At 71.8% G+C, this 56,347-nt stretch carries 56 protein-coding genes, 2 tRNA genes and 1 pseudogene (1 of these 59 cut by a window edge); 22 read left to right on the top strand and 37 right to left on the bottom strand.

What is annotated here, in order from left to right:
• The 4 genes from pknB to ABEA81_RS18425 form a co-directional block, all read left to right on the top strand.
• Nucleotides 1-416, top strand: the 3' end of a protein-coding gene (gene pknB / locus ABEA81_RS18440; RefSeq protein WP_345606387.1) for a Stk1 family PASTA domain-containing Ser/Thr kinase. Its footprint begins 1,501 nt before the window's first position; 416 of the gene's 1,917 nt are visible here — the last part of the coding sequence; its start codon lies off the left edge, out of view; the stop codon is at nt 414-416.
• A gap of 40 nt (nt 417-456) precedes the next feature.
• Nucleotides 457-1,092, top strand: coding sequence for an aminodeoxychorismate/anthranilate synthase component II (locus tag ABEA81_RS18435; RefSeq protein WP_345606386.1), 636 nt, complete (start codon nt 457-459; stop codon nt 1,090-1,092).
• 70 nt (nt 1,093-1,162) lie between these two features.
• Nucleotides 1,163-1,429, top strand: a complete 267-nt coding sequence (crgA, locus tag ABEA81_RS18430; protein WP_345606385.1) for a cell division protein CrgA — start codon at nt 1,163-1,165, stop codon at nt 1,427-1,429.
• Nucleotides 1,430-1,508: 79 nt separating this feature from the next.
• Nucleotides 1,509-1,955, top strand: coding sequence for a PH domain-containing protein (locus tag ABEA81_RS18425; RefSeq protein ID WP_345606384.1), 447 nt, complete (start codon nt 1,509-1,511; stop codon nt 1,953-1,955).
• Nucleotides 1,956-2,212: 257 nt separating this feature from the next.
• On the opposite strand, the gene ABEA81_RS18420 is transcribed toward ABEA81_RS18425, so the two are convergent.
• From ABEA81_RS18420 to ABEA81_RS18410, 3 genes are all read right to left on the bottom strand, one after another.
• Entirely contained in the window at nt 2,213-2,839 is a 627-nt protein-coding gene (locus tag ABEA81_RS18420; protein WP_345606383.1) for a rhomboid family intramembrane serine protease, read from the bottom strand.
• Between the two features lie 264 nt (nt 2,840-3,103).
• A complete protein-coding gene (locus tag ABEA81_RS18415; RefSeq protein ID WP_345606382.1) occupies nt 3,104-3,634 on the bottom strand; it encodes a peptidylprolyl isomerase in 531 nt (176 codons plus the stop codon).
• Between the two features lie 21 nt (nt 3,635-3,655).
• Nucleotides 3,656-4,810: an alpha/beta hydrolase family protein gene (locus ABEA81_RS18410; RefSeq protein WP_345606381.1), complete on the bottom strand. Its 1,155-nt coding sequence runs from the start codon at nt 4,808-4,810 to the stop codon at nt 3,656-3,658.
• A gap of 175 nt (nt 4,811-4,985) precedes the next feature.
• Between ABEA81_RS18410 and ABEA81_RS18405 the strand changes: the two genes are divergently transcribed.
• The gene (locus ABEA81_RS18405) at nt 4,986-5,474 is read left to right on the top strand and encodes a hypothetical protein (protein ID WP_345606380.1); all 489 of its coding nucleotides are present in this window, start codon (nt 4,986-4,988) and stop codon (nt 5,472-5,474) included.
• A gap of 106 nt (nt 5,475-5,580) precedes the next feature.
• A complete protein-coding gene (locus ABEA81_RS18400) occupies nt 5,581-5,997 on the top strand; it encodes a hypothetical protein (protein ID WP_345606379.1) in 417 nt (138 codons plus the stop codon).
• Between the two features lie 3 nt (nt 5,998-6,000).
• Here ABEA81_RS18400 and ABEA81_RS18395 read toward each other — a convergent pair whose 3' ends face one another.
• The 3 genes from ABEA81_RS18395 to ABEA81_RS18385 are packed head-to-tail and all read right to left on the bottom strand — an operon-like array spanning nt 6,001 to nt 9,375.
• Nucleotides 6,001-6,327: a putative quinol monooxygenase gene (locus tag ABEA81_RS18395; protein WP_345606378.1), complete on the bottom strand. Its 327-nt coding sequence runs from the start codon at nt 6,325-6,327 to the stop codon at nt 6,001-6,003.
• A 10-nt stretch (nt 6,328-6,337) separates the two neighbouring features.
• Nucleotides 6,338-8,455: a glycogen debranching protein GlgX gene (gene glgX / locus ABEA81_RS18390; RefSeq protein WP_345606420.1), complete on the bottom strand. Its 2,118-nt coding sequence runs from the start codon at nt 8,453-8,455 to the stop codon at nt 6,338-6,340.
• A gap of 20 nt (nt 8,456-8,475) precedes the next feature.
• Nucleotides 8,476-9,375: a TIGR03619 family F420-dependent LLM class oxidoreductase gene (locus tag ABEA81_RS18385; RefSeq protein ID WP_345606377.1), complete on the bottom strand. Its 900-nt coding sequence runs from the start codon at nt 9,373-9,375 to the stop codon at nt 8,476-8,478.
• Nucleotides 9,376-9,429: 54 nt separating this feature from the next.
• Here ABEA81_RS18385 and ABEA81_RS18380 point away from each other — a divergent pair, with 54 nt between their 5' ends.
• A complete protein-coding gene (locus tag ABEA81_RS18380; RefSeq protein WP_345606376.1) occupies nt 9,430-10,119 on the top strand; it encodes a GntR family transcriptional regulator in 690 nt (229 codons plus the stop codon).
• Here the strand turns inward: ABEA81_RS18380 and ABEA81_RS18375 are convergent.
• Nucleotides 10,116-10,820 (bottom strand): ribonuclease activity regulator RraA, encoded by a 705-nt coding sequence (locus ABEA81_RS18375; RefSeq protein ID WP_345606375.1) that lies wholly within the window; start codon nt 10,818-10,820, stop codon nt 10,116-10,118. The two genes, ABEA81_RS18380 and ABEA81_RS18375, sit on opposite strands and share 4 nt — an antisense overlap.
• 78 nt (nt 10,821-10,898) lie before the next feature.
• Here ABEA81_RS18375 and ABEA81_RS18370 point away from each other — a divergent pair, with 78 nt between their 5' ends.
• The 3 genes and pseudogenes from ABEA81_RS18370 (at nt 10,899) to ABEA81_RS18355 (ending at nt 14,666) form a co-directional block, all read left to right on the top strand.
• A complete protein-coding gene (locus ABEA81_RS18370) occupies nt 10,899-12,191 on the top strand; it encodes an Nramp family divalent metal transporter (protein ID WP_345606374.1) in 1,293 nt (430 codons plus the stop codon).
• Nucleotides 12,169-13,827 (top strand): thiamine pyrophosphate-dependent enzyme, encoded by a 1,659-nt coding sequence (locus ABEA81_RS18365; RefSeq protein ID WP_345606419.1) that lies wholly within the window; start codon nt 12,169-12,171, stop codon nt 13,825-13,827. The genes ABEA81_RS18370 and ABEA81_RS18365 overlap by 23 nt, the downstream gene beginning before the upstream one ends.
• Nucleotides 13,828-13,837: 10 nt before the next feature.
• Nucleotides 13,838-14,666, top strand: a pseudogene (locus tag ABEA81_RS18355) (phosphotransferase).
• A gap of 705 nt (nt 14,667-15,371) precedes the next feature.
• Here the strand turns inward: ABEA81_RS18355 and ABEA81_RS18350 are convergent.
• The 3 genes from ABEA81_RS18350 to ABEA81_RS18340 all read right to left on the bottom strand — a co-directional run bounded on the left by ABEA81_RS18350 (nt 15,372) and on the right by ABEA81_RS18340 (nt 16,650).
• The gene (locus tag ABEA81_RS18350; protein ID WP_345606370.1) at nt 15,372-16,055 is read right to left on the bottom strand and encodes a hypothetical protein; all 684 of its coding nucleotides are present in this window, start codon (nt 16,053-16,055) and stop codon (nt 15,372-15,374) included.
• Nucleotides 16,056-16,096: 41 nt separating this feature from the next.
• On the bottom strand, nt 16,097-16,417 hold the full coding sequence (locus ABEA81_RS18345) for a PadR family transcriptional regulator (protein ID WP_345606369.1): 321 nt from the start codon (nt 16,415-16,417) through the stop codon (nt 16,097-16,099).
• Between the two features lie 62 nt (nt 16,418-16,479).
• On the bottom strand, nt 16,480-16,650 hold the full coding sequence (locus tag ABEA81_RS18340; RefSeq protein WP_345606367.1) for a hypothetical protein: 171 nt from the start codon (nt 16,648-16,650) through the stop codon (nt 16,480-16,482).
• Between the two features lie 246 nt (nt 16,651-16,896).
• Between ABEA81_RS18340 and ABEA81_RS18335 the strand changes: the two genes are divergently transcribed.
• On the top strand, nt 16,897-17,058 hold the full coding sequence (locus ABEA81_RS18335; protein WP_345606366.1) for a hypothetical protein: 162 nt from the start codon (nt 16,897-16,899) through the stop codon (nt 17,056-17,058).
• Nucleotides 17,059-17,175: 117 nt separating this feature from the next.
• The gene (locus tag ABEA81_RS18330) at nt 17,176-17,451 is read left to right on the top strand and encodes a hypothetical protein (RefSeq protein WP_345606365.1); all 276 of its coding nucleotides are present in this window, start codon (nt 17,176-17,178) and stop codon (nt 17,449-17,451) included.
• A gap of 280 nt (nt 17,452-17,731) precedes the next feature.
• Here ABEA81_RS18330 and ABEA81_RS18325 read toward each other — a convergent pair whose 3' ends face one another.
• The 15 genes from ABEA81_RS18325 to dnaA form a co-directional block, all read right to left on the bottom strand.
• On the bottom strand, nt 17,732-18,103 hold the full coding sequence (locus ABEA81_RS18325; RefSeq protein ID WP_345606364.1) for a hypothetical protein: 372 nt from the start codon (nt 18,101-18,103) through the stop codon (nt 17,732-17,734).
• Between the two features lie 291 nt (nt 18,104-18,394).
• Nucleotides 18,395-19,339: a phosphotransferase family protein gene (locus tag ABEA81_RS18320; RefSeq protein WP_345606362.1), complete on the bottom strand. Its 945-nt coding sequence runs from the start codon at nt 19,337-19,339 to the stop codon at nt 18,395-18,397.
• A gap of 271 nt (nt 19,340-19,610) precedes the next feature.
• Nucleotides 19,611-20,354, bottom strand: coding sequence for an ImmA/IrrE family metallo-endopeptidase (locus ABEA81_RS18315; RefSeq protein WP_345606361.1), 744 nt, complete (start codon nt 20,352-20,354; stop codon nt 19,611-19,613).
• A gap of 191 nt (nt 20,355-20,545) precedes the next feature.
• Nucleotides 20,546-21,421 (bottom strand): hypothetical protein, encoded by an 876-nt coding sequence (locus tag ABEA81_RS18310; RefSeq protein ID WP_345606360.1) that lies wholly within the window; start codon nt 21,419-21,421, stop codon nt 20,546-20,548.
• Between the two features lie 261 nt (nt 21,422-21,682).
• Nucleotides 21,683-21,758, bottom strand: a tRNA-Ala gene (locus ABEA81_RS18305).
• Between the two features lie 50 nt (nt 21,759-21,808).
• The gene (locus ABEA81_RS18300; protein ID WP_345606359.1) at nt 21,809-21,928 is read right to left on the bottom strand and encodes a DLW-39 family protein; all 120 of its coding nucleotides are present in this window, start codon (nt 21,926-21,928) and stop codon (nt 21,809-21,811) included.
• A 44-nt stretch (nt 21,929-21,972) separates the two neighbouring features.
• Nucleotides 21,973-22,046 (bottom strand) — tRNA-Ile (locus tag ABEA81_RS18295).
• Between the two features lie 63 nt (nt 22,047-22,109).
• A complete protein-coding gene (locus ABEA81_RS42685) occupies nt 22,110-23,069 on the bottom strand; it encodes a DUF3566 domain-containing protein (RefSeq protein ID WP_425570598.1) in 960 nt (319 codons plus the stop codon).
• Between the two features lie 47 nt (nt 23,070-23,116).
• A complete protein-coding gene (gyrA, locus tag ABEA81_RS18285; protein ID WP_345606358.1) occupies nt 23,117-25,618 on the bottom strand; it encodes a DNA gyrase subunit A in 2,502 nt (833 codons plus the stop codon).
• A 39-nt stretch (nt 25,619-25,657) separates the two neighbouring features.
• Entirely contained in the window at nt 25,658-27,637 is a 1,980-nt protein-coding gene (gene gyrB, locus ABEA81_RS18280; RefSeq protein ID WP_345606357.1) for a DNA topoisomerase (ATP-hydrolyzing) subunit B, read from the bottom strand.
• Between the two features lie 267 nt (nt 27,638-27,904).
• On the bottom strand, nt 27,905-28,327 hold the full coding sequence (locus ABEA81_RS18275) for a DciA family protein (RefSeq protein WP_345606356.1): 423 nt from the start codon (nt 28,325-28,327) through the stop codon (nt 27,905-27,907).
• A 252-nt stretch (nt 28,328-28,579) separates the two neighbouring features.
• The gene (recF, locus tag ABEA81_RS18270; protein ID WP_345606355.1) at nt 28,580-29,710 is read right to left on the bottom strand and encodes a DNA replication/repair protein RecF; all 1,131 of its coding nucleotides are present in this window, start codon (nt 29,708-29,710) and stop codon (nt 28,580-28,582) included.
• A gap of 8 nt (nt 29,711-29,718) precedes the next feature.
• Nucleotides 29,719-30,663 carry a phosphogluconate dehydrogenase (NAD(+)-dependent, decarboxylating) gene (gene gnd / locus ABEA81_RS18265; protein WP_345606354.1) on the bottom strand — a complete coding sequence of 315 codons (945 nt, stop codon included), beginning with the start codon at nt 30,661-30,663 and terminating at the stop codon, nt 29,719-29,721.
• 33 nt (nt 30,664-30,696) lie between these two features.
• Complete coding sequence (dnaN, locus tag ABEA81_RS18260) at nt 30,697-31,857, bottom strand: DNA polymerase III subunit beta (protein WP_345606353.1); 1,161 nt, start codon at nt 31,855-31,857, stop codon at nt 30,697-30,699.
• Nucleotides 31,858-32,581: 724 nt separating this feature from the next.
• Nucleotides 32,582-34,165 carry a chromosomal replication initiator protein DnaA gene (gene dnaA, locus ABEA81_RS18255; RefSeq protein ID WP_425570597.1) on the bottom strand — a complete coding sequence of 528 codons (1,584 nt, stop codon included), beginning with the start codon at nt 34,163-34,165 and terminating at the stop codon, nt 32,582-32,584.
• A 493-nt stretch (nt 34,166-34,658) separates the two neighbouring features.
• Here dnaA and rpmH point away from each other — a divergent pair, with 493 nt between their 5' ends.
• The 8 genes from rpmH (at nt 34,659) to ABEA81_RS18215 (ending at nt 39,802) form a co-directional block, all read left to right on the top strand.
• Complete coding sequence (gene rpmH / locus ABEA81_RS18250) at nt 34,659-34,802, top strand: 50S ribosomal protein L34 (protein ID WP_345606351.1); 144 nt, start codon at nt 34,659-34,661, stop codon at nt 34,800-34,802.
• A 13-nt stretch (nt 34,803-34,815) separates the two neighbouring features.
• Nucleotides 34,816-35,175: a ribonuclease P protein component gene (gene rnpA, locus ABEA81_RS18245; protein ID WP_345606350.1), complete on the top strand. Its 360-nt coding sequence runs from the start codon at nt 34,816-34,818 to the stop codon at nt 35,173-35,175.
• Nucleotides 35,168-35,452, top strand: coding sequence for a membrane protein insertion efficiency factor YidD (gene yidD, locus ABEA81_RS18240; RefSeq protein ID WP_345606349.1), 285 nt, complete (start codon nt 35,168-35,170; stop codon nt 35,450-35,452). The genes rnpA and yidD overlap by 8 nt, the downstream gene beginning before the upstream one ends.
• Nucleotides 35,446-36,540: a membrane protein insertase YidC gene (yidC, locus tag ABEA81_RS18235; protein WP_345606348.1), complete on the top strand. Its 1,095-nt coding sequence runs from the start codon at nt 35,446-35,448 to the stop codon at nt 36,538-36,540. The genes yidD and yidC overlap by 7 nt, the downstream gene beginning before the upstream one ends.
• A 93-nt stretch (nt 36,541-36,633) precedes the next feature.
• On the top strand, nt 36,634-37,134 hold the full coding sequence (locus tag ABEA81_RS18230) for a Jag family protein (protein WP_345606347.1): 501 nt from the start codon (nt 36,634-36,636) through the stop codon (nt 37,132-37,134).
• Nucleotides 37,127-37,786: a 16S rRNA (guanine(527)-N(7))-methyltransferase RsmG gene (gene rsmG / locus ABEA81_RS18225; RefSeq protein WP_345606346.1), complete on the top strand. Its 660-nt coding sequence runs from the start codon at nt 37,127-37,129 to the stop codon at nt 37,784-37,786. Before ABEA81_RS18230 ends, rsmG begins: the two co-directional genes overlap by 8 nt.
• A 23-nt stretch (nt 37,787-37,809) precedes the next feature.
• Nucleotides 37,810-38,745: a ParA family protein gene (locus ABEA81_RS18220; protein WP_345606417.1), complete on the top strand. Its 936-nt coding sequence runs from the start codon at nt 37,810-37,812 to the stop codon at nt 38,743-38,745.
• On the top strand, nt 38,738-39,802 hold the full coding sequence (locus ABEA81_RS18215) for a ParB/RepB/Spo0J family partition protein (RefSeq protein ID WP_345606345.1): 1,065 nt from the start codon (nt 38,738-38,740) through the stop codon (nt 39,800-39,802). Before ABEA81_RS18220 ends, ABEA81_RS18215 begins: the two co-directional genes overlap by 8 nt.
• A gap of 160 nt (nt 39,803-39,962) precedes the next feature.
• Here the strand turns inward: ABEA81_RS18215 and ABEA81_RS18210 are convergent, their stop codons facing one another.
• The 3 genes from ABEA81_RS18210 to ABEA81_RS18200 all read right to left on the bottom strand — a co-directional run bounded on the left by ABEA81_RS18210 (nt 39,963) and on the right by ABEA81_RS18200 (nt 43,080).
• Nucleotides 39,963-40,625 (bottom strand): nitroreductase, encoded by a 663-nt coding sequence (locus tag ABEA81_RS18210; RefSeq protein ID WP_425570596.1) that lies wholly within the window; start codon nt 40,623-40,625, stop codon nt 39,963-39,965.
• Between the two features lie 155 nt (nt 40,626-40,780).
• A complete protein-coding gene (locus ABEA81_RS18205; RefSeq protein WP_345606342.1) occupies nt 40,781-41,737 on the bottom strand; it encodes a D-alanine--D-alanine ligase family protein in 957 nt (318 codons plus the stop codon).
• 26 nt (nt 41,738-41,763) lie between these two features.
• Nucleotides 41,764-43,080 (bottom strand): aminotransferase-like domain-containing protein, encoded by a 1,317-nt coding sequence (locus tag ABEA81_RS18200; RefSeq protein ID WP_345606415.1) that lies wholly within the window; start codon nt 43,078-43,080, stop codon nt 41,764-41,766.
• A gap of 311 nt (nt 43,081-43,391) precedes the next feature.
• Here ABEA81_RS18200 and ABEA81_RS18195 point away from each other — a divergent pair, with 311 nt between their 5' ends.
• Nucleotides 43,392-44,093 carry a GNAT family N-acetyltransferase gene (locus ABEA81_RS18195; protein ID WP_345606341.1) on the top strand — a complete coding sequence of 234 codons (702 nt, stop codon included), beginning with the start codon at nt 43,392-43,394 and terminating at the stop codon, nt 44,091-44,093.
• A gap of 55 nt (nt 44,094-44,148) precedes the next feature.
• On the opposite strand, the gene ABEA81_RS18190 is transcribed toward ABEA81_RS18195, so the two are convergent.
• The 9 genes from ABEA81_RS18190 to ABEA81_RS18150 form a co-directional block, all read right to left on the bottom strand.
• Nucleotides 44,149-45,324, bottom strand: coding sequence for an N-acetylmuramoyl-L-alanine amidase (locus ABEA81_RS18190; protein WP_345606340.1), 1,176 nt, complete (start codon nt 45,322-45,324; stop codon nt 44,149-44,151).
• A 199-nt stretch (nt 45,325-45,523) separates the two neighbouring features.
• Nucleotides 45,524-45,850, bottom strand: a complete 327-nt coding sequence (gene trxA, locus ABEA81_RS18185) for a thioredoxin (RefSeq protein ID WP_075952539.1) — start codon at nt 45,848-45,850, stop codon at nt 45,524-45,526.
• 47 nt (nt 45,851-45,897) lie between these two features.
• Nucleotides 45,898-46,911 carry a thioredoxin-disulfide reductase gene (trxB, locus tag ABEA81_RS18180; protein ID WP_345606339.1) on the bottom strand — a complete coding sequence of 338 codons (1,014 nt, stop codon included), beginning with the start codon at nt 46,909-46,911 and terminating at the stop codon, nt 45,898-45,900.
• A gap of 96 nt (nt 46,912-47,007) precedes the next feature.
• Nucleotides 47,008-47,670 carry a hypothetical protein gene (locus ABEA81_RS18175; protein WP_345606338.1) on the bottom strand — a complete coding sequence of 221 codons (663 nt, stop codon included), beginning with the start codon at nt 47,668-47,670 and terminating at the stop codon, nt 47,008-47,010.
• Nucleotides 47,667-48,212, bottom strand: coding sequence for an RNA polymerase sigma factor SigM (gene sigM / locus ABEA81_RS18170; protein ID WP_345606337.1), 546 nt, complete (start codon nt 48,210-48,212; stop codon nt 47,667-47,669). The genes ABEA81_RS18175 and sigM overlap by 4 nt, the downstream gene beginning before the upstream one ends.
• Before the next feature lie 74 nt (nt 48,213-48,286).
• The gene (locus ABEA81_RS18165) at nt 48,287-49,972 is read right to left on the bottom strand and encodes a protein kinase family protein (RefSeq protein WP_345606336.1); all 1,686 of its coding nucleotides are present in this window, start codon (nt 49,970-49,972) and stop codon (nt 48,287-48,289) included.
• Between the two features lie 127 nt (nt 49,973-50,099).
• Complete coding sequence (murJ, locus tag ABEA81_RS18160) at nt 50,100-51,767, bottom strand: murein biosynthesis integral membrane protein MurJ (protein ID WP_345606335.1); 1,668 nt, start codon at nt 51,765-51,767, stop codon at nt 50,100-50,102.
• Nucleotides 51,764-54,211, bottom strand: a complete 2,448-nt coding sequence (locus tag ABEA81_RS18155) for a DUF6049 family protein (protein ID WP_345606333.1) — start codon at nt 54,209-54,211, stop codon at nt 51,764-51,766. Before ABEA81_RS18155 ends, murJ begins: the two co-directional genes overlap by 4 nt.
• Nucleotides 54,208-54,702, bottom strand: a complete 495-nt coding sequence (locus ABEA81_RS18150; RefSeq protein ID WP_345606332.1) for an NUDIX hydrolase — start codon at nt 54,700-54,702, stop codon at nt 54,208-54,210. Before ABEA81_RS18150 ends, ABEA81_RS18155 begins: the two co-directional genes overlap by 4 nt.
• Between ABEA81_RS18150 and ABEA81_RS18145 the strand changes: the two genes are divergently transcribed.
• Nucleotides 54,693-56,267, top strand: a complete 1,575-nt coding sequence (locus ABEA81_RS18145) for a CCA tRNA nucleotidyltransferase (protein WP_425570595.1) — start codon at nt 54,693-54,695, stop codon at nt 56,265-56,267. The genes ABEA81_RS18150 and ABEA81_RS18145 overlap by 10 nt on opposite strands.
• Nucleotides 56,268-56,347: the final 80 nt, after the last annotated feature.

The following is a 56,347-nucleotide window of genomic DNA, read 5'->3' as shown; positions in this document are numbered from 1 at the left end:
GTGTGCAGGTCCCCGACGTGTCGGGCAAGGACATGGACGAGGCGGTGGACCTCCTGAAGGAGGCCGGGCTGAGGCCGCAGCCGCCCGACGGAGCGGACGACAACGACAAGGTCTCGGGCACGAACCCGCCCGCCCGCCAGGTCGTGCCGCAGGGCACGGAGGTAGACCTGCTCACCGGCAGCGATGACGGCGACACCACGATGCCGAACGTCGTGAACCTCACCGAGGAGCAGGCGAAGGACCGGCTCGCCGGTCTCGGCTTCCGGAAGATCCAGGTCAGGCGGGAGACGGTCTCCAACGACTCGGACGACGGCCGCGTGCTCGACCAGTCGCCCCAAGCGGGCGAGCAGGTCTCCAGCGACCAGCAGATCACCCTGACTGTCGGCGACGCCCCCGGCGGCGGGCTGGTCAATTAATCCGGAGATGCCGCCCACCGGGATCGGGGAGACTGGCGCAATGCGCGTCCTGGTCGTCGACAACTACGACAGCTTCGTCTACAACCTCGTGCAGTACCTCGCCCAGCTCGGGGCGCAGGTCACGGTGCGCCGCAACGACGAGGTCGATCTCGACGAGTTGGACACCGTCGACGGTGTGCTCGTCAGTCCCGGCCCCGGCACGCCCGAGCGGGCCGGATCCAGCATCGAGGTGGTCCGGCGCAGCGCCGAGCGCACGCTGCCGGTGCTGGGCGTCTGCCTCGGCCACCAGGCGATCAGTGTGGCGTGGGGCGGCGTGGTCGAGCGCGCGCCGGAGCTGCTGCACGGCAAGACCTCGCTCGTCCACCACGACGGCACCGGCGTGCTCGCGGGGTTGTCGAACCCGTTCGTCGCCACGCGTTACCACTCGCTGTCGATCCGCCCCGACACGCTGCCCGCCGCCCTCGAGGTCACCGGGCGCACCGACGGCGGCGTGATCATGGCGGTGCGGCATCGCGAGCTGCCCGTCGTCGGCGTGCAGTTCCACCCCGAGTCCGTGCTCACGGAGGGCGGGCACCGGCTCCTCGCCAACTGGATGGCGAGCGCGGGCCACCCGGTGGCCGAACCCACGGTGGCGGCCCTCACGGCGGAAGCCGCCGCCGTCACCGCCAGCGCCTGAGTGCGCGTTCCGGCGCGCACGCTACCGTGGGGGGCAGCCACGCACTCCGACGCTCCCGAGGTCAACACCCATGCCGAAGTCCAAGGTCCGGAAGAAGGCGGCCTACACGCCGCCTGCCAACCGCCCCGGCACCACCCCGGTGAAGGTCGCGGGGCCGACGCACCCGATCTACATCGGCGTGATGCTCGGCGTGATGCTCCTCGGGCTCGCCTGGCTGGTCGTGAACTACCTGGCCGGCGAGTCCATCTCGGTCATGGCCACTCTCGGGCCGTGGAACTTCGCGATCGGGTTCTCACTGATCGTGATCGGGCTCCTGATGACCATGCGGTGGCGCTGACCAGGCTAAATACACCAATGTGAGTAGTCCCCAGTGTGGACAGGTGCTGTGGACAAGTCACTTTCCGTGATCAACTCGTATGAGTGATCAAGCACCGGTCCGGGCCCGGGAGTGGAGTCCCGCCGCTGGCCTCGTCGCGCTGGCCTGGCTGCTCGCCGTCGCCGCCGCGGTCCTGTGCGCGGCGCTCTGGTGGACCGGATCGGACCCGGCAGGGGGCCTGCTGGCCGCGGTGATGGCACTGGGCGCCGGGTTCGCCGCGCTGTTCGGCACCCGAGCGCGGCCCCGCCTGCGCGCCGACCCAGACGGGCTGACGGTCGGTGGGCTGTTCCGCTCACGCCACCACCCGTGGCCGTTCGTCGTCGACGTGCGCGTGCTGCGGACGCGGCGGCTCGGGCGGGAGAGCTCGCTCCTCGAGGTCGACACCGTCGGGGCCGACGGCACCGAGCGGCTCATCGTGTTCGGCCGGCTCGATCTCGCGGCCGACCCGGAGGACGTCGCTCCCCAGCTGCGTGCGCTGCGGCCGTGAGCGTCCCCCACATGCCGCGTCCGGATACTCCACGTGCCGTTGCCGCCGCCCGAACGTGCGGTCGTGCGGCTCCCGGCCCGGTCCTACGATCGACTGAGGCGACGAGAGGAGTCTGGATGGCGACGACCACACGGATGCGGGGCACGGACGGCTGCACCTCCGGCTGCGGCTGCAACCCACCCGCCTGACCCATCCCGACGAGCCACGGCGGGGCACCCTGACGAGGGTGCCCCGCCGTCGTCGTCCCGGCGCCGCGGTCAGCGCAGCGTGGTGGCCCAGATCAGGAGTAACAGCACCACGGTGAGCCCGGCGATCGCGGCGGCCTGCACCGCGGTGCGGTTGCGCGGGGGCGCGTAGACCAGCGCTGCGGTGGCGGCGGCCCCGACCACCAGCCCGCCGAGGTGCCCGATCAGCGAGATCCCCGGGATGACGAGGCTGATCACCACGTTGAGTCCGATGATCCCGAAAACCTGCCCGGCGGGTGCCCGGAGCCTGCGCAGCACGACGACCAGCGCACCCATCAGCCCGAACACCGCTCCCGACGCTCCCGCGACCTGTTCGTCCGGGGCGTAGAACAGCATCACCGCGGCCGAGCCGCCGAGCAGGGAGACGAGGTACAGGGCGAGGAAGCGGCCGCGCCCGAGCACGATCTCCAGATCCCGGCCCAGCATCCACAGGGCCAGCATGTTGACCACCAGGTGGATCGGACCGATGTGCAGGAACCCGGAGGTGATCACCCGCCACCACTCGCCCGCGTGCACGTACGCCGGCACGAGCGACAGCTCGCGGAACAGCACCGACAGGGAGTTGTACATCGGGTTGCCCGCCTGCACGGCGGTGAGGACGTAGACCGCGGTGTTGACCGCGATCAGCGTCGGCACCACCACCGGACGGCCACGGGACGGCGCACCGGCCACGGTGGTGGCCCGGGGCGCGCTGCGCTGCCCCTCGGAGACGCAGTCGACGCACTGGTGGCCGACGGACGCCTCGCGAAGGCACTCGGTGCACGCCGGGCGGCCACACCTCGTGCAGCTGAGCCCGGTGGCACGGTCCGGATGCCGCACGCACACGGCGGAAGGGCCGTAGGGCGATCCACCAGGTTGGTGCGGCGGCGGTCCGGCGGGGTGGGTCATCTCATGACTCGGGTGTCAGGAGACGTCGACGTGTTCGATGACCACGTCGGAGAGCGGCCGGTCCGAGCGGTCGGTGGCCGTGGCCGCGATCGCGTCGACCACGGCGCGCGACTCCGCGTCCGCCACCTCGCCGAAGATCGTGTGCTTGCGGTTGAGCCAGTCCGGCGAGGACACGGTGATGAAGAACTGCGAACCGTTGGTGCCCGGGCCCGCGTTGGCCATGGCCAGCAGGTAGGGGCGGTCGAAGCGCAGATCGGGGTGGAACTCGTCGCCGAACTGGTAGCCGGGCCCGCCGCGGCCGGTGCCCGTGGGGTCACCGCCCTGGATCATGAACCCGCTGATGACCCGGTGGAAGACCGAGCCGTCGTAGAACGGGCCGGACGTGCCGCCCTTCGCGTTCGGCTGGCTGTAGGGCTGCTCCCCCGTGGCCAGCCCGACGAAGTTCGCGACGGTCTTCGGGGCTTGGTCCGGGAAGAGAGTGATCCGGATGTCGCCCTGGTTCGTCCGGAGCGTCGCGGTGTGCTTGCCGTTTCCTGCTTCCGTCACCCCCCTATCGTGCCAGCACCCTCATCCGGACGTACGGAGCACCTCGCCCAGGAACGACGTGACCGCGCGCTCGTAGGCCGCCGGGTCGGCGTTCCACGACGCGGTGTGCTCGACCAGGGGCACCTCGAGGTAGCGCAGGGGCCACCCCAGCGCGGGGGCCGCGGCCGCGAGTGCCCTGCTCGCCGTGACCGGGACGGCCGTGTCTCCCGCGCTGTGCACGACGAGCGTCGGCGGCCGGACGGCGGGTGGGTGCCGCACCAGGTCGAAGCGGTCGAAGTCGATGCCGATCCGGCGGCTCGTCACGGCGCTCGCCAGCGGCGACAGCGCGGCCGGCAGCCGCCGGTTGCGCGCCTGCTGGCGCAGCGTCGCCCTCCAGTCGACCAGCGGCGCGTCCCAGACGACGGCCGCCACGCGGGCGGCCTCGGCCGACCGGTCGAGGAACGCGCCGGTGACCGCACCCCCCATCGACCAGCCGAACAGCACGATGCGCCGCGCACCGCGGTCCACGGCGTACCGGACGGCGGCCTCGACGTCCTCCCACTCCGTGTCGCCGAGGTGGTAGTGCCCGTCCGGGCTGGGCGGGGCGCCCACGTCGTTCCGGTAGCTGATCACGAGCTGCGGGTGTCCGAGCGCGTGCAACGCCGGGAGCACCCGCAACGCCTCGCGGCGCGCTCCGCCCCGGCCGTGCACCAGCACCACCCAGGTGTCCCCGTCCGCGGGAACGAACCAGGCGGGGTAGCGACCCAGCGGGCCCGGCACGTCGACGTCCTCGAACGGCAGCCCGCGCGCCCCGGGGTCGGGATCGAACGGTCCGGCGTCGAGCACCGCAGCGGACCCGGGCTCCGGCGGGTCGCCCCCCAGGACGGGCCGGACGACCTCGCGGCGGTCCTCCCGGGTCACCGGCCCCAGCACCGCGAGCCCGCCCCGACCGTCGCTCGCCCAACGCAGCCCCCACGTGCCGGGCTGCGCCGTGAGCCGGCTGGCGGCGAGCGTGACCAGGCCGTCCGCGACGGCGAGCACCCGCTCCGGGTAGACCGGGCGGACCGACGTGTCGAGCAGGAGCGACGAGTAGAACCACCCGATCCCGGCCGCGGCGCCGGCCCCGGCGGCGGCCCCGACGCCGAGCCCGGCCCCCACCCGCCGCAGCAGCATCACGCCGATGATGATGCCGGGCACCGCGAGCACGGCACATCCGGCCGCCTCACTCCACCCGGTGACCGCATCCCCACCTGCGGTTCCCCTCGCCACCGTTTCGGGTGAAGCGGCAACCACGAGCGGTGGACCCGCGACAACCGGCGCCCTCTCCACATCGTTGTCCCCCCAGATGACTGCCAGCACGAAGGGATACTCGATGAGCAGCCTCGCTCGGCGCAGCTTGCGCGCCACCGCTGCCGTGGCCGGGATCGCCGCCGCAGGCGTCGGGCTCGCGGGTCCCGCGTTCGCCGCCCCCGCGGACCCCGAGCGGCCCTCCACCGACGAGGCCGCGCCCGCCCCGGACACCCGCTCCACGCCGAACCTCGCAGGCGACCTGCCCAAGACCACCGAGCTGTCCGACCTGCCCCAGCTCTTCACGATCCAGGGCACCGGCGTCTACACGGCCGACCACGGGCTCCCCGAGCTGCCCACGGCGGGTTCCTTCCCCACCGAGGCGCTGCCCAGCCCGAACGATGCGCTCAACTTCGACCGGGGCCAGGAGACGCGCAGCACCGACGTCAACTTCCGGACCGCGGCGCCGGAGGCGCGCGACGGCGCGATGCAGCAGCTCGACGCGGCCTCGGTGTTCGGTGCGCTCCCGGCCCAGGTCCTGGGCGCCACCGAGGGCAACGACATCCACTACTGACGGTCCGGGGTGGCGCGGACCGACCTCCTTACCGCGACGTCATCGACCGCACGACCCGTTCCGCGCGAGGCTCGATCCCGACAGCACCGACGCCAGGAGGATCGACATGACCGCGGTCTCGCTCGCCCGCATCACCTCTGTCCGGGACGGAGGGCGGCTGCTGCGCTTGGCGCTCCGGATCGACGCCGCAGGCTCCGGGACGTTGGGGCTGGCCGGGGTCGTCGCGGCCACACCGCTCGGCGACCCCCTCGGCATGGGCACGGGCGCGCTGCGCGGGACCGGAGCGTTCCTCGTCGGCTACGCGCTGGTGCTCGTGCTCCTCGCGGCGCGACCGGTGGTCCCGAGGGCCGCTGCGTGGACGGTCGTCGCCGGGAACACCGCCTGGGCACTCGGCAGCATCGCCGCCGCCGTGGCGGGCCGGGACTCGTTCACCGCCGTCGGCGTGGCCGTGGTGCTCGCCCAGGCCGCCGCCGTCGCGGTGTTCGCCGACCTGCAGTGGCTCGGCCTGCGGCGGGCCCGGTGAGCGTCAGGCCCGGGGGCTGATCTCCCCCATCTTCGACCAGCCCTCGCCGGGCACGCCCTGCACGCTGATGATGTCCGGCGTGGTGGCCACGACGTCGGGTGCCCACTCGACGAACGTCTTGAAGTGCTCGGCCCCGACGTGGGCCGCCGCCGCGTCGTCCTGGAACGCCTCCACCACCACGAACTGGTTGGGGTCGGTGACGCTGCGGTTCCACTCGAAGAAGATGTTGCCGGGCTCGGCGCGGGTGGCCTCGGTGAAGTCCGCGACCCGGTCGAGCCACTCGTCGGCGTACTCGGGCTTGATCGTGAACTTGACGACGATGAAGATCATGGCTCTCCGATCAGAAGTGTTTGCGCAGGACCATCAGTGAGCGGGCCGTGATGCGGAGCCTGCCACCCGGCTTCGCGTCCCGCTCGCGCCTGCGGGCCCTGGCCCGCAGCGGGTCGGCCGTGTCGAGCACGATCGTCCACATCCGCCCGTACGCCTGGCCGGGCAGCGTGAACGGAACGGCCTGGTGGTGGGCGTTGAACAGCAGGAGGAACGAGTCGTCCACGACGCGGCGGCCGATCTCGTCGCGCTCCGGAATACCCTCACCGTTGAGGTAGATGGCGAGCGAGCGCGCGAACCCGGTGTTCCAGTCCTCCTCGCTCATGGGCTGCCCGTCCGGACGCAGCCAGGCGATGTCCTCGATGTTCGAGCCGCGGATGGGGCGGCCCTGGAAGAACCGGCGCCTGCGGAAGACCGGGTGCTCGCGCCGGAGCGCGGCCACCTCGGCGACGAAGTCGGTGAGCACCGAGTTCTCCCGGGCGGCCGCCCAGTCGATCCACGCGAGCTCGTTGTCCTGGCAGTAGGCGTTGTTGTTGCCCCACTGGGTGCGGCCGAGCTCGTCGCCGTGGGCGAGCATCGGCACGCCCTGGGACAGCAGCAGGGTCGCGATGAGGTTGCGCTTCTGACGCTCCCGCAACGCGTGCACGTTGCCGTCGTCGGTGGGCCCCTCGACGCCGTGGTTCCACGACCGGTTGTGGCTCTCCCCGTCGCGGTTGTCCTCGCCGTTGGCCTCGTTGTGCTTCTCGTTGTAGGAGACGAGGTCCTCCAGCGTGAACCCGTCGTGCGCCGTCACGAAGTTGATTGACGCGATCGGGAGCCGGTTGTCCTTCTCGTAGAGGTCGGAGGAGCCGGTGAAGCGGGACGCGAACTCACCGAGGCTCGCCGGCTCACCGCGCCAGAAGTCGCGCACGGTGTCGCGGAACTTGCCGTTCCACTCGGTCCACAGGGACGGGAAGCCGCCCACCTGGTAGCCGCCCTCGCCGACGTCCCACGGCTCGGCGATCAGCTTGACCTGGCTGACCACGGGGTCCTGGTTGACCAGGTCGAAGAAGGCGGCGAGCCGGTCGACCGCGTGGAACTCCCTGGCGAGCGCGGCGGCGAGGTCGAAGCGGAAGCCGTCGACGTGCATCTCCAGCACCCAGTAGCGGAGCGAGTCCATGATCAGGCGCAGCGACTCGTGGGCGCGGACGTTGAGGCTGTTCCCGGTGCCGGTGGTGTCGTAGTAGAACTCCGGCTGGTCGGGCACCACGCGGTAGTAGTTGAGGTTGTCGATGCCGCGGAACGACAGCGTCGGGCCGAGGTGGCTGCCCTCCGCGGTGTGGTTGTAGACGACGTCGAGGATCACCTCGATCCCCGCCCGGTGGAACTGCTTGACCATCGTCTTGAACTCCTGCACCTGCTCACCGCGGGTGCCGAAGGACGCGTAGTCGTTGTGCGGGGCGAAGAAGCCGATCGTGTTGTAGCCCCAGTAGTTCGACAGGCCGCGCTCCTGCAGCCCGTGGTCGTGCACGAACTGGTGCACCGGCATCAGCTCGACCGCCGTGACGCCGAGGTCCCGGAGATGCTTGATCATCACCGGGTGGACGAGCCCCGAGTACGTCCCCCTGATCTCGGGGGGCACGTCCGGGTGCGTCATCGTCATGCCCTTGACGTGCGCCTCGTAGATCACCGTCTCGTGGTACGGGATGCGCAGCGTCCGCTCGCCGGTCCAGTCGAAGAACGGGTTCACCACCACCGACCGGGGCATGTACGGGGCCGAGTCGGTGTCGTTGCGCGAGCGCGGCTCCCCGAACCGGTAGGAGAAGACCGCCTCGTCCCAGCGCACGTTCCCGTCGACCGCCTTGGAGTACGGGTCGAGCAGCAGCTTCGCCGGGTTGTAGCGCAGGCCGGCCTGCGGGTCGTACGGGCCGTGCACGCGGTAGCCGTAGCGCTGCCCCGGGCGCACCCGCGGCAGGTAGCCGTGCCAGATCAACGTCTCGCGCTCGGGCAGGTCGACCCGCGTCTCCCGACCGTTCTCGTCGAACAGACACAGTTCGACGCGCTCCGCGGCCTCGGAGAAGAGCGCGAAGTTCGTGCCGCCCCCGTCGTAGTTGGCGCCCAGGGGGTAGGGCGAACCGGGCCAGATCTCCACTGCTGCGGGGGACACTCGCGTCAGGCCGCGGCTCCGGCCAGCTCGGCGAGCCGCGAGAGCTGCTCGTCGACGGGGCCCTCGTCGAGGTTCCACAGCAGCTCGGTGACGCCGACCCGCTCCAGCCGCGGGATCGCCTCGGCGATCTGGTCCGGGGAACCCGTGGGCGACGCGCCGTCGGCGGTGGGCGCGGCCGCGGGGAACTGGTTGACCCGCACGACCACCGGGAGCGTGGCGGGGTCGTGGCCCGCCTCCGCGGCCGCGGCGCGGTATGCCTGCACCGTGCCCTCCAGCGCTTCCCAGCCGAACCACACGGGGTTCAGCCCGAGCCCCAGCTGCGCCGCGCGCCGGATCCCGGCGGGCGACGCGGCGCCCGCGATGATCGGGATGCCCTCCGGCCGGACCGGCTTCGGGCCGACGTACGACTCGTCGATCCGGTAGAAGCTGCCGTCGTAGGAGACCGGGTCCGGCCCCCATACCGCGCGCATCGCCTCGATGAACTCGGTGAACCGGGCCCCACGCCGGTTCATCGGCACACCCGCGGCCTCGAACTCCTGGCTCATCCACCCCTGCCCCAGCCCGGCGACGACCCGGCCGCCGCTCAACCGGTCGAGCGTGGCGAACCGGCGGGCGAGGTCGGCCGGGTTGTGCAGCAGGGCGACCATGATGCTGGTGCCGAGCGTGATCCGGCTGGTGCGCGCCGCGGCGAACGCCAGCACCTCGAGCGGCGCGAACACCGAGTTGTACGCCTCCGGCAGCGGCACCGTCTGCCCGTTCATCCGCGCACCCGCGACCGGGGACAGCAGGCGCTCGAACGACCACACCGTGTCGAGACCGATGCGCTCGGCGGTCTCCGCCACCAAGGTGATCGTGTCGCCGGTGGCGGTCGAGCCGGTCGTGGGGAGGGTGATGCCGAGTTTCACGATTCGCGACAGTAGTCCGCAATCGGCCACCGGCAAGCGTGGTATACCAAAACGATGGTGCACGACGAGGCGGCGGTCCTGCCGCCCCTGGGCCGCTCGACCACGCGATCGGACCTCGTGGCCGCGTCCATCAAGGCGGCGATCCTCGACGGGCGCCTCCGGCCGGACGAGCTGCTCGTCGAGCGCAGGCTCGCCGATCTCCTCGGCGTCTCCAAGACCCCCGTGCGCGAGGCGTTGATCGCGCTGACCTCCTCCGGCCTGCTCATGCCCACCCGCAACCGCGGCGTCGCCGTGCGGAGGCTGCGCGCGGAGGACGTGCAGCACGTCTACGAGATGCGGCTGCTGGTGGAGCCGTGGGCGGCGGGCCAGGTGGCGACGTCGGGAACGTTCGACGCGGCCGAGGCGCGCAGGGCGCTCGAGGACGCGGCGCGCTTCGTCGAGGCCGACGACCACGCCGGGTTGAGCCTCGCCAACCGGCGGTTCCACCGCACCATCTACTCGACCTGCGCCAACGAGCTCGTGGTCCGCTCGCTGGACGACCTGCAGGACCTCACCGCGCTCGGCACGGTGAGCCTGCTGTGGGAGCAGTGGCCGACCTGGCGGGCCGAGCTGGAGGAGCACCGCGAGCTCCTCGCCGCGGTGCAGGAACGCCGGGCGGCCGATGCCGAGGCGCTGATGCGGAGCCACATCCAGCGTTCGATCACCCGGCTCCGGGACGAGCGGTCGCGAGCGGTCGCCGGCTAGCGCCGGTTGCGGTACTCGGCGAGCGTCGTCTCGTCCGGCGGGTACGTCCCGCGCAGCGGCACGCCGGACTCGATCTTCTCGAGGACGAACTCCTCGAGGCGCTCCTGCTCGACGGCCGCCGCGGCCACCTCGGCCGCCAGGTGCCGCGGGACGCAGACCACGCCGTCGCGGTCGCCGACCATGATGTCGCCCGGGTAGACCGGGACCTCGGCGCAGCCGATCGGCACGTTCAGGTCGACGGCGTGGTGCTGGGCGAGGTTCGTGGTGGCGGCCGCCCCGGCCGCGAACGTCGGCAGCGCCAGCTCGGCGAACCCCTCGCTGTCGCGCACCGACCCGTCGGTGACGAAGCCGGCCACGCCACGGCGCAGCAGCCGCGTGGCGAGGATGTGGCCGAGCGACGCGGCCCGCGTCTGGCGCCGGGCGTCGACGACGAGCACCGCTCCGGGCGGCACCGACTCGACGGCCCTGCGCTGCGGGTGGTCGTAGTCCTGGAAGACCGACAGCGTGTCCACGTCCTCGCGCGACGGGATGCAGCGCAGGGTGAAGGCCTCTCCGACCATGCGGGTCTGCGCTGGGTTCAGCGGCACGAGCCCGTGCAGGAACGTGTTGCGCAAGCCGCGCGCCATGAGCTGCGTGGTCACCGTCGCGGTGCTCACGGTGCGCAGCTCGGCGAGCGTGCCGGCGTCGACGGTGTCCGTCATGGCTCTCCTCATCGAGTGATGTTAGGTGGTATACCAATACACCAAGATGGCCCGTTACTCGACGATGAGGGGACCTCGATGACCGAGCAACCGGCAGCGGTGGCGCCTCCGGCGAACAACTTCCTGGCGTACGTCCGATCCTTCGGCCCCGGCATCGTGGTGGCACTGAGCTGGGTGGGCACCGGGGACCTGATCGACAACTCGGTGGCGGGAGGCAACTACGGCTACGCGCTGCTCTGGGTGCTCCCGCTCTCGCTGGTGTTCCGCTTCGTGTTCGTCAACGCCCTGGGCAAGTACCCGCTCTACAACACGCAGCGGGACCCGAGCATCGTGCGCGGCATCGCCAGGACGCACCCCGCTTTCGGCTGGCTGATGCTCGTCTCGTTCGTGCTCTACACGCACATCCTGCTGGCGTTCACCCTCAGCGGGGTCGGGGTCTCGCTGGAAGGGCTGTTCGGCGGCCTGCCCACGTTCTGGTGGGCGGTGATCGGGGCGCTGTCGGTCTTCGCCGTCACGCTCAAGGGCGCCTACCGGCTGATCGAGCGCATCTTCAAGGTCGTACTGGCGGTCATGGTGCTGACGTTCGTCACCGGCATCGTGCTCGTCGGGATCAACTGGGGAGAGCTCGTCAAGGGCTTCGCCTTCGAGCTGCCGCCCCAGCAGGGCCTCTTCGACTCCGGCCTCGTCGCCTCCAGCCTCGTGCTCGCCACGCTCGGCTCGATGGCCAACCTCTTCTACCCCGAGTTCCTGCGCGAGAAGGGCTGGACCACACCCGGCCACCGCCGCGTGCAGCAGTACGACCTGCTCTTCGGCACGGTCGTGGTGCTGTTCCTCGCGGTGGCCGTCTGGGCGATCGGCGCGGAGGTCCTCTACGGGAAGCAGGGCGTGAGCGAGGCGGGCGACATCGCGGGCGCACTCGGCAGCGCCGTCGGCCCGGCCGGCCCGTACATCTTCTACCTCGGCCTGCTCGGCGCCGCGTGGACCACCGTGGCCGGCTCGCTGTTCGCGCTGGCCAAGATGGTGGTCGAGGCGCTGCACGTGGTGCGGCCGAGCCGCGGCGAGCGCTACTCGGGAAGCCGCACCGCCGACCCCGTCTACCGGTGGACGATCGTCTGGGGCCTGATCGCCGTCGTGTGGTCCCTACCGAACGCGCCCGGCTTCGTGGCCCTCGTCGTGGTGTCCCACGTGCTGACGTCACCGTTCCTGCTGCTGATCGTGATCGCGCTCATCGTGATGCTCAACCGCGCCGACATCATGGGCGAGTACCGCAACAGCTGGAAGGAGAACGTCGGGCTCGCGCTCGTCGCGGTGTTCGTCGCGGTCGCCGCGGTGCAGGGCATCGGCAAGGCTGTGGGAGAGCTGTTCTCATGACGACCGACCGGGAGGACGATCGACGACCGTCGCAGCCGCCGTTGCGGACCTGCTCGCCGAGGCGGGCGCCCGCCGCTGCTACACCGTGCCCGGGGAGTCGTTCCTGAGCCTGATCGACGAGGTGGACCGGCACCCCGGCCTCCAGCTGGTGTCGGTCCGACATGAATCCGGTGCGGCGTTCATGGCCGATGCCGACGCACGGCTCACGGGCGTTCCGGCCGTAGCCATGGCGAGCCGCGGCCCCGGCTCGTCGAACCTGGCGATCGGCGTGCACACCGCCCGTCAGGACTCGACGCCCATGGTCGTGCTGCTCGGGCAGGTGGACTCGCAGCTGCGCGGGCGGGAGGCCTTCCAGGAGGTCGACCTCACCGCGTTCTACGGCCCGATCACGAAGTGGGCCGTCACGGCCGAGCGCGCCGAGGACGTGCCCGAGCTCGTGGCCAGGGGGTGGCAGATCGCAACATCCGGCCGTCCGGGCCCGGTGGCGATCGCGATCCCGAGCGACTTCGTGGACGCGGAGGCGGCGGAGTTGCAGCGCGGGGGACGGCGAGCCGGCGCGGCGGGTGAACAGAGCCACCTCGCTGCCACCGCGTCGGATCTCGCCGCGCGCCTGCTCGCCGCGCGGCGGCCGGTCGCCATCGCCGGGGAAGGGGCCCGGCCGGCCCGGGACCACCTCGTGGCCGCGGCCGAGCGCTTCGGCATCGGCGTGTGCACGTCGTTCCGCCGCCAGGACGCGTTCCCGGTCGACCACCCGAACTTCCTCGGCCACCTCGCGCTGGCCACCCCCGACGCCACGGTCGACGCCGTGACGGGTGCCGACCTGCTTGTCGTCATCGGGACACGACTCGACGAGATCACGACCCAGCGCTACCGGCTCCCGGCGCCGGGAACCGAGGTCGTCCCGATCGGCCGGTACGGCCACGGCGGGATCGACGCCGACCCGGCCGACCTGCTGGCGGCGCTCGCACGGCACGACGGGCCGGCGCGCGCCCTGGACTGGGCGCCGGTGCACGCGGCCGTCGACGCCTGGTCGACGCCCCCGGCCGTGGCCACCGACGGCGGCGTGCACCCGGCCGCGGTGATCTCCGCACTGCACCGGCAGCTGCCGCCCGACGGCATCGTGACCAACGACGCCGGCAACTTCGCCGCGTTCCTGCACCGCTACTGGCGCTTCCCGGCCACCACCACGCAGCTGGCACCCGTGAACGGCGCCATGGGCTACGCCGTACCCGCCGCGGTCGCGGCCGCGACGGCCGCGCCGGAGCGCACCGCGGTGGCGGTGGTCGGCGACGGCGGCGTCCTCATGACCGGCCAGGAGATCGAGACGGCGGTGCGGCTCGGCGCGCCGGTGGTCGTCCTCGTGCTGCAGAACGGGATGTACGGGACGATCGCGATGCACCAGGCCCGTGACCTGGGCCGGACGTCGGGCGTCGACATCGGTGCGGTCGACCTCGTGCGGTGGGCCGAAGGACTGGGCGCCGCCGCGTACGGCGTGACCGAGGCGGGCGAGCTGGACGAGGCCCTCGGCCGCGCCGTCACCGGCCGCAGGCCCGCGGTGGTGGCCGTCCGGACCGACCCGGACGTCATCTCCCCGACGGCCACGCTCGCCGGCCTGCTCGAGCGGGTACCGGTGTGAGGCCGCGGGGCTGACCGTCCGGGAGACTGACGGGGTGCCCGAGTGGAATCCCGTAGGGACGGGCGAGTCCGGCGCCCAGGTGTTCCGCCGGGACGACGGGGCGCTCGTCGCGAAGTGCGTGGCCCTCTCCGGCGTCGACGGCCTGCGCGAGGAGCGCCGGCGCATCGAGTGGCTCGCCGGCACCGGCATCCCAGGCCCGTCCGTCGTGGACTGGTCGACCTAGCGCCTCGACCAGCCACGCCGTCATCTCGGTGGTCACGACGGAACGCGGCGCGAGGCTGGTGACGACCGCCGTTCCGGGCATCGCGGCGAGCGACCTGGACTCGGCCACGCTGCTGCGGGCCTGGCCCGGGCTGGTCGGCGTGCTGCGCGGGCTCCACGAGCTCCCCGCGGCGGACTGCCCGTTCGAGCGGACGTTGGGGAGGATGTTCCGGATCGCGGAGGACGTCGTGCGGCGCGCCGCCGTGATCCCCGAGTTCCTCGCGGAGGACCAGCAAGGCCGGCCCCACCCGGAGCTGCTGGCCGAGCTGCGCGCGCAGCTCGACGAGCGCCTCGACGAGGAGCGCGCCGACCTGGTCGTCTGCCACGGCGACGCGTGCCTGCCGAACGTCATGGTCGACCCCGGCACGCTCGCCTGCACCGGCCTCATCGACCTCGGCCGGCTGGGCACCGCCGACCGGCACGCCGACCTCGCCCTCCTCCGGGCGAACGCCAGGGAGACCTGGGACGGCGACGACGGCGCCCACGCCGAGCGCCTGCTGCCCGAGCTGTACGGGCATGCCATCGATCCGGCCCGGCTGCGGTTCTACCACCACCTCGACCCGCTGACCTGGTCGTAGAGGCGCCGGCGTGGACCACGGATCCGCCCGGGCGAGGCGCTCGCAGATCTCGTCGACCGTCATCGCCGCGAGCTCCACGTCATTCTCCGGCTTCGAGTGCCGACGCGGTCTGCGGCCTTCGACCAGGCGATCTTCGAGCCGACGACAGGGAGGCTCCCGCCGAGCCGTTCGAACGTCGGCGAAGGGTCGCTCTGCGGCAGCGCGTCCAATGGAGGGCTCGCGTACACCGAGTGTTCCCAGACGCCAGGTCCGGCGACACCGGCTCAGTAGCGTTTGCGGAGTCCGACATGGAGGAAGCCTGGCCAGCGTCCGCGACCTGATCGCCGGGGCGATCGTCATCCGCCTCGTTGCGCACGTCCACAGCCCGCCGACGGTTCGGCGAGCTTGCCGCACCGGCCAAGCGTGACGTCGACCTCGTGGCAACTGCGTATGACCCGGCGCGGTCCCTATGACCAGCGCATACAATGCCGGTCAGCATGGTCGAGACGAGGGGAATCGAACCCCTGACCGCCGCCCGGCAAATGTGGAGCCGATACCTGGGCCGGAACTCCTGTGCTGGTCGCCGGGCGTCCTGACGTACCGTCGTCGACCGTGCCTGACCTGCCCTTGCGGCACGTAGGTGGCGCGATCCGGGTAGACCACCGTCCCTCTATCGATGACCGAAGTCCACATACGACGCGCTTTCGAAAGCTAGGGCAAAGGTCGTCAGCGAATAGTCTTCATGAAGGTGCCAACCGCGTGTCGAAGCTCGAGGGAGTTCCATAGAATACGAAGAGCGTACCCGAAGTGGTGACTCCGTGGCATATCACCAATCTCAGAGAGAAACTCTTCACTGTATCGATCACGGCAATGCGCGGGCAGCAATGCAGCCGCTGCAGCAAGCATGCGCCGGGATAACCCGCCGGGTGGCGTGCATGCTCCGTCCGTCGCCAACTGGCGATTCAATCCCGCGACAAGGGCGGCAAGAAATGGACCAGCAGCAGCGCAGAGGTCAAGATCAACGTACACCGGACGAAGGTAGCGTCGGGTATGATCGATATATCGCGCAAAGATCGCGGCCGGCCCTCTTGACGGAGCAGGGCCGCTCGCTGCGATTTCGAGGGCCGCGCCGCGCAGACGAAGCATCCGGGCATCGATCTGATCGATGCCCAACACCGCCTGATCGAGCGAGTGCTCGAGAGCCGCAACGATACTGAGATCAAATCCAGGGCTCTTTCCAATCGCGCGTGACCAACCGACAATAACGGCCCACTTTTGAGCGCGCTTGGAGGATTCGATGAACTCGGCGGTTGTTGCGGCTACTTGCCGAAGATCGGCATCGAGCGAGGGCAGTTCGTCCGGGCAGTGAACACGACTGAGCTGGAAATCAAAAGCTTTGGCTTCGGCCACGGCGGCACCTAGTCGCATGGCGAGGACCTGCGCCTCGCCCCTCACAGCGCGCCATCCGCGAGCCCCGGCTGCGGCTGTAGGCCCCAGCGAATGTTACGCGTCTCAACGCGGTGCAACGCAGCACGAGCGAGTTCCATGCCGTCAGACGTGAGGCGATAGTAGCGGCGTCGCGGGCGACCCTCCAAGCGTGGGTCAATGTCTTCCCAGCGACTTTCCAGCCACCCAACGCCCTCTAGTCTGGCAAGGATCGGATGAATTGTTCCGGACGGAAGATTTGATTCCGCGCAGATTTCCAGGCCGTACTTCTCCTCGGCCGGAGCAGCCAGCAGCACGGACAACACCCGCTGGGTCGGCAGGGTCATCCGGGGACTGCTGGGCATGGTCCTACTCTACCAAGCCCCTACGTAGAACTCAATGGACGAGCTCACAGCAGGCCCAGGGCCCGCTGGAGCAAGATCGCGAGGCTGACCGCACCCCCGAAGGCGACCGCTCCGGTCGCGACAGCCCCGGGGATGGTCGAATCCGTCGCCGCAGCGAGGATGCCGGCCACAAGTCCGACGATCACTCCGACGAGCAGAGCCAGGATGACGAGCAAGATCCGGACGGTCTTGAAATCGGCACGTCGCGTCGACTCCCTTCGGGGCGCCCGCGGCGATGCTGGGCTCGATGCCATGCTCGTACTCTACCAAGGTCCCCCAATGAGTACAACTCGTCACTCCCCTTTAACCCTATGTAGCCGGTTCCCTGACGGCGCCCGGACGTTCTCACGCCGTGGAGCCGACCGGGAGGCCTGGGCCGACGCCCCTGATTCCCGCATGAACTGCGTAGCCGGGGTCTACTGGTGGTCGTGGAGCGCCTGGCCGAGCAGCTCGGGATCAAGTCGCTGTCCCATTCGCGGGTGTCGGAGATGGCTACCCATCTCGATGCCCAGGTCGCCGCGTTCCGCGAGGGGGCCCAGCGGTCGCCCGGTCACCACCATCTCGCTGGTGTACGCGCCAGCTGACGAGGTGCCGGCACGGTTCCGTGCGTTGGTGCTGCCTGGCGCCTTCACGAGCCTGCGATGGGGCGAACCCGTCACCTCTGACGATGCGCCGTCGACGCTACGGCAGGTCTCGTGTACGTGATCAAGACACTGAGCGAGCGCGACAACGGCCGCCTCGACGCCGTGAGCGCTCCCACGTCGCCGGCAGGGGTGCGCTCGGCCGCCGTGCCGGCGCTGGTCGTGGCGGACCTCATCGCGCACCTTGTCGAGTTCACCGACCTGGCACCGGACACGTGCGTGTTCCTCGGCGGACTCGGAGGCCGACTGCGACGGAGCAACTCCCGACGGGCCACCCACTGGCGAGGGACCGTGCAGCGGGGTCGGGCGAGCACAGAGAAGGGCAAGAGCACGTGACCGTCTGGCAGTGGCAGGTACGTGGCACGGCCCTCGGTAGGAGGATCCTTCCTGGGGCCGTTCCTGCTGGTGAAGACGAGGGGAATCGAACCCCTACCCCCGCCTTGCAAAGGGAACCGGTCATGTGAGCTGCGTTGCACATCGCAGGTCAGCACCCCGCTGGCCGTGTCTCAGTTGCTCACGTTGGCTGAGCCCGCCGGAACTTCATTGCCACGGGCAGTGCCACTACCTCCCTGTAGGACCGGCGTCACCCCGCGAACCTCTCCCGCTCAGACGGGCCTCATTGGATACCGGTGCGGCTCTTCAAGGCACCGGCCTCGGTGCCGTGCATATAGATCAGCGCGGTGAGGACCGTGGCCTGGTCGGCGCCTTCGAGTCTGTCGAGCATCCCGGCCACATCGTTCTCGATCAAGTCGCCCTCACTGAGGGTCGGCAGGTTGAAGATCCGCACCGCGATGTCGTGCAGCTCGTCACTGATCATGACCGGCGTGATCTGCCGCAGGTCGTAGCGCGAGGTGAACGTGCGGTCGACGAGGCCGGCCGGATAGCGGCGCCGCATGATCGCCACGCCGGTGTTGATCACGTGCACCATCCCGGTCGGCCCCATCCGCATCTGCTCGATCATGGCGAGTAGCTCGTCGAGGGTGGGCACGTGCCTCGTCACTCGTCGATCCCGCCGGCTGTTCCTGTCCGCGGCGGGTCCAGCGTCGCCACCACTCGCTCATGCCCCACCCCTGAGTTGTTGGAACGGTCACCGGGCTGGCCGGCGCTGGGAAGCCCCGGCTCCTTCGTTGGTCGTGTAGGTGCCCTGGTCGTGCTCGCGGGCTCGACGCTAGTGTGGTGCTCGTTATTAGCCGGTGATTGGTGCGAGTGCGACCGGCCTTTGTGCAAGGGTCTGTGCGTCATGCCAGAACCGGAAGGGCGACCAGCAGGGAACCCGCAGTTATCCGAAGCGTCGTAGCGCTGTCTCGATAGCGATCTCGACCCGGGAAGTCATGCCGGGCACATGGACGGGACGGCGCCCTGCGACCTGACTACGGATCCACTTCGGCTGACTGTCGTCATGGTGCAGCAGAGCATACAGGTCCCACCACGGATCGAGAGTCACTCCGGCGATCGACTCATAGAGCGACCGAAGCTGCTCCGACCACTCGGGCGAGTAGAGCGCCGCCAGGTATCGCCGACAGTGCCCGACGTCAATCGCGCGCGACCCTCGATGGATACCGTTCCAGTCAGTCAGCCCAGTGATCCTTCCTCGCGACCACAGGATGTTTACAGGAAGGAAGTCGCCGTGCAGAAAGACGGCAGTGTCCTTTGGCGGCGGCGCCGCCATGACACCAAACGCCTCCTTCCACACAGCCGGCTGCGGTGCGCCGACCGGCACCTGAAAGCCGTCAAGAGGAGCGATCCAAGAATCCGTCCACGGGCGGAACGTCTTCGCCGGGAGATCGAGGGAATGCAGCAATACAGCAATCTCCGCGATCCTCGTCATCCACGATCGAGGTTCCGCCGGATTGAGGTCAACATGCCCCGGTAACCGGGTCATCAGCAACGACGGCGCGCCTCCCGTCGAAGCACCGGCAACATCAGTAGCCAGGATATTTGGAACCGGAAGCCCGCTTCCCGCCACCACGCGAAGGTTGGCGATCTCCTTCTCCAAGGCCCCCTGCAGTCCGAGCCCACCCGGGTACTGCCGCAGTACGACGAACGTTCGCTTCCCACGTCGCTCGACAGTCACCCGATGCACGGCGGAGCAGACGCCACCGGTCAATCGGCGATAGCCAACGATGCGACTGCCCCGACCCATCGACGCCGCAACCCAGGCGAGAGTCTCCACGGAGGGCCGACGCTGCCTGAACCCGCCATCTCTCCAGTCGCCGTCGGTCATGAGCGCGAGCCTATTCGTCAGGGGCCTGTGGCGATATGGGTTCTCTAACCCGCCAGAGGCCAGTGACCCCGCTGCTGGATGGCCGAGGCCCATGGCCTGTTCAAATGCCCATGCCATATCGCGCCGCCACTGGACCTCACCGGGGTTGAATCTTGCGCGCGCGACGTTGCACTGGGTCGCGTCAGGAGATGCCAGACTGAAACCAGGTCGAGCGCCGGGTCGGCCGCGCGGAACCCTCCGGTTTCTAGTTTGGTGTCTCGTAAAGGAGACGTCAGACGGTCCGAAGGCGCGGGGCAGCCGGCTGAAACGGGTGCACCTCCGTCTCGGCGTACCCGGCAATGCGGGCGATCTCGTCCGCCGTCAGGCCCTTCTCCACCAGGACGCCGCCGATGTGGCGTGCAAGCCGCGGGTGCTCCTGCGGCAACTCGTCGCTGATCGGCTCACGCGTACGCCAGCCCATCGAGCTGAACCGCTTGTAGAGCGAGGTGCGCTGCGTTGGTGTCATGACCTTGAGTGAGTAGGCGCGCTCGATGAGCGCCTGCATCGAGACGCCCCATTCGCGCTTGAGGTCATAGAGGCGCCCGAGCGTGAGGTTCCGAAGTTGCGGGCGGATCATCTCGGCCGGCATCAGGAACTCGGCAGCAAAGCGGTTGGCCTCCGCTTCCATGTCCTCGGTGACCTCGACCGAGTGCAAGCATAAGTGGGCCAGCTCGTGCGCCAGCGTCAGCCGCTTACGGTCGGTCGGCGACGACCGGTTCAGCAGGACCACCGGGTGATCCCCAACCCACTGCGAGAGGCCGTCGACCCGCGCGGTGTCGAAGTCCTCCTCGATGACCACGCAACCGGCGGGCTCGATCCAGCCGATCAGGTCGTTCACCGGCCCGACGGGTATCCGCCATTGCATCCGGGCGAGCCTGGCGGCGTCCTCAGGAAGTGTCTCAACCGGGTCGAACCGGGGCACGATCTGCTCGGCATGAAGGCTCACCTCCTCGAACAAGTAGCGGGTGGGCGTCACCTCCGCTGAGCTGACGTCAGTCCCGCCGCCTGGATCGCTGCACGCGCCCGGCGAGTAGCTCCGCGGCCTTACGGTCGGCCTCGCCCACCCAGGCCGCATAGACCCGAAGCGCTCGGTCGCCGAATAGTGCCGCAGGGCGTGCAGGTGGCTCTCGATGCCCAGAGCGGCGCACATCCGGCCGTAACGGTGGGTCACGCCGCTCGGGTTGCACGGCCGGTCGTTGTGGGCGAGTAGGAGAACACGTAGGACGTCCGCGCCGGCCGGACCGCGACCGCTCGGCAACGTTCCTCGTACCGTTGCCGGTGCTCGGCGAGGATCTCCAGAGTCGCCTCATCGACGGACACGCGACGGGCGCGGTGGGTCTTGGTGTCCTTCTCGATGTTCCGGCCGGTCACACGCACGTGGTTGCGCCGGTCGGCAACGATCCCGTTCTCCGGGTCGATGTCCGACCAGCGGAGCGCGAGCAGCTCGGCCCGCCGCACGCCGGTCACCATCGCGAGCCACACGAGCGTGCCCCAGTCCTCGTCCTCCTCCCACGCAGCAGCCACCAGAGCCGCCGCCTCGGCCGGCGTCGGCGGGTCGGGATCCGGAGGCGGGACCCGTGGGATGCGGGCGAGTTCGGCCGGGTTCGAGCTGATCCAGCCCCACCTCTGCGCCGCCCTCATCACGCCGCGAATGACGAAGTGGATTTTGCGGACGGACGCGGGCGCGAGTGGAGAGCAGACGTGCGGCTGGCACTCGACGACCACGCAGCCCTTCTCCGCGCAGTCGTGCGGCGGATAGCCGGCGGCCGGCGGGTGACCAGGCGGCCGCTTGTGGCGGACCTCGCGACACTCGTGCGGCCCCTCGACCGGGTGCTCGACGAACGGACGTCCGCCGCACCGGGACCCGCAGCGGCGAAGCTCGGCGTAGAGCCGCTCCAGGACGTGCGTGGTGACCTTCCCAATCGGCTCCGCGCAGCGGACGTAGTTCTCGCGCGTTGACTCTTCGAGCTCGTGCGTCTCCAGCCAGGACACGATCGCCGACCGGAGCGAGGCTCGAGTCTTGGCGTGGCGCTGCTCGGCCACCTGCGCCTTGAACTGGCGCAGGATCTTTTTTGGCCTCGGCCTCGTCGGTGCTGGACCCGCGCAGGTAGAGCTGCCGCCCGGTGACCGGGTCGGTGCCTGCGAAGAGGATCGCCTGGAAGGAGTTCCCGCGGCGCCGGATCATCCCCTCGGCGCGGGCCTTCGACGGGTTCTAGGGCACCCGTCGAAGCTAGCCATCGCCACTGACAGTGCCATCACGGTGGTCCGAGAGTGCGGACGACCCGTATCAGCGCAGGTCAGGCGTGGTGGAGACGAGGGGAATCGAACCCCTAACCCCCGCCTTGCAAAGGCGGTGCTCTGCCAATTGAGCTACGTCCCCTGGCTGAGCGGGGACGTTACCCGCTCAGCAGCGGGCGGTGCTGGCCGGGTTCAGCTGTTGGTTGCCTCGTGCCAGAGGTCGGTCTCGCGGGATGCGCGGACCTTGGAGAAGATGAAGGCGCCCGCGGCGAGGGCAACGGCAACCGCGATGAGCTTCTTCACGAGGATCACGTCCTAACCTGTCCCGAAGGATGTCCGGAGTGGAGCTCGGGGAGTGGGCCCAGCTGGATTTGAACCAGCGACCTCGTCGTTATCAGCGACGCGCTCTAACCAACTGAGCTATGGGCCCGTGCGACTGGGGACGAGGCTACCGCAGCGTCCCCAGCTGCCTTCAACCGGATACCCCCTCGCTTCAGTCCCGCTCGGAGAGGGTGACCTCGATGCCCCCGACCAGGTCGGCGGACACGTTGTAGACGAACGCGCCGACCGTGACGGCCACGGCGAAGAGCAGGCTGTTGATCGCCCCGATCACCGCGGCGAAGCCGAACACGCGGCCCGCGCTGATCAGCGGGCTGCCGGTGGGGGTGTCCCCGGACACCAGGTCGGCGTAGGTGCCGTTGAGCCGGTCCCACACGCCCATGCCGTCGAGCGCGCCGTAGAGCACGCCGACCGCCACCAGCCAGATGAAGAACAGCACGACGGCCAGCACGAGGCCCAGCTTCAGCACCGACCACGGGTCGAGCCTCTTGAGCTGGAGCGCAGCCTGCCGGGGTGGCCGGTTGCGCATCGTCCGAACACTGGACCAGCTGCCGGTGTCGGTGGACGAACCCGACCCGGTGCGGTCGTCGTCGAACCGCACGGGCGGCTCGAGGAACGCGGTGGGCCCCTCGTCGAGGATGCTGCCGCCGCCCGAGGGCTCGGGCGCGGGCTCCGGCGCCGGTTCCGGGGCTTCGCCCCCGGACATCCGGTGCCACGGCGGCGGGGCCGCCGCCTCCGGCCCGGGCCCGGGCATCGGCCCGGGCGCAGGCTCAGGGGCGGGCGGACGCGGTGTGGGTGTCGGTGTGGGTGTCGGTGTCGGGGTGGACGCCGCCTGTGCCTCCGGTGTCGTGGTGGCCGGATCCGGGTCGGGTGCCGGGGGCTGGGGCACCTGCAGGTGCGCCGTGGGCGCGTCCGCTCCGGTGGGATCGACCGGTCGCTCGGCTGCGGGCACCTCCTCGGCCGGGGCGGGGGCGGATCCGTTCGTCCCGGCGGCGCCGGGCTGGGACGGAGCGGCGGCCGCCGCTCCGTTGCCCTGCTGCGGGATCGCCGCCTGCTCGCCGGTCGCCACGCGGCCGTGGCCGTCGGGCTCGTCCGGTGTCGTCGTGTCGTTCACGAGGTGAACGTCTCCTCGGGGCCTTGTGGGTGGGGCGGCTCGCGAGCTCAGCCGAGCGACTGGTCGTCCGCGTCGTCGTCCTCGGCGTTGCGGGCCACCGCGAGCAGCGTGGCGCCCTCGCCGAGGTTCATCAGGCGGACCCCCTTCGTCTGCCGGCCGGCCTTGCGGACCTCGCGGGCCGTCGTGCGGATCACCCCGCCGGTCGAGGTGATCGCGTAGAGCTCGTCGTCGATCCCGACGATGAGCGCGCCGACCAGAGTGCCACGACGACGGTCGTACTGGAGGGTCAGAACACCCTTGCCGCCCCGACCCTGCACCGGATAGTCCTCGATCGGGGTGCGCTTGGCGTATCCACCCGCGGTGGCGACGAGCACGAAGGTCTCCGGCCGCACCACGGCGAGCGCCAGCAGCCGGTCGCCGTCGTTGAAGCGCATCCCCAGCACGCCGGACGTGGCGCGGCCCATCGGGCGCAGCGCAGCGTCGCTCGCCGCGAACCGGATGGACTGGCCCTCCGCCGACACGAGCAGCAGGTCGTCGTCGGCCGAGCAGAGCACGGCGCCGACGAGCTCGTCGTCCTCCCGCAGGTTGATGCCGATCAGGCCGCCGGTGCGGTTGGAGTCGAAGTCGGTGAGCCGGGACTTCTTCACCAGGCCGCTTCTCGTCGCGAGGACGAGATAGGGCGCAGCCTGGTAGTCCTTGATCTGCATGACCTGCGCGATGTGCTCGTCCGGCTGGAACGCGAGCAGGTTGGCCACGTGCTGGCCGCGGGCGCTGCGGTTGGCCTCCGGCAGCTCGTACGCCTTCAGGCGGTACACCCGGCCCTTGTTCGTGAAGAACAGCATCCAGTCGTGCGTGGAGCACACGAAGAAGTGGGCGACGATGTCGTCCTGCTTCAGCTGCGCGCCCTGCACGCCCTTCCCACCGCGCTTCTGCGCCCGGTACAGGTCGGTCTTCGTACGCTTGGCGTAGCCGGTCTGGGTGATCGTCACGACGACGTCTTCGACGGCGATCAGGTCCTCGTTGGTGACGTCGCCGTCGTCGGCCACGATCTGCGTGCGCCGCTCGTCGCCGTGCTTCTCGACGATCTCGGTGAGCTCCTCGCGCACGATCGTGCGCTGCCGCTCCGGCCGGGCGAGGATGTCCTCGAGGTCGGCGATGGTGCGCTCGATCTCGGCCAGCTCGTCGATGATCTTCTGGCGCTCCAGTGCGGCGAGCCGCCGCAGCTGCATGTCCAGGATCGCCTGGGCCTGGATCTCGTCGACGTCGAGCAGCTCCATCAGGCCCGTGCGCGCGACGTCGACCGTCTCCGATGCCCGGATCAGCGCGATGACCTCGTCGAGCGCGTCGAGCGCCTTGACGTAGCCACGCAGGATGTGGGCCCGTTCCTCGGCCTTGCGCAGCCGGTAGCGGGTGCGCCGGACGATGACGTCGATCTGGTGGCGGATGTAGTTGCGGACCACCTGGTCGAGCCGGAGCGTGCGCGGCACGCCGTCGACGATGGCCAGCATGTTGACGCCGAAGCCCTGCTGCAGCTGGGTGTGCTTGTAGAGGTTGTTGATCACGACCTTGGCGACGGCGTCGCGCTTGAGCGTGATGACGATCCGCATGCCGACGCGGTCGGACGACTCGTCGTTGATCTCGGCGATGCCGGAGAGCTTGCCGTCGCGGTGCTGCTGCGCGATCGACTCGATGAGGTTGTCCGGGTTGACCTGGTACGGCAGCTCGGTGATCACGAGGGTGGTGCGCCCCTTGGCGTCCTCCTCGACCTCGACCACCGCCCGCATCCGGACCGAGCCGCGGCCCGTGCGGTAGGCCTGCTCGATGCCGTCGCGCCCGACGATGAGGCCCGCGGTCGGGAAGTCGGGTCCCTTGATGCGCTGCATCAGCGCCTCGAGGAGCTCCTCGTCGGTGGCCTCCCAGTTGTCCAGCGCCCACACGACGCCGTCGCCGACCTCGCGCAGGTTGTGCGGCGGGATGTTGGTGGCCATGCCGACCGCGATGCCGACGCTGCCGTTGATCAGCAGGTTGGGCACGCGCGACGGCAGGATCAGCGGTTCCTGGGTCTTGCCGTCGTAGTTGTCGGCGAAGTCGACGGTCTCCTCGTCGATGTCCTGCAGCATCGCCATGGCGAGCGGGGACAGCCGGCACTCGGTGTACCGCATCGCCGCCGCGGGGTCGTTGCCCCGGGAGCCGAAGTTGCCCTGCCCGTCGATCAGCGGGTAGCGCATCGACCACGGCTGCGCGAGGCGCACCAGCGCGTCGTAGATCGCGGAGTCGCCGTGGGGGTGGTAGTTGCCCATCACCTCGCCGACCACGCGCGCGCACTTGACGTAGCTGCGGTCGGGCCGGAAGCCGTTCTCCCCCATCGAGTACAGGACGCGCCGGTGCACCGGCTTGAGCCCGTCCTCGACGAGCGGCAGCGCCCGGCCGACGATCACGCTCATCGCGTAGTCGATGTAGGAGCGCTGCATCTCCTGCTGGATGTCGACCGGCTCCGTGCGGTCGCCGTCCGGCGGCGGTGGAAGCGTGGGGTCCAAGGTGTCGGTCATGGTCCTTCTCTGCTCGTGCTGTCCTGGAGCGGTCGGGGACTAGACGTCCAGGAACCGCACGTCCTTGGCGTTGCGCGTGATGAACGACCGGCGCGACTCGACGTCCTCGCCCATCAGGATCGAGAACAGCTCGTCGGCTGTGGCGGCGTCGTCGAGCGTGACCTGCAGGAGCAGCCGGTTGGCCGGGTCCATCGTGGTCTCCCAGAGCTCCTTGGCGTTCATCTCGCCGAGGCCCTTGTAGCGCTGGACGCCCTCGTCCTTGGGCAGCTTCTTGCCCGCCGCCCGGCCGGCCTCGATGAGGCCGTCGCGCTCGCGGTCGGTGTAGGCGAACTCCGGCTCGGCCCCCCGGCCACTCCACTTGATCTTGTAGAGCGGCGGCTGCGCGAGGAACACGTGCCCGGCCTCGACCAGCGGCCGCATGAAGCGGAACAGCAGCGTGAGCAGCAGGGTGCGGATGTGCTGGCCGTCGACGTCGGCGTCGGCCATGAGCACGATCTTGTGGTACCGCAGCTTCGACAGGTCGAACTCGTCGTGGATGCCGGTGCCCAGCGCCGTGATGATGGACTGGACCTCGGTGTTCTTGAGCACGCGGTCGATGCGCGCCTTCTCGACGTTGATGATCTTGCCGCGGATCGGCAGGATCGCCTGGTACATCGAGTCGCGCCCGGACTTGGCCGAGCCACCGGCCGAGTCGCCCTCGACGATGTAGACCTCGGACTTGGACGGGTCGGTGGACCGGCAGTCGGCGAGCTTGCCGGGAAGGCCGCCGATGTCGCCCGCGCTCTTGCGCCGCACCAGCTCGCGCGCCTTGCGCGCGGCCATCCGGGCCTGCGCGGACTGCACCGCCTTGTTGACGATGGTCTTGGCCTCGGTGGGGTTGCGCTCGAACCAGTCGGCGAGCCACTCGTTGCTCACCCGCTGCACGAACGACTTGACCTCGGTGTTGCCCAGCTTGGTCTTGGTCTGCCCCTCGAACTGGGGCTCCTTGACCTTGACCGAGACGATCGCGGCGAGGCCCTCGCGGATGTCGTCGCCGGACAGCGCCGGGTCCTTCTCCTTGAGCAGCTTCTTGTCGCGTGCGTAGCGGTTGACCGTCGTGGTGAGGGCCGAGCGGAAGCCCTCCTCGTGGGTGCCGCCCTCGTGCGTGTTGATCGTGTTGGCGAACGTGTAGACGGACTCGGTGTAGCCCGAGTTCCACTGCATCGCCACCTCGACCGCGTGGCCGTCGCCCTCGCCCGTGTAGGAGACGAGCTTCTTGTGGATCGGGTCCTTGCTCTTGTTCAGGTGCGCGACGAAGTCCTCGAGCCCGTTGGGGTAGCAGAAGGTGTACTCCTTGACCTTCGCCACGTAGCCCTCCGCGTCGGGCTCCTCCTCCTCGGCCGGGTGCCCGTTGCGCTCGTCCCGCAGGATGATGGTGAGGCCCTTGTTGAGGAAGGCCATCTCCTGCAGCCTGCGGCGGATCGTCTCGATGTTGAACGTGAGCGTCTCGAAGATGTCGCCGTCGGGCCAGAACGTGACGGTGGAGCCGGTGAGCTTGGTGGGCTCGCCCTTGCGCAGGGGCCCGGGCACCGAGCGGGCGTAGTGCTGGCGCCACACGAAGCCGTCGGTGTGGATCTCGACGTCGAGCGCGACCGACAGCGCGTTGACCACGGAGACGCCGACGCCGTGCAGACCGCCCGACACGGCGTAGGAGTCGCTGTCGAACTTGCCGCCCGCGTGCAGCATCGTGAGCACCATCTCGACGGCGGGCTTCTTCTCCACCGGGTGCATACCGACCGGGATGCCGCGGCCGTCGTCGACGACGCGGACGCCCCCGTCCTCCTGCAGCGTGACCTCGACGCGCGTGGCGTAGCCCGCCATCGCCTCGTCGACGGCGTTGTCCACGACCTCCCAGATCAGGTGGTGCAGACCCCGCTCACCGGTGGATCCGATGTACATGCCGGGCCGCTTGCGGACCGCCTCGAGACCTTCGAGAACGGTGATGGACGACGCGCTGTAGGCGTTCTTCTTCTCCGGCACGGGCAGCCTGTCTCCTCGCCACGACGGCCCGGGGCGGGCGCACGAAGCGCCCCCGCACCAGGGCCACTAGACCGGGCGATCGGGGAGCGCCCGGGAAACACTCCTCCATCATACCGGGGCGCCCCCCGTGGAACGCGGCTAGGACACCCCCAGAATCCCCTCAGACAGCCGTTTGCGAACCGAGACGAGTCCGGGCGGCCGTGAAGGGGAATGGAACGGGCTACGGCCTCATCACGTCGCCCTGATTCGGCGCATGCCGCGATCGAATCATCCGTACGTGTCCCGGGGCCCCCTGCCGCGGACGTGCCGCGGACCGTGCCTCCAGCTCGGCCCGGACGGCCCGACCACGCGGATCCGGCGCACGACGTCCTTCCCGACGGCCCCGGCCAGCCGGGAGAGCAGCTGCCGTTGCAGCTGGCGCAGCTGCGTGGCCCACGCTGTGGACTCGGCCTGCAGCACGAGCTCGCCGTCCCGCAGCGACAACGGTGTGCAGTGGTCGGCGATCTCGGCTCCCACCAGGTGCGGCCACCGGCCGAGGACGGTGGCGTCGGTCAGCCGGGGGGACCAGCCGCGGTCCAGCGCCACCCGCGAGACCACCCGGCCGAACGGCTGCGGGTCGCGCTCGTCCGGGCCGGCGCCGGACCACCGCCTGCGCCGGCCGCGCGGGTTGGCGGGTTTGCGCCCCTGCATCTCGGCGGTGCGTTTCGCCGCCCGCTCCGCGGAGGCCTCCCGGGCCGCGCGCAGTGCGTCGCGGGCGAGATCCGCGCCACGGCTGCGACCAGCGGTCGCCTCGCTTTCATCCCCAGGGTTGGGGACAGGCTGCCTCGAAAGGGGTGCGATGGGCGGTTCCCCGGACACGACAGGCGGTCGTTTCCGCTCGTCATCACCAGTGCGACGGAAGTTATCCACAGTATCCACACCTTTGTCCCCAGGTGGGTGAGATCACAGCCGACCTCCTGACGTCGCCTCTTGCGCGAGGCGCTCCACCCGCCCTCCGTTCACCGCGAAGCGGTCGCCGTCCAGACCCTCCGGGACGTCCTCGGCCACCGCGGCGGTGATCAGCACCTGTTCGGCGCGGCGAGCGACGTCGGCGAGTGCCGTACGCCGACGGCTGTCCAGCTCCGCGAACACGTCGTCGAGCACGAGGACCGGCTCGACGTCGTCCGCGCGGAGCAGCCGGTAGGACGCCAGCCGCAGTGCGAGCGCCAGCGCCCAGGACTCCCCGTGGCTCGCGTACCCCTTCGCCGGGCCGTCCCCGAGCCGCAGCTCCAGGTCGTCGCGGTGCGGTCCGACGAGGCAGACGCCCCGCTCCACCTCCTGCCGCCGCACGCGCCCCATCGCCTCCAGCAGGAGCTGCTCCAGCCCGTCCGCCGACGCCGGGAGCTCGCCGTCGAGGCTGCACCGGTAGCCGACCGCGATCGGGTCCGAGGTGGGCGCGACCTCGGCGAACGCCTCCACCGCGTGCGGCCCGACGGCGGCGACGAGCTCCAGCCTGCCTGCGAGCAGCGCGGCGCCGTGCCGCGCGAGGTGGCCGTCCCACACGTCGAGCGTGCGCAGGTCGCCGCCGCCCCGCGCGGTCTTCAACAGGGCGGAGCGCTGCCGCAGCACGCGGTCGTAGTCGGAGCGGACGGCGGCGTAGCGCGGGAACCGCAGTACGAGCAGGTCGTCGAGGAACCGGCGGCGCTCGCCCGGGTCGCCGCGCACCAGCGCGAGGTCCTCGGGGGCGAACAGGACGGTGCGCAGGATCCCCAGCACGTCCCGCGGCTTCGCCGGCGCGCGGTTCAGCCGGGCCCGGTTGGCCCGCCCTGGAGCGATCTCCAGTTCGACGGCCAGCTCGCGGCCCTGGTGCACCACGAGCCCGCGCACGAGCGCCCGCGCCGCGCCCCGCCGGATGAGCGGGGCGTCGGTCGCCACGCGGTGCGAGCCGAGGGTGGCCAGGTACCCGGCGGCCTCCACCAGGTTGGTCTTCCCCACCCCGTTCGGCCCGATGAGCACCGTGACGCCCGGCCCCAGGTCGAGCTCGGCGCTCTCCCACGAGCGGAAGTCCGTGACGGCTAGTCGGCTGAGGTGCACGGGGTCACTTACTGGGTGCTGCCGGTACCCGAGCTCGGGCCGGCGTGCTCCCCGGGGGTGCCGGCCGGCCCGGCCGCCGAGCGCACGGCGTGCCCGCCGAACCGCTGGCGCAGGGCCGCGACGGCCCGCATCGCGGGCGACGAGTCCTGCCGGGACGCGAACCGCGCGAACAGCGCCGCGGAGATCACCGGCAGCGGCACGGCGTGCTGGATGGCCTCCTCGATCGTCCAGCGCCCCTCGCCGGAGTCCTCGACGTAGTCGTCGAGCCTCGCCAGGCCGGGGTCCTCCCGCAGCGCGTCGACGAGCAGGTCGAGCAGCCACGAGCGCACCACGGTGCCGCGCGACCACGCCTGCAGCACCCCGGGCACGTCGGTGACGAGCTCGGCCGCGGAGAGCAGCTCGAAGCCCTCCGCGTAGGCCTGCATGAGGCCGTACTCGATGCCGTTGTGGACCATCTTCGAGAAGTGCCCCGCGCCCACCGGACCCGCGTGCACGAAGCCCTCCTCGCGCGGTCCCTCGGGGCGCAGCGCGTCGAAGATCGGCATGGCGCGTTCGACGTGCTCCGCGGATCCGCCCGCCATCAGGCCGTAGCCGTTGGCCTTGCCCCAGATCCCGCCCGAGACGCCGACGTCGAGGTAGCCGATCCCCTTCTCGTCGAGCAGCGCGGCGTTGGGTCCGTCGTCGGTGTAGCGCGAGTTGCCCCCGTCGATCACGAGGTCGGCCGGCTCCAGCACGTCGCCGAGCGCCCGCACGGTGCTGCGCGTCGGCTCACCGGACGGGACCATCACCCACACGACCCGTGGCGCCGTGAGCGCCTTCGCGAGCGCGGCCAGCGACTCGACGTCGCTCACCTCGGGGCGCGGGTCGTAGCCGACCACCTCGTGGCCGGCGGACCGCAGCCGGTCGCGCATGTTGCCGCCCATCCGGCCGAGCCCGATGAGTCCCAGTTGCACGTTGTCTCCCCCGGAGTCGGGCGCGCCCGGCCGTCAGCCGGGCAGGCGCACGGGCATCAACAGGTGCAGGTAACCCGGCACCGGTTCCGCAGTCTCCTCGGTGCCCCCGTCCTCCGCAGGCGCGGCCGGGACCGGGCGCACCAGTGCGGGGCGGTTCGGCGTGGTGAACGTGAGCTGCGCCCGCTCGGTGTGCAGGGCACCGAGGCCGTCGAGAAGGTACCCGGGGTTGAACGCGATCACGAGCGGCGCGCCGTCGAGATCACACGGAAGCTCTTCCTCGGCGCTGCCCACGTCGTCGCCGCCCGCGGCGAGGCGCAGCCCGTCGTCGGCGAACTCCATGCGGACCTGCGCGACGCGGTCGGTGACCAGCGCGACGCGCTTGATCGCCTCGACGAGCGGGGCGACCTCGATGACGGCGGCGCTCGTGTGCTCGGCCGGGATCAGCTGGCGGAAGCGCGGGAACTCGGCGTCGAGCAGCCGGGTGGTGGCCCGGCGGCCGCCGCCCGTGATGCCCAGCATCCCGTCGCCCGCCGACAGGGCGATCTCCACGGTGCCCGCGCCGGAGAGCGTCTTCGCGACCTCGGCGAGCGTGCGCGCCGGGATCAGCACCGCGCTCGACTGCGCGTCGTCCTCCGGGGTCCAGTCCAGCTCGCGGACGGCGAGCCGGAACCGGTCGGTGGCCGCGAGGGTGAGCCGCTGCCCCTCGATCTCCAGCCGGATGCCGGTGAGCATCGGCAGCGTGTCGTCCCGGCCGGCCGCGACGGCCACCTGGGCGACGGCCTCGGCGAGCTCGCTCGCCGCCACCGTGCCGGCGAGCTGGGGCATGGCCGGCAGCTGCGGGTAGTCCTCGACCGGCATGGTGGGCAGGCTGAACCGGCTGTTGCCGCAGTTGATCGTGGCCCGGGCGCCGTCGACGACGAGGTCGACCGGCTTGGCGGGCAGCGCTCGGGTGATGTCGGCGAGCAGCCGGCCCGAGACGAGCACCCGGCCCGGATCGCCGATCGTGGCGTCGAGCTCGACGCGCGCCGACGTCTCGTAGTCGAACCCGGAGACCGTGAGCCGGTCGCCGTCGGCCCCGCCCGCGGCCTCGACGAGAACGCCGCCGAGCACCGGGACCGGCGGCCGCGCCGGGAGGCTGCGGGCCACCCAGGCGGCGGCGTCGGCGAGGACGTCGCGTTCGACCCGGAACTTCATGAAGGGACCTCTCGCGCTGAGGACGACTCGGGGTCGCCGGCTCGCATGCCGGCGGGCGTTGTGGGTGCGGCGCCCGGACGCCGCCGCGGTGCCGGGAGGACCCGGTCCGGGGAGACCACCGTAGAGCCTCCGGACAGCGGGTGTCATCCCGGCCATGGGGTACCCGATCGAAGCACGCCCGTCCGATCCATCCACGCCGCTTCTTCTCTCTTAGATGTTCAAAGAGAGAAGACCAGTAGTAGTGAAAGGGCCTGTGCGCAGTGTGGATGGGCGACGTTCGTGCTGGTCGGAGGCCGTGTTCGGATGTGGAGACCGGCGTGGGCGCACCGGTGGGCGGATGGGGGGACCCGTGGATGACGCTCCGGATCGGGCAACTGTCCCCGCGGTGGACACCGGTTTTCCACCGGGTGCGCACGATCCGTCCACGGGCCCCTCGGCGTCCATCCACAGAGTTGTCCCCAGATGTGGGTGAAGAGTGGTCGGGTGGGAACGCAGCGCGACCGGATCCGCGCGGCGGAACTCACTGTGAGCAACCCGCGGAGCTGCCTCGTCGCACAGGAGTGACGATGCCCGGTGACCGCGCGTGGTGACGCAGCGCTGATGGCCGTGCACGGGGAGCGATCGCACAGAGCCACGAACTGAGCCACGAACTGAACGAGCGGCACCCTCGTCCGTACCCATGGGACGGGTGTGCCGCTCGTACGACGGGGCCGGCGCCCGCGCGTCAGTGCCGGGCGCGCTGCTTGATCCGCGCCGTCAGCTCCTGGACCTGTTCGAAGGTCTTCCGGCGCTGGGCGATCTCGTTGCGGATCTTCTTGTCGGCGTGCATGACGGTGGTGTGGTCGCGGCCGCCGAACGTCTGCCCGATGCGCGGCAGGGAGAGATCGGTCAGCTCGCGGCACAGGTACATGGCGATCTGGCGGGGCTGGGCGTGCGCCTTCGACTTCCCCGGCCCGCACAGCTCGTCGATCGTGACGCCGAAGAACTCGGCGGTGACGGCCATGATCGTGGGCGCCGTGATCTCGGACGCCGCAGAGTCCGGGATGAGGTCGCGCAGCACGATCTCGGCGAGCTGCGTGTCGACCGGCTGCCGGTTCAGCGACGCGAACGCGGTGACGCGGATGAGCGCGCCCTCCAGCTCCCGGATGTTGCGCTCGATGCGCTCGGCGATGAACTCCAGGACGTCGCCGGGGACGGCGAGCCGGTCCTGCGCCGCCTTCTTCCTCAGGATCGCGATCCGGGTCTCCAGCTCGGGCGGCTGGATGTCGGTGATGAGACCCCACTCGAACCGCGTCCGCATCCGGTCCTCGAGGGTCTCGAGGCGCTTCGGCGGCCGGTCGGAGGAGACGACGATCTGCTTGTTGGCGTTGTGGAGGGTGTTGAAGGTGTGGAAGAACTCCTCCTGGGTGCCTTCCTTGCCCTCCAGGAACTGGATGTCGTCCACCAGCAGCACGTCGACGTCGCGGTAGCGGCGCTGGAACGCCACCTTGCGGTCGTCGCGCAGCGAGTTGATGAAGTCGTTCGTGAACTCCTCGGTGGAGACGTACCGCACGCGCATGCCGGGGAACAGCCGCTGCGTGTAGTGGCCGACCGCGTGCAGCAGGTGGGTCTTGCCCAGCCCGGAGTCGCCCCAGATGAAGAGCGGGTTGTACGCGCGGGCGGGCGCCTCGGCCACCGCGACGGCGGCGGCGTGGCTGAAGCGGTTGGACGCCCCGATCACGAAGGTGTCGAACGTGTACTTCTCGTTCAGCCGCGTCTGCGAGCGCGGCGTGACGGTCTCGCCCGCCGGCGGGCCGGAGTAGGTGGGCCAGACCTCGGGGGGGCGCGCCTCGCCGTTCTCGCGGGGACCGCCGCCGCCCCGCACGCCGTCGGCCTCGACGACCGCCGCCGCGAGGGGGCCCGTGGTGGGCAGGGCGACCCCGTCCGAACCGGCGGGCTCGTCCCGCTGCTGCTCGGCGGGCACGCGCTCCTCGGCATCGCGGGCGACGGCGGTGACGGTGCGGCTCGGCATCCCCGGTGGGTCCGGGACCTCGGTGCCGCCGGACGCCGCGGAGGCGTCGACGACGACCGCGAGGTTGACCGTGACGCCCAGGTGCCGCCCGAGCGCGTCGCTGATCGGCCGACGCAGGATCCGCTCGATCGCGTCCTTGGCGAACTCGCTCGGCGCGGCGAGCAGCGCCGTGCCGTCGATCAGACCCAGCGGACGCGTGAGGCGGAGGAAGGCGCGCTGCTGCGGGGAGAGCGACTGACCCGAGCCCGCCGCGGCGCCGGAGAGATCGGCGATGACGCGGTTCCAGACCTGTCCCAAGTCTCCTGGTTGGTCGGCCACCGGTCCGCGCTCCCCTCCGGTCGTCGCCCCGGACGACTACGCACCCCGGGTGAAGGGGCGATCATCCCCAGACTTGTCCACACCTGTGCGCAAGACGGTACGCGGGCACGCAGCGTGAGAGACGCGCGGGCCCGGGCAGCCGACCGATGTGGCGATCCCCCCGGATCTACCTGTGGAAGGGGGCACGCTAACAACGTCGGGGCCATGCCACAAGCCGCTGCTGTCACGCAATCGGGCACCAGGATGGTCTCGGGCGACGGGGGTGGCCTGGTTTGACCCCTTCTCCACACGCTGCGTACCCTGGTTGCAACCGTGCCCGTACATGCGGGTCGAGTGCTGCCCGTGGTGCGCCCAGTCGTGCGCCGGGAGCGGCGCCCGATCCGTGCGGGCGCCGAAGCACCACCGTCCGAACCACCCGCATGATGATCAGCGACGGCCTGCCCCGCACCGCCGTCGTCCAGGAGAGCCGACCGTGAGCAAGGGCAAGCGCACCTTCCAGCCCAACAACCGCCGCCGGGCCCGTACGCACGGCTTCAGGCTGCGCATGCGCACCCGCGCCGGGCGCGCCATCATCGCGGCCCGCCGTGGCAAGGGCCGCCAGCGGCTCTCCGCCTGATCCGGCCGGACCGGTGCTGCCGGCGGGGTTCCGGCTCACGCGCCGGGACGAGTTCGTCGCCGTCCTCCGGCGCGGGTGGCGCAGCGGCCGGTCCAGGCTCGTGGTCCACATGCACTGCCCCGCGGCCGACGGTGCGCCGCGTGCCGGGCTCGTGGTGAGCAAGGCGGTGGGCGGCTCCGTCGTCCGCCACCGCGTGAGCCGTCGCCTGCGGCACCTGATCGCGCCACGGCTCGAGGGGCTCCCCGCCGGTGCGATGGTCGTGGTGAGGGCGCTGCCGCCGGCAGCGGAGGCCTCATCGGCCGAGCTGGGCGTCGACCTCGACGCCGGTCTGCACGGCGTTCTCCGGAAGGCGGGTGCCACCCGCCGTGGATGACGAGCGGCGATCCCCGCTGACGCGGCTGCCCGTGGCGCTCCTGCGCGGCTACCAGCGCTGGGTCTCTCCCGCGCTCCCGCCGACCTGCCGCTTCTACCCCTCCTGCAGCGCGTACGCGATCGAGGCACTGCAAGTGCACGGGGTGCTGCGCGGTTCGTGGCTCACGGTCCGGCGGTTGGTGCGCTGCGCGCCATGGCACCCTGGCGGGGTCGACCCGGTGCCGCCGCGCCGATCCCGCCCGGCCCGGAAGAACATCGAGGAGCAAGCCCCGTGCTGAACTTCATCTACTACCCGGTCTCGTTCATCCTCTGGGTCTGGCACGAGGTCTTCGGCTTCCTCCTCGGCCCGGACAACGGCGTCGCCTGGGCGCTGTCGGTGATGTTCCTGGTCTTCACCCTGCGGGCCATCCTGTACAAGCCGTTCGTGCACCAGGTGCGCTCGATGCGCCGGATGCAGGAGTTCCAGCCGGAGATCGCGAAGCTCCGCAAGAAGTACGCGAACGACAAGCAGAAGCAGGCCGAGGAGATGCAGCGGCTCCAGAAGGAGCACGGCGTCAACCCGCTCGGCGGCTGTCTTCCCGTCCTGGTGCAGGTTCCGGTGTTCATCGGCCTGTTCCACGTGCTGCGCGAGTTCGGTCCCCTCAACGGCGACGGCTCGCCGCGCACCCAGAACTACTTCTTCGGGCTGGAGGAGGTCCAGTCCTTCAACCGCTCCTCCCTGTTCGGGGCGAAGCTGGGCAGTTGGGTGACGCAGGGCGAGCAGGTGCTCAACGCCGCGGGCACCTCGATCGCCCAGATGCTGATCGTGATGATCCCGCTGATGATCGCCGCGGGCATCTTCACCCACATCACCGCCCGGCACTCGGTGGCCCGGCAGACCGCGGCGCAGGCCGAGAACCCGCAGACCGCGATCATGAACCGGCTGATGCTGTACGTCTTCCCGATCGGCGTCGTCGTCGGTGCGCCGTTCCTGCCGCTCGCCGTGCTCCTCTACTGGGTGTCGAACAACCTGTGGACGCTCGGGCAGCAGTACGTCGTGTACAAGCGGATCGACGCCGAGGAGAGCGCCAAGCGCGAGCAGACGGCCGTCAACCGGCAGGCGCGGGCTCCCCGGCCCGGCCAGAAGCCGGTCCGCCCGGAGGCCGCTTCGGCCGAGGAGAAGAAGCCCGCGAAGCGCCCGGGTGCCAAGCCGATCACCCCGAAGCCGGCCGGATCCGGCCCGAACGGCGCCGCACCGGCGACCGAGCCGAAGAACACATCCGGCAACGGCTCGGGCGTGAACGGCAGCCAGGGCGGTGCCGAGCGCGGAGCGCGCAGCGGAGGCGGCTCCCGGCCGCCGGCGCGCCGCCCGCGCAAGCGCCGCTGACCCACGAGACATCCGCGGTCGCCCCACCGGCGGCCGCAGCGGCGCGTTCCGGACCACCGGACGCGCCGCACCTGTTCAGAGAGGAGACGCATCGTGCCGAAGACTGCGCAGGACGGGCCCACCTCCGCCGAGGACCAGCTGGTGCGAGAGGGTGACATCGCGGGCGACTACCTCGAGCAGCTGCTGGACATCCTGGACTACGACGGCGACATCGACCTCGACGTCGAGGCGGGACGCGCGATCGTCAGCATCGTGGGTGGCGACGACCTCGACAAGCTCGTCGGGGAGCGCGGCGCGGTGCTCGAGGCGCTGCAGGAGCTCACGCGGCTCGCGGTGCAGCAGGTGTCGGGCAACCGCAGCCGGCTGATGCTCGACATCGCGAAGTGGCGGGAGGGCCGCCGCGACGAGCTCACCGCGCTCGGCACGCGCACGGCCAACGACGTGCTGGAGACCGGCGAGTCGGTGCGCCTCCGCCCGATGACCCCGTTCGAGCGCAAGGTCGTGCACGACGCCGTCGCGAAGGTCAAGGGCGTGGCCAGCGAGAGCGAGGGTGAGGAGCCGCGCCGGCAGGTCGTCGTCTTCCGCAGTGCCTGATCCGGGCACTGCTGTCTTCGGCGAGCGCCTGCCGCTCGCCCGGCGCTACGCCGAGCACCTCGCTACCACGGGGGTCGAGCGCGGACTGCTCGGTCCCCGTGAGGTGGACCGCGTGTGGGATCGGCACGTGCTCAACTGTGCGGTCGTCGCGGCGCTGGTGCCGGATGGCGCGCGTCTGGTGGACGTGGGTTCGGGAGCGGGCCTTCCCGGGATACCGTTGGCACTGGCCCAGCCCGATGCCCGGGTCGTGCTCGTGGAGCCGCTCGCTCGTCGGGTCGAGTGGTTGCGAGAGGTGATCGCCGATCTCGGCGTGGCGGTCGAGGTGGAGCGGGGCCGGGCCGAGGAAGATGACGTGCGGCGGCGATGGGAGGGAGCCGACGTGGTGACCTCTCGTGCCGTCGCACCGCTGGCCCGCCTCGCTGGCTGGTGCCTGCCGCTGCTCCGGCCCGGTGGGCACATGCTCGCGATCAAGGGGGCCGGCGCGGCGGACGAGGTGGAGCGGGACGCAGCAGCCGTGCAACGGCTCGGCGGCGGGGTCCCCCGGATCGAACGGTGCGGGTCGGGGATCATCGATCCTCCGAGCACGGTGGTCGTCGTCGAGCGGGAGACCGGTGCCCCGGTCCGCGCGGCGCGCAGGAGAGGGCGGGCGTGACGTTCAAGGTGTCCCAGTACGAGATCTCCCCCGACCATGTTTCACGTGAAACACCCGGGTGGACGCCGATCGCGGAGGAAGCGGCGCGCGCCGCGCGCGTGCTGCACCCGGACCGCTACCGGATGCCGCGCCCGAGCCACCGGCGGGTCCTGACCGTCGCCAACCAGAAGGGCGGCGTCGGGAAGACCACCAGCACCGTCAACCTGGCCGCGGCGCTCGCCATGCACGGCGTCCGCGTGCTCGTGATCGACCTCGACCCGCAGGGCAACGCCAGCACCGCGCTCGGCGTGGACCATCGGCTCGGCACGCCGTCGGTGTACGAGGCGTTGCTGGGCGAGATCCGGCTGGCCGAGGCTGCGGCGGAGAGCACGGCGTCGCCGAACCTGCTGTGCGTCCCGGCGACGATCGACCTGGCCGGTGCGGAGATCGAGCTCGTCAGCATGGTGGCCCGGGAGAACCGGCTGCGCCAGGCCCTCTCCCCCGAGGCGCTCGACGAGCTCGACGTGGACTACGTCTTCGTCGACTGCCCGCCATCGCTCGGCCTGCTCACGGTCAACGCACTCGTGGCGGCCAACGAGGTGCTGATCCCGATCCAGTGCGAGTACTACGCCCTGGAGGGTCTCGGCCAGCTGCTGAGCAACATCGACCTCGTGCGCGCCCACCTCAACACCAGCCTGCACGTCTCGACGATCCTGCTGACCATGTACGACGGCCGCACGAAGCTCGCCGACCAGGTCACCAGCGAGGTGCGCGAGCACTTCGGGCCCACGGTGCTCCGCACCGTGATCCCGCGCAGCGTGAAGGTCTCCGAAGCTCCCGGGTACAGCCAGACCGTGCTGGCCTACGATCCCGGCTCCCGCGGATCGATGAGCTACGTCGACGCGGCGCGCGAGATCGCCGAGCGTGGCGCGGAGATGCCCGTGCCGCCCGACCGGGATGGCGGTAGCCGCAATGCCTGAGAGCGAGGCGCCTCCGACGCGCCCCACCCACGGGTCCGCCCCGCAGCGGAAGGGTGGGCTGGGGCGCGGGCTGGCCGCGCTCATCCCCACCGCGCCCGCCCAACAGGACGGTGCGGTCGCCGGCCCCGGCGTAGCCGGCCCGGGCGGCGGCAGCCGTGCGACGTCGGCGCTGGCGGGCCCGACCATCCCGTCGCCCGCTCAGCCCGGTGCCTCCGAGCGCGCCGGCGCGTCGGCGGCGCCGCTGCCGGTGGGCGGCGCCGTGTACCGCGAGATCGAGCTCGCCGCGGTGCAGCCCAACGCGAAGCAGCCGCGCACCCAGTTCGACGAGGAGGCGCTCGCCGAGCTCGAGCACTCGATCCGTGAGTTCGGGTTGCTCCAGCCGATCGTCGTGCGCGAGATCGGTACGGGCTCCTACGAGCTCGTCATGGGCGAGCGGCGCTGGCGGGCGGCCCAGCGGGCCGGCCTCACCACGTTGCCTGCGATCGTCCGGAAGACGGGCGACGACGCGATGCTGCGCGACGCCCTGCTGGAGAACATCCACCGCGTCCAGCTCAACCCCCTCGACGAGGCGGCGGCCTACGAGCAGCTGCTGGCCGAGTTCGGTGTCACGCAGACCGAGCTCGCCGATCGGCTCGGGCGCAGCCGCCCCGTCGTCACGAACACCATCCGGCTGCTGAAGCTGCCGGTGTCGGTCCAGCGACGGGTCGCGGCAGGCGTGTTGTCGGCCGGGCACGCCCGAGCGCTGCTCGGCGTCGAGGACGCGGGTCAGCAGGAGGACCTCGCCGCCCGCATCGTCGCCGAAGGGATGTCGGTGCGGGCCACGGAGGAGGCCGTCGTGCTCCTGCGGCGCGACTCCCCCGCCTCCGCCGCCAAGCCGGCCCGCCGGAAGCCGATGCAGGCACCGGGCCTGCAGGACCTCGCGGAGCGCCTGTCCGACACGTTCGACACGCGCGTGAAGGTCGAGCTCGGGCAGCGCAAGGGTCGGATCGTGGTCGAGTTCGGCTCGGTCGAGGATCTGGAGCGGATCGCCAAGCTCATGGACCGCGCCGACGGCTGAGTACCCTCACCCGCCCAGTGGCTCGGCGGCCCGGCAGCGGCCTTCTCAGGGCGCCCTGTGCGCGCCGCTGGCGGCCTGGCGGGAGTGCCCCGGTATGGCGGGGTGGAACGGGCGATGTTTCACGTGAAACGCCGCCTGGTCCCCGCCGCGCTCCTGTCGATCAGGTGCATCTCGCACTCGGCCGCGTGCCCGGCTGGGAGTCGGCGAAAGTGACGATTTCCGCCAGTGGCGCCCGGTCGATCCGGACGGGACGAGCTGCGGCGTCCTCGAACCCGATCGACAGGCCGCAGAAGAGGATGAGGCCGTCCGCCGGGGCGACGATCTCGGCGACGGTGCGGTGGTAGACGGACCACGCCATCTGCGGACAGCTGTGCAGTCCCTCGCCGCGGAGCAGGAGCATGACGGTCTGGAGGTACATGCCGACGTCCGCCCACTGCGGAGGCCCCATGCGGCGGTGGATGTAGCAGAACAGGACGGTGGGCGCGCCGAAGCAGTCCCAGTTGGCGGCGATCGCCTTCTCGCGGGCTCGCCGGTCCTCGCGAGCGATCCCGAGTGCGGCGTAGCGCTGAGCGGCCGCGGTGGACCTGCGCGCACAGTAGGGCGGCGCCAGGTCGGGCGGATACATCTCGTACTCCCGCGCGTCCCCGGGATCGCCCGCCGCTGCGCGGGCCCTGGTTCGCCGCTTGAGCTCTGTGAGTTGCGCACCATCGACGACGTACACGCGCCACGGCTGGAGGTTGGCTCCGGACGGAGCTCGGCGCGCAGCCGACAGCACACGCTGGAGCGCCTCCCGCGGAACCGGCTCACCCGTGAACGCGCGCACGGCTCGCCTGCTCCCGACTGCCTCGTAGACATCCACGCCCACCTGACGGATAGGGGCCAGGAGAGGTGACTGTGACTGCAGCGTGTTTCACGTGAAACGGCGGCACCGGTCTGGTGGTGTTTCACGTGAAACAACGCGCCTTCCGGGACGGTGTTTCACGTGAAACAGCCGCGTGCGATCGCGCGCTCGACGAGGGCCGAGTAGAGCGCACCCAGCTCCATGCCGGCGGCCCGGACCGACAGGGGTAGCAGCGAGGTCTCGGTGATCCCCGGCGACACGTTCACCTCGAGCACCTGGATGTGGCCGTCCGGTTCGACCACGGCATCGGTCCGCGAGACGTCCCGGAGACCGAGCAGCTGATGGGCGGCGAGCGCCGTCTCCTCCACGCGGGCGAGCGTCGCCGCGTCCAACCGGGCGGGGCAGTGGAAGGAGACGGTGCCGGGGGTGTAGCGCGCGGTGTAGTCGTAGACGCCGCCCCTGGTGTCGATCTCCACGGGGGGCAGCGCGCGCGGCCCGGCGCCGTCGTCGACGACCGTCACGGCGACCTCGGTACCGCGCACGAACCGTTCCGCCAGCACCGTGTCCGAGTAGGCGAGGCAGCTGACCATCGCCGCGGGAAGCTCGGACCGGGCGGCGACCACCTGCGCGCCGAGCGCCGACCCGCCCTGGTCCGGCTTCACCATCATCGGGAGACCGAGTCGATCGACCATCGCGTCGAGAACCGCTTGCGCCCCGAGCGCCCGGAAGGTGGCGTGCGGCAGCGCCACCCAGTCCGGCGTGTCGAGGCCGGCGCCTGCGAGCTCCGCCTTCGCCGTCGGCTTGTCCCACGCCCGCCGGCACGCCCGCGCCGGTGTGCCGACGAACGGGACGTCGAGCAGCTCGAGTACGGCCTGCACCGACCCGTTCTCACCCTCTCCCCCGTGCAGCGCGATCGCGACCGCGTCGGGCGGGTCGCTGCGCAGCCGCGCGACGAGTGAACCGTCGACGTCCCACTCGCGCACGTCCGCCCCGGCATCGCGCAGCGCGGTGGCGAGCCGGCGACCGGACCGCAGGGAGACCTCGCGTTCGTGGGAGAGCCCACCGGCCAGCACGGCCACGGTTCGTTCGATCACCGCCGCATTCTGCGGCACCGGTCCAATCAGGGCGTGTGCGGGCTGGGCGCCTGCGGACCGCCGCCGAGCGCCGGCCGAGCCGAGCTGCCGAACGTGCGCATGACGTCCAGTTCGGCCTCCAGCACGCCGGCCAGCCGGCGCACGCCCTCGTGGATCCGGTCGGGCGCCGGGTAGCAGTAGGACAGGCGCAGCTGGCTGCTGCCGAAGCCGTCGGCGTAGAACCCGGTGCCGGAGGCGTACGCCACCCGGGCGGTGACCGCGCGCGGCAGCATCGCCTTCGTGTCGACGCCCTCCGGCACGGTGAGCCAGACGTAGAAGCCGCCATCCGGGACGTTCCACGTGCAACCGTCGGGCATGTGCGCCTCGAGCGCCTCGAGCATCGCGTCCCGCCGGTCGCGGTACGCCTCGGTATAGGTCTTGATCTGCGCCCGCCAGTCGTGCGCGCCGAGGTAGCGCGAGACGAGCATCTGCGTGAAGCTCGGCGGGCACAGCGCGGCCGACTCCGAGGCGAGCACGAGCCGGTCCCGCACCGCGGGCGGCACGAGCGCCCAGCCCACGCGCAGACCCGACGCGAACGTCTTCGAGAACGACCCGAGGTACACGACGTCCCGGTCCAGCGAGCGCAGCGCCGGGTAGGTCCGGCCGCTGAACCCCAGGAGGCCGTAGGGGTTGTCCTCGACGACGGCCACGCCGTACGACGCGCAGATCTCCAGGATCTCGGCCCGTCGCTCGACGGCGAGCGTGACGCCCGCGGGGTTGTGGAAGTTCGGGATCGTGTACAGGAACTTCGGGGTGATCCCCTCGGCGGCGAGCGACCGCAGCGCGTCGCGCAGCAGGTCGGGGACGAGGCCGTGCTCGTCCATCGCGACGTGCACGACGCGCGCCTGGTACGCGGCGAAGCTGCCGAGCGCGCCCACGTACGAGGGGCCTTCGGCGAGCACGACGTCGCCCGGGTCGCAGTAGATGCGCGTGACGAGGTCGAGCGCCATCTGCGAGCCGACGGTGACCACGACGTCATCGGGGTCGGCCCGAATGCCCTCGAGCGCCATCACCTCGCAGATCTGCTCGCGCAGGGCCGGTACACCCTGAGCGGAGCCGTACTGCAGGGCGACCTGGCCGTCGCGGGCGACGAGGTCGGCCACCTCGGCCGCGAGGGCGTCGAGCGGAAGCGCCGCGAGGTTCGGCATGCCGCCGGCGAGCGACACCACCTCCGGCCGGCTCGCCACGGCGAACAACGCGCGGATCTCCGACGCGGTCATCCCCGCGGTGCGGGCGGCGAACCGCTCCGTGGGCTCCGGCCGCGGTGCGCCCGCCGCCGCTGCCGCCCCCGCGCCCGCGGGCACGGCGTCGAACGGCGATGGGGGCGTGGCCGGCTGCGGCACGGTGGACCTCCCGGATCCTCTGCGGTGAGACCGTCCGAGTCTATGGGGTGCGGTCGCCGGCCCGGCCTCGGTCGTCGGCAAGGCCACACCGACCGCCACCAGTCCGGGTAGCCGGAATGGGGGAACCTGCGACCGATCGTCGTGGTAGGAGCACCGGTCGCAGCAGGTGGGCTGTCGCTTCCGCCTGGATCGATCTATGGTCTCGGGGTCGGCGCGGCGAGCGGCGCCGTGTGTCCGAGTTTCGCGATGGCTCCTCGCCGCCGGAGGTTGGTTTGTCCTGGCACGTGGCGGCGCTCACTCTCGACAATCTGGACGACCTGCCCAAAAGGTGCAGGCGCTGCGTCTTCTGGGAGCTGTCCGAGAACCTCGGCAAGCAGGCGGTCGACTTCGGCTCCACGGAGCTGGAGAAGGAGGCGTGGGTCTCCGAGGTCCTGCTCGAGTGGGGATCCTGCGGCCGGGTCGTCCACATGGCCGGGGCACCCGCGGGTTATGTGATCTACGCGCCGCCGTCGGCGGTGCCGCGTGCCGCCGAGATGCCCACCGGCCCGGTGAGCGCCGACGCCGTCCTGCTCACCACGATGCAGGTGCTGCCCGAGTTCTCGGGTGAGGGGTTGGGACGGATGCTCGCCCAGGCCGTCGTGCGCGACCTCACCCGCCGCGGCGTCAAGGCGATCGAGGTGTTCGGTGAGCAGCGGCCGGGCTCGGAGCCTGGTTGCCTCATCCCGGCCGACTTCCTCCGGGCGGTGGGTTTCAAGACCATCCGCCCCCACCCGCGCTTCCCGCGCCTGCGGATGGAGCTGCGGTCCGCGATGACGTGGAAGGAAGACGTGGAGGCGGCGCTGGAGCAGCTGCTCGGGACCATCACCATTCCCATGCAGGCGAGCAGCACCCGGTCCGAGCCCGTCCGTTCGGTACCCACCCGGTCCGGCGCGGCGCTCAGCGGCCGCCTCAGGGCCTCCTGTACGCCGCTCTGAGCGCCGTTCTGCACCGCCCGAACCCGATGGGCGCGACGCCTGGGTCGGTCGGCTCTCAGATCGCCTGGGCCCCGCCGCGCTCGAGTTCGCGCGCCAGCACGTCGGAGAAGGTGAACGTCCCGGTCGGTTGGTCGTCCTGCCCGAGCAGGTACAGGCGCTTGACGGCCACGAGGATGCCTTCTGCCACGACGTCCCGGAAGGCCAGGTCGAGCAGGCGGCGCCGGTCGCCGATGTGCGTGAGGTAGCCGATCTCCACGCGCACCGTGGGCATCCGGGTGAGCCGCAGCAGCTCCCAGGTGCGGGCCTGGGTGCGGCAGTCCTGCATGCCCGTGCGGATGAGCAGCTCGCGCTGGATGAAGCCGGCGAGCGCCTCCCCCACCGTGGAGGTGGCGCCCGACCCGTTGCCGAAGTGGAACGTGGCGAGGCCCTGCGCGTGCATGCTGCGGTTGGCGTCGCTGTGCAGCGAGAGCACGAGATCGGCACCCGCGTGGTTGGCGAACGCGGCCCGCTCGGTCTCGCTCGGGCAGGTGTCCTCCTGCCGGGACAGCATCGCGTCCATGCCGGTCGCCGTCATCCGGCCGACCAGCCGGCGCGCCAGATCCCAGACGATGTCGGCCTCCGCCACGCCGGCCACGACGACGCCGCGGTCGGTGCCGCCGTGGCCGGGGTCGACCACGATCCGCTTGCCCCGCAGCCGCGGGCCGGCCTGGCGCAGCAGCTCCTGCTCGCGCAGCAGCCGCGGGCGGCCGCCGGTGACCTTGCGACCGAGCTGGCGCAGCGACCGCAGGGTGGCCGGGCCGCACAGCCCGTCGGCGACGAGCCCGTACTCGCGCTGGAACTTCTTCAGCGCGGCCTCGGTCTGCTCGTCGAACACCCCACCCGGACGGCCGGGGTCGTAGCCCAGCTCCAGGAGGCGCTCCTGCAGCGCGACGACGTCGTCGCCGCTCATCGGGGCGGAGATCATGAGGGCGAGCATCCGGTCGCCCAGCTGCCAGCCGGCCTCGCGGAGCGCCCGGTAGGTGGCCGGCCCGACGATCCCGTCGGTGATGAGATCCCGCTGTTGCTGGAAGGCGCGGACGGCGTGCTCCACGTCGGCGTCGAAGACGTCCTCGCCCACCCCGTCTTCGCGGGGACCGTGCGCGTCGGCCGCGGGCAGCAGGCCGAACCGTCGCAGCGTGGACCGGATCTCGACGACACCCGGACCGCTGTCACCTCGGCGCAGCAGCTGCATGCACCCCTCGCTCGCTGTAGTGGCTTCCCGTTCTCGGACCGCCCGCCCCCGATCCGGGCCGTCGACCATTGTGCCCTGCCGGCGGCCGACGCGCGGACAGCGGGCCGTGTCCGGCCGTGTTCGTGTCGTGATAAGCCCCATGAAAGGCGAAGCCCCGCTCCCGGCGAACGGGAGCGGGGCGATCACCCCTGAGCGCGGGTCAGGCGAGGTAGTCGGCCAGGTCGGAGAGCAGCGCGGCCTTGGGCTTGGCGCCGACGATCTGCTTCACCGGCTTGCCGTCCTTGAACACGATCATCGTGGGGATGGACATCACCTGGTAGTCGCGCGCGGTGGCCGGGTTGGCGTCGATGTCCAGCTTGGCGACGGTGACCTTGTCCTTGTTCTCCCCGGCGATCTCGTCGAGCACGGGTGCGACCATCTTGCACGGCCCGCACCAGGTGGCCCAGAAGTCGACCACGACGGGCTTGTCGCTCTTGAGGACGGCGCTCTCGAAGGAGGCGTCGGTGACCTCGACGGTGTTGGCCATGTGTACTCCGTTCCCTGGAACTGCCTGGTGTCCTGGTGTCTGCTGGGTCAGCCGGTGACGGCCGCGACCTGCTCGGAAGCCGCTCCGTAGCCGCCGCCGACGAGCTCGCTGGGCACCGGGGTCTCGGCGAGCCAGCGCTCGGCGTCGATGGCCGCTGCGCATCCGGAGCCGGCCGCGGTGATGGCCTGGCGGTACACGTGGTCGACGAGGTCGCCCGCGGCGAACACGCCCGGGATCGCGGTGCGGGTGCTGGGCGAATCGACCTGCAGGTACCCGTTCTCGTCGGTGGCGAGCACGTCCTTCACGAGGTCGCTGCGCGGGTCGTGGCCGATCGCGACGAACATGCCGCTGACGTCGAGCACCGACTCCTCACCGGTCTGCGTGTCGCGCAGCCGCAGCCCCGAGACGCTGCCGTCGCCGAGCACCTCGACGACCTCGGCGTTGGTGCGCCAGCGCATCTTGGGGTCGTCCTTGGCGCGCTGCAGCATGATCCGGGAGGCGCGGAACTCGTCGCGCCGGTGGACGATCGTGACCGAACGGGCGAACCGGGTGAGGAAGGTGGCCTCCTCCATCGCGGAGTCGCCGCCGCCGATCACCGCGATGTCCTTGTCGCGGAAGAAGAAGCCGTCGCACGTGGCGCAGGCGCTCACCCCGCGCCCGAGCAGGTTCTGCTCACCGGGAACGTGCAGGTAGCGGGCCGCTGCACCCATCGCGAGGATGATCGAGCGGGCGCGGTAGGTGACGCCGTTCGCCACCACGGACTTGACCTCGCCCTCGAGCGAGACCTCCTCCACGTCCTCCGCGCGGAGCTCCGCACCGAAGCGCTGCGCCTGGCCGCGCATCTGCTCCATCAGCTCGGGGCCCATGATCCCGTCGACGAAACCGGGGTAGTTCTCGACCTCGGTGGTGGTCATCAGCGCGCCGCCGAACTGCGTGCCCTCGAACACGAGGGGGCGCAGCTGGGCGCGAGCGGCGTACACCGCTGCGGTGTAGCCAGCCGGGCCCGACCCGACGATGATCACTTCGCGAACGTCGCCGGTGTTCGCTCGATCGCTGCTCACGGGTTGCGTCCTCCCTCGTCGCGTACAGCCCTGCAACACCTTCCCAGGGAGTGGCATTCCACCGTGGCCGGGGGCTGCACCAGCGCGTGAGCGGGGTCACCCCCTGATCGTCCGAGTGCCCAGCAGGACCCCGCCTCCCGGGCCGCAGCCGGGCGCGACGACGACGACGTGCAGCCGCCCGCGCTCACCCCCCGCCAGCAGCAGGAGCACCCCGTCGCGCCCGTCGAGGACGACGTCACGGCCGCCGAGGAGCGGGGCTTCCGGCGCCACACCGGGCGGTGCGACGGCCCTCAGGCAGCCGGCCCGCCGCGTCGGATCCGTGAGGTCGCCGACGTCGAAGTCACCCCGCACGGCGAGGCCCGCCACCACCAGGTCCACCCCGTCGGGCGACACCGGGGCCCGCTCCCGGGGTGCCCACAGCGCCCCCGCGACGACCGCGGCGGCGAGCACGGCGGCCGCCACGAGTGCCGGGCGGACCCGCAGGCGCAGGCGCGGCCGCGAGTGGACCGGTGCGAGCGCGGCCGCCTCCGCCGCCAGCGCCGCGTCCCACCGAGCGGCGTACCCGGCCGGCACCGGCGGATCGGCGAGCTCGTGCAGCTCGGCGCGGGTGCCGGCCAGCGCCGCGAGCACGGCGGTGGCACCGGGATCCTCCGCGGCGGCGGCCCGCACCTCCGCGGCCCTCGCCGGGTCGAGGAGGCCGGCGTCGAGGTCGGCGAGGAGGTCGGTGGGCAGGCCTGCGCGCTCGGGCGGCTCGGTCATCGCTCCTCCTCCCGCAGGTGGCCCAGCAGCGCGCCCAGCCGGACCCGGCCGCGGGCGCAGCGGCTCTTCACGGTGCCGACCGGGACCTCCAGCACGTCGGCGACCTCGTCGACGGGCCAACCTTGCACGTCGACGAGCACCACCGCCACCCGCTGGTGCGGGGGCAGCTCGGCGAGCGCGTCCACGACGGACAGCCGCGTGACCACGTCCGTCGCCACGTCCTGCCGCCGCTCCCGGGGCTCGATGTCGGCCAGCGGCACCGTGACATGGCGGCGCTCCTTGCGGAGGCGGTCGATGCAGGCGTTGACCAGGATGCGGTGCAGCCACGTGCGCACCGATGCCTCGCCCCGGTAGGCGCCCGCCCCGCGGTAGGCGGCCACGAGCGCCTCCTGCACGACGTCGGCGGCGTCCTCGGGATGGCGCAGGGTGCGCACCGCGATGCCCCACATCCGGTTCCGGTACCGGGCGACCAGCTCGCCGAACGCGTGCCGGTCGCCCGCCCGGTGCGCGGCGAGCAGCTCCGCATCGCTCGGTGCGCCCACGGTCGGACAGTAGGTCGGGAGGTCCGGCTCCCGTGGGCGTTTCGGAGAACTCGTGCGATCGAGACGGAGCGGAACTACGCGCCGGCGCGGCGGAACTCGACCTCGCCGATCTCGCTCGAGTACTGCTCGTCGCCGCCGGACAGCTTGGTGATCCACAGCAGCACGTGCTCGACGGGCTGGCTCCCCGCCAGCGACACTGGGGTGCGGCCGCTGCCGAGCGTGACCTCGGTGATCTTCTGGGTCTCCGACAGCGGGGAGTCGGCGGAGGGGGCGGACCGGACCTCCACCACGGTGCCGCGGCTGGGCGACTCGATCGTGAGGTCGGACAGCTGCACCGCCGACGCGAACGACACCATGATCCCGATGCCCGGCCGGTACGCGGGGAACTGCTGGTAGTAGGTGGAGGTGCCCCAGGCCGTGGCCGGGTTGTGGTCGATCACCCTGGCGGCCCGGTCGGAGTTGTCGGGGTCGCCGCCCTGGTCGTAGACCTCCACGGCGAGGCCGCCGACGGTGGGGCCGGCCGGCGCCGGGGCCGGGGCCACCTGCGGCTGCGCCTGTTCGGGCTGCACCGGCTCGCCCTCGACGACGATCGGCGGGCCGCCGCTGTCGACGAACATGGCGCCGAGCTGCACGCCCAGGTAGCCGAGGACCATGAGCACCGCCGCGGCGAGCGCGGTGAGCGCGATGGTCATCTTGCGGCGCCGCTGCGGGTCGGTGGGCGTGACGGTACGGCCGCGGTCCTGCCACACGTCCTCCGGCGAGGACGGCACGCCGTCGTGGGCCGGCGGGAACAGCGCCATCCGGTCGTCCTCGGCCACGACCTCGCTGAGCAGGCGCTGCACGGCCGCTGCGGTGTGGACGTGCCCCGGCGCGCCGTCGGGACCGAGGGTGCCCCGGGTGAGGGTGTCGAGCTCGACCGGAACCCCGGGCCTCAGCTCCGATGGCGGCAGCAGCGCCCCGGCCGGAGTGCGCTCGGCCGCCGGCAGCCCCGCGCGGGCGGCGTCGGCAGAGGACAGCGGCCACTGGCTGGTGAGCAGCGTGTAGAGCACGGCGCCGAGGCCGCGGACGTCGTCGGCGGGCGTGACGTCGGACCGGGGCAGCGCGAAGCAGAGCTGGGCACGCCCGTCCGGGGTGATCCGGACGCGCTGCGGGTGGTCGCAGCCGAGCACGAGGCCGTGCCGGTGGGCGGCCTCGGCCGCGGCGGCCAGCGGGGCGACCGCGCGGGCCGCGGCGAGCGGCTTGATCAGGCCGTCGGCCACCACCTCGCCGAGGCTGCGGCCCGGGACCCACTCGGTGACGGCGGCGCCCAGCACGTCGTCGGGCACGCTCGCGGCGCCCGGCGTGAGCACGTCGAGCAGCCGGGCGCAGCCGTCGTGCTCGAAGCTGCCGGAGCGCAGCGCGCGCACCACCATCTGCTCGGCGCGGGCGGTGTCGCTGAGGTCGTCCGCGAGCACCGCGCCGGGCGCGGGCCGCCGCAGCACGGTGACGGCGACGTCGCGGCGCAGGATCGTGTCCTCGGCCCGCCAGAACTCCGCACATGCCGCGGGATCGGTGCCCACGCGGGTGCGCAGCCGGTAACGGCTCGCCAGCAGGCTCCCCGCGATGGTGCCCGACGGCACCGGCGGCACCGCGGGCGCGGTGGGCACGTCGGTGGCAGGGGTGGTGCGCACCGTGGGCTGCTCGGTGGCTGTGTCGTTCGAGAGGTCGTCCGGGCGCTCGTCCGAGCGCTGTTGTTCGGGGACGCGCGGTGCGGTGTCCACCGAAGCCGCCGAATCGTCGGGCGACTCCCCGGGCGCGGCCGCACCCGAAGGTGGGCTCGCCAACTCACTCACCGCTACGACCTCCCCCGCAGTCGCGAACCACACCTCGCCCGGGGCAGAGCCTACGTCAGTAGCGGGTGCCCCGCCGAGAGTTCCCCCTGTCGACGAGCCGTTCGAGCCGCTCGAAGACGACCCTGACCTCACCTACGCCTATCAGGCGCATGACCAGCAGCGTTACCGGCCCGCCGAGCACGACCGCCACCCCCAGCTCGGTCCACGCCCTGGCCAGCGGGGTGAGGGTCGACAATGGACCGGCGGCGAGCAGCGCGACCACCCCGGCGGCGAGCAGCATCCCCGCCGCCGCCGCGAGCAGCGTGCGCCCGACTGTGGCGAGCACCACACCCGTCGGCACCCGGCCGAGCCTGCGGCGCAGGAGCAGCTGGCCGATCATCGCGCCCACCACGAACGCGGCGCTGTTCGCGACCGCGAGGCCGAGCACGACGTCCTCCGGCGCGAGCAGCGCCGGGCAGGCCAGCATCAGCGGGATCTTCGTGACCACCACGCAGAGCTGCACCAGCGTGGCCGTGCGGTGGGCGGTGAGCGCGTAGAACACGCGCGCCTGCAGCATCGTGAAGGCGAAGGGCAGGAGCCCGAACGCCGACACCGCGAGCGCGGTCCCGAGCCGGCCTGCACCGTCCAGGTTGCCCGACCGCAGGCCGAAGAGCGCGATGCCGACGGGGGTGCCGAACACCGTGAGCAGCACCGAGATCGGCACCAGCAACACCGAGGCGAGCTTGCCGCCCAGCCCGAGGTCGGCGGCGACGTCGTCGGTGCGTCCCTCGGCCGCCGCTCGGGACAGCCGCGGCATCAGCACGGTGAGCAGGGAGACCCCGAGCACGCCGTAGGGCACCTGCAGCAGCAGCCACGCGTTCGTGTAGATCGCGAAGGCCCCGCCGTCGGACCCGGTGGCGACCCGGGTGGTGACGATCAGGCCCGCCTGCCCGATCAGCACGTAGACCACCGCCCACCCGCCGAGGCTCGCCGCCTTCGTCAGGCGCGGGTCCCAGCCCCACTGCGGGCGGTACCGGAAGCCGACGCGGCGCGCGGCCGGCAGCAGCACGAGAGTCTGCGCGGCGATGCCGAGCGTGGTGCCGACGCCCAGCACGAGCAGGCGGGTGTCCTCGGGCGCCACGAGGTAGACGCCGACCACCGCGAGCACGACGACGTTGTTGAGCACCGGTGCCCAGCCGAAGGCCCCGAACGATCCGCGGCTGTTCAGCACCGCTCCGAGCAGCGCCCCCAGGCCGTAGAAGAAGATCTGCGGCAGGAGCATGTAGGCGAGCGTGGTGGCGAGCTGCGGGTCGGCCGTGCTGCTCGAGTGACCGCCCAGGTAGAGCTGGGTCAGCAGCGGAGCGGTGAGCAGCCCGGCCGCCGTGGCGACCAGCAGCGCGGTGCCGGCGAGGGTGATCAGCTTGCGGGTGTAGGCGTCGCCGCCGTCGGGGTCCTCGCGCTGGGCCCGTACCAGGAGCGGGATCATCATGCTGCTCAGGGCGCCGCCGATGAGCAGCTCGTAGACGATGTTGGGCAGCGTGTTCGACAACGTGTAGGAGTCGTTGAGCACGGTGGCGCCGAGCACCGTGAACAGCGCGACCTGCCGCAGGAAACCGGTGACCCGGCTGGCCAGGCTGCCCAGCGCCATCAGGCTGCTGGACCGGCCGAGCGACGGTTCGGCCCGTGCCGCGGGCACCACCGGGATCCGCTCGGTGACCGCGTCGTCCGGCGCGGGGTCGCTCACGGGCTGGGGACGCGCGGCGGCCCAGGGGGCGGGCGCTCGCCTCTCGGCGGCACCGGCGGGAGGCGGTCCGTGGTGGCGAGCGGGTCCGGGAACGGGTCGCCCGTGTGGTGGGAGCGCGGGCCCGGCGGCGTCTGCGGGCGGGGTGGCAGGGGCGGGACGGGCGGGCCCGACGCGGGGGGCCGGTTCCGGGGCTCCCCTCGGATCCGGCGCACGATCCGACGGCCGGCCAGCACCACGAGGAGGATGCCCGCGCTCGCCGTCAACCACACGGTGATGGTGCCGTAGGCGGTGGAGCGCACGCGCAACCGGCTCGGCTGCCCGAGCAGCTCGCCGTCCGGGGTGCGCACCGCGGCCTGCACGCTGAACTGCCCGGACCGGGTCACCTCGGCGCTCACCCGCACCTGGCGCCTGCCCAGCGGGGGCACCTCCTGGAGTTCGATCGGCGCCACCCGCAGGCCGGACGACGGCAGGATCTGCACGTCCACCCGCACGGTGACCGGGAGGCCGTTGGCCACCGTGATCAGGATCGGGGCGTCGGACGTGCCGAGCGAGTACGGGCCGGGCGGCTCGAGCACGCGGATCGAGCCCCGGAGCGCGGCCACGCGATCGGCCAGCGCCCGTGCGGCCGCCTCCGCGGCGTCCGGCCGGGCCCGCCACGCCGACGACACGGCGCGCAGCAGGCCGCGCCGCAGCGGCGTGAAGGCCTCCTCCGGGCTCACGCCGACGCCGGAGTTCGGCACGGCGGCGGAGGCGAGGTCGTCGATGTCCGCGTCGGTCCTGCGGACAGCGTCGAGCGCGGGCCCGGTGACCTCGCGGCCGCCGACCTGGAGCGGGTAGGTGATCGGTAGCGCTGCCGCCCCGGTGGCGGGCCCGGCGGCCAGCACGTCGTCGAGCTTGCGGGGCACGATCCGCCCGACGTCGAGCAGCTGGTCCACTGCGCCCAGCAGCGCCTGCGCCGCGGCGCCGTCGGCGGTCCACTGGTGCGGTGGGGCGACCACCAGCGGCCCGCCCCCGCGCTCCGCGCCGTCCCCGGGCTCCTGGGTGCGGAACGTGAGAGCGCCGACGAGGTCCTGCGTGGAGAGCGGGCTCGCGGTGCCCGCCGGGCTGACCGAGGGCGCCGACGCACCGCGGACCGCGCCCAGGTCCCCGCCCGTCGTGTCCGGGATGCCCGCCGCCGCCCGGGTGAGGAGCGGGTCGGTGAGCACGGTGAACTGGGCGCGCTGCCCGCCCGCGATCGGGAGCACACCCGAGTCGCGCGTCGTCCGCCCCTGCTCGACGGCGTCCGCGGACAGCAGCAGCGAGCGGCCGCCCGCCTGTGCGGCCGTGGCGAAGGTCGCGTCGTCCACCGCGCCCTCGACCGGCCATGTGACGTCCGACACCACGGGCGTCTGCAGGATGCCCTGCAGCACCTCCCTGCCATCGGTGATCGCCGCACCGGCCAGGTCGGTCATACCCGCCCGGCTGAGGGCGACGAGGTCGGCGTCGGCGTAGGGGAGCGCGATCACGCACCCTCCCCTGGCCACCGTTGCGAGCTCGTCGAGCCAGTGGCCCGCCGCGGCCCCGCCGGTGCCGGGCACGGGGTTCCCGTCCGGGCCGAGAACCTGGTAGCCGTTGGTGCTCCGCATCAGCGCGGCGGTCTGCACCAGCTCCGGGTCGATCGCGAGGCACGTCGCCTCGCGCAGCCGCGAGTCGGTGGGCGCCGCCCGGGCGAGTGCGTCCACGAGCCCGCCGAGGCGCCCGTCGGGCGCGAAGGAGGCAGCCAGGTCGTCGTCGGTGAGCAGCGTGGGCTCCCCCGGGACCGTGGCGAGCCTGCGCGGGACGTCGGTGATCGGCACCAGCAGCGAGAACGGGGTGGCACCGCCGCTGGCGGCCTGCGGCACCTGGTCGGGGGCCGCCGGGTCCGGCGGCAGCGACAGCACCGGCAGCAGCATCCGCACCGCGGCGAGCCGGGCACGCGCCCCGTCCGCCGGCGACCCGTTCACGTTCACGAGCAGCTCGTGCACGCCCGTGGCGTTCAGGGCGAGGCTGGTCTCCGGCGTTCCGCGCAGCGGGAGGGTCAGCCGCACGGGAAGCTGATCGCCCGGCGCGAGCTCGCCCTGCAGGGGCATGAACTGGGGGGTGACCGCGTCGGTGCGGGCCGTGCCGTCCAGCGCGTCGCGGAGCGCACCCTCGGTCTGGAGCGGGTTGCCGCGCTGCACCCGGATGACGAGGTCGCGCACCGGGACGTCACCGGTGTTGGTGAGCGTGCCCGCCACGACGAGATCGGGCGACCCGCCGGCCGTGACGACCCGGGGCGACATCTCCGAGAGCTCCAGCCGCAGCGGACCGTCCGCCGCCTCCCCCTGGACCGGTGCGGCCGCGGCCGCGCCGAGTACCGGACCGGCGCCGAGCAGTCCGGCCAGCGTCAGCAGGAAGATCGCGGCGAGCGCCGCGACCGGCTTCACGCGGATTCCTCCAGCAGTTCGGTGGCCCTCCTGATCAGCCGGCGCTCGTCGGCGTAGGCGAGGCGGCCCTCCAGTTCGTCGAGCGGCACCCAGGCCACCTCGGCGACCTCGATGTCGTCGTCGGACAGCTCGCCGCCGAGCGCCTGCAACAGGAAGTGGTGCACGGTCTTGTGAACGCGCCGGTCCTCGGCGACGAACCAGAAGTCGATCGTGCCGAGCGGTGCGACCACGCGGCCGATGATGCCGGTTTCCTCCGCGACCTCGCGCACCGCCGCCTCCTCGGCCGTCTCACCTGCTTCGATGTGGCCCTTCGGCAGCGACCACAGCAGGCGGCCCTTGCGGTCGAGGCGACCGATCACCGCGGCCGCGCCGGTGACGTGGTCGACGACGAGCCCGCCCGCCGACGTCTCGTCGACGGTGCGCAGCCGCCTGCGGCGGTCGGCCGGACGACCCCCGCGACGCCCCCCGGAGCGGCCGCGGGATGAGGACATGTGGGGATGGTAACGAGCCGCGGGCCCCGATCGCCCGCCACGAGCCGGGCGTGGCACCCGATACTCGTCGCCCCCCGAACGGGCGACGCATAGACTGGCGCGCCGTGTCCGCACCCGCCACGGCCTCCGACGCCGCGCCCAGCGATCTTCTGCGAGCCCAGGAGAATGCGGTCGTGCAGATGGTCACGGTCGGCCCGGTCGCCGAGGAGCTCGCCGACCGGTTCGCCGCCGCCGGTCACCGCCTCTACCTGGTGGGCGGCAGCGTCCGGGACGCGCTGCTCGGCCGCGACGTCTCGGACCTCGACTTCACCACGGACGCGCGCCCCGACGCCGTGCGCGCCGTCGTCGACGGCTGGGCCGACGCGGTCTGGGACACCGGCATCGCCTTCGGCACGATCGGCGCCCGCAAGCGCGGCACCACCGTCGAGATCACGACGTTCCGGGCCGACGCGTACGACCGCGTGTCCCGCAACCCGGTCGTGCGCTTCGGCGACACGATCGAGGACGACCTGCTCCGGCGGGACTTCACCGTGAACGCGATGGCGGTGCAGCTCACGGGTCCGCAGCGGCGGTTCGTCGACCCGCACGGCGGCCTCGCCGCGCTCGCCGCGGGCACCCTCGACACGCCGGCCGCTCCGGAGGAGTCGTTCGCCGACGACCCGCTGCGGATGCTGCGGGCCGCCCGGTTCGTCTCCCAGCTGGGCCTCACCCCCGCCGAGCGCGTTGTCGTCGCCATGACGGAAATGGCGGGCGAGCTGGCCCGGATCACCCGTGAGCGGGTGCAGGCCGAGCTCAGCAAGCTGATCCTCGGCACCCACCCCCGGCGCGCCGTCGAGCTGATGGTCGACACCGGCCTGTGCGACCACGTCCTCCCGGAGATCCCCGCCATGCGGCTCGCGATCGACGAGCACATGCAGCACAAGGACGTCTACACCCACTCGCTCGTCGTCATGGAGCAGGCGATCGACCGCGAGACCGATGGACCGGACCTCGTGCTCCGGCTCGCCGCGCTGCTGCACGACATCGGCAAGCCCGACACGCGGCGCAAGGAGCCGGACGGCCGCGTCAGCTTCCACCACCACGAGGTCGTCGGCGCCAAGATGGTGCGCCGCAGGCTGCGCGAGCTGAGGTACCCGAAGGCGATCGTCGACGACGTCGCCCAGCTGGTGTTCCTGCACCTGCGCTTCCACGGCTACTCGGGCGGCGAGTGGACCGACTCCGCGGTCCGCCGTTACGTCACCGACGCCGGTCCGCTGCTGGAGCGGCTGCACAAGCTCGTCCGCTCGGACTGCACCACCCGCAACCGCCGCCGGGCCGCGGCCCTCCAGCGCAGCTACGACTCGCTGGAGGAGCGGATCGCGCGCCTGCGCGAGAAGGAGGCGCTCGACGCCATCCGGCCCGACCTGGACGGCAACGACATCATGCGGCTGCTGGACCTCCCGCCTGGCCCGCAGGTCGGCAAGGCCTACAAGCACCTCCTCGCCCTGCGCATGGAGCGCGGACCGCTGGCCCGCGAGGAGGCGGAGGCCGAGCTGCGGGCGTGGGCAGCGGAGAACCTCAGCTGAGGGGTCGGTCGCTCGGGCCGCCGCTGCGGACCGGGGTTGGCGGGTGCGTGACCACCGACGGTGTGGGCGGTGACGGACTC

Origin of the sequence: Pseudonocardia adelaidensis (assembly GCF_039543345.1) — a bacterium.
Lineage (GTDB): Bacteria > Actinomycetota > Actinomycetes > Mycobacteriales > Pseudonocardiaceae > Pseudonocardia > Pseudonocardia adelaidensis.
Note: the sequence above shows the minus strand (reverse complement) of the source record. Positions and strands in the feature narration are given on the sequence as shown.

Excerpts from the sequence above, each read along its gene's own strand:
- ABEA81_RS18145 (WP_425570595.1), top strand. The coding sequence starts at position 54,693 with ATGAGGACATGTGGGGATGGTAACGAGCCGCGGGCCCCGATCGCCCGC.
- ABEA81_RS18275 (WP_345606356.1), bottom strand. The coding sequence starts at position 28,327 with ATGCAGGGGCGCAAACCCGCCAACCCGCGCGGCCGGCGCAGGCGGTGG.
- ABEA81_RS18190 (WP_345606340.1), bottom strand. The coding sequence starts at position 45,324 with ATGCAGCTGCTGCGCCGAGGTGACAGCGGTCCGGGTGTCGTCGAGATC.
- ABEA81_RS18380 (WP_345606376.1), top strand. The coding sequence starts at position 9,430 with ATGGTGCACGACGAGGCGGCGGTCCTGCCGCCCCTGGGCCGCTCGACC.
- ABEA81_RS18395 (WP_345606378.1), bottom strand. The coding sequence starts at position 6,327 with ATGATCTTCATCGTCGTCAAGTTCACGATCAAGCCCGAGTACGCCGAC.
- ABEA81_RS18345 (WP_345606369.1), bottom strand. The coding sequence starts at position 16,417 with ATGACCCTGCCGACCCAGCGGGTGTTGTCCGTGCTGCTGGCTGCTCCG.
- ABEA81_RS18425 (WP_345606384.1), top strand. The coding sequence starts at position 1,509 with ATGAGTGATCAAGCACCGGTCCGGGCCCGGGAGTGGAGTCCCGCCGCT.
- ABEA81_RS18400 (WP_345606379.1), top strand. The coding sequence starts at position 5,581 with ATGACCGCGGTCTCGCTCGCCCGCATCACCTCTGTCCGGGACGGAGGG.
- ABEA81_RS18435 (WP_345606386.1), top strand. The coding sequence starts at position 457 with ATGCGCGTCCTGGTCGTCGACAACTACGACAGCTTCGTCTACAACCTC.
- crgA (WP_345606385.1), top strand. The coding sequence starts at position 1,163 with ATGCCGAAGTCCAAGGTCCGGAAGAAGGCGGCCTACACGCCGCCTGCC.
- gyrA (WP_345606358.1), bottom strand. The coding sequence starts at position 25,618 with ATGACCGACACCTTGGACCCCACGCTTCCACCGCCGCCGGACGGCGAC.
- ABEA81_RS18175 (WP_345606338.1), bottom strand. The coding sequence starts at position 47,670 with ATGACCGAGCCGCCCGAGCGCGCAGGCCTGCCCACCGACCTCCTCGCC.
- trxA (WP_075952539.1), bottom strand. The coding sequence starts at position 45,850 with ATGGCCAACACCGTCGAGGTCACCGACGCCTCCTTCGAGAGCGCCGTC.
- ABEA81_RS18150 (WP_345606332.1), bottom strand. The coding sequence starts at position 54,702 with ATGTCCTCATCCCGCGGCCGCTCCGGGGGGCGTCGCGGGGGTCGTCCG.
- ABEA81_RS18370 (WP_345606374.1), top strand. The coding sequence starts at position 10,899 with ATGACCGAGCAACCGGCAGCGGTGGCGCCTCCGGCGAACAACTTCCTG.
- ABEA81_RS18320 (WP_345606362.1), bottom strand. The coding sequence starts at position 19,339 with ATGACCGACGGCGACTGGAGAGATGGCGGGTTCAGGCAGCGTCGGCCC.
- ABEA81_RS18215 (WP_345606345.1), top strand. The coding sequence starts at position 38,738 with ATGCCTGAGAGCGAGGCGCCTCCGACGCGCCCCACCCACGGGTCCGCC.
- ABEA81_RS18405 (WP_345606380.1), top strand. The coding sequence starts at position 4,986 with ATGAGCAGCCTCGCTCGGCGCAGCTTGCGCGCCACCGCTGCCGTGGCC.
- dnaN (WP_345606353.1), bottom strand. The coding sequence starts at position 31,857 with ATGAAGTTCCGGGTCGAACGCGACGTCCTCGCCGACGCCGCCGCCTGG.
- ABEA81_RS18375 (WP_345606375.1), bottom strand. The coding sequence starts at position 10,820 with ATGACGGACACCGTCGACGCCGGCACGCTCGCCGAGCTGCGCACCGTG.